General features: G+C 67.1%; 48 protein-coding genes (1 of these 48 cut by a window edge). 27 read left to right on the forward strand and 21 right to left on the reverse strand.

Annotated features, from left to right (window positions below; translation table 11 throughout):
• Positions 1-651: 651 nt before the first annotated feature.
• From ACVOLJ_RS13270 to ACVOLJ_RS13295, 6 genes are all read left to right on the forward strand, one after another.
• Entirely contained in the window at positions 652-3,117 is a 2,466-nt protein-coding gene (locus ACVOLJ_RS13270; RefSeq protein WP_481564301.1) for a GH92 family glycosyl hydrolase, read from the forward strand.
• A 96-nt stretch (positions 3,118-3,213) separates the two neighbouring features.
• A complete protein-coding gene (locus ACVOLJ_RS13275) occupies positions 3,214-4,263 on the forward strand; it encodes a LacI family DNA-binding transcriptional regulator (RefSeq protein ID WP_475279805.1) in 1,050 nt (349 codons plus the stop codon).
• Positions 4,264-4,383: 120 nt separating this feature from the next.
• Positions 4,384-5,640 carry an L-fucose:H+ symporter permease gene (gene fucP / locus ACVOLJ_RS13280; protein WP_475279806.1) on the forward strand — a complete coding sequence of 419 codons (1,257 nt, stop codon included), beginning with the start codon at positions 4,384-4,386 and terminating at the stop codon, positions 5,638-5,640.
• Between the two features lie 7 nt (positions 5,641-5,647).
• Positions 5,648-6,643, forward strand: a complete 996-nt coding sequence (locus ACVOLJ_RS13285) for a carbohydrate kinase family protein (RefSeq protein WP_481564302.1) — start codon at positions 5,648-5,650, stop codon at positions 6,641-6,643.
• Positions 6,640-7,866, forward strand: coding sequence for an AGE family epimerase/isomerase (locus ACVOLJ_RS13290; RefSeq protein WP_481564303.1), 1,227 nt, complete (start codon positions 6,640-6,642; stop codon positions 7,864-7,866). Before ACVOLJ_RS13285 ends, ACVOLJ_RS13290 begins: the two co-directional genes overlap by 4 nt.
• Before the next feature lie 166 nt (positions 7,867-8,032).
• Positions 8,033-10,651, forward strand: a complete 2,619-nt coding sequence (locus ACVOLJ_RS13295) for a beta-mannosidase (RefSeq protein ID WP_481564304.1) — start codon at positions 8,033-8,035, stop codon at positions 10,649-10,651.
• A 127-nt stretch (positions 10,652-10,778) separates the two neighbouring features.
• Here the strand turns inward: ACVOLJ_RS13295 and mtnC are convergent, their stop codons facing one another.
• The 3 genes from mtnC to ACVOLJ_RS13310 all read right to left on the reverse strand — a co-directional run bounded on the left by mtnC (position 10,779) and on the right by ACVOLJ_RS13310 (position 12,768).
• The gene (gene mtnC / locus ACVOLJ_RS13300) at positions 10,779-11,474 is read right to left on the reverse strand and encodes an acireductone synthase (protein WP_481564305.1); all 696 of its coding nucleotides are present in this window, start codon (positions 11,472-11,474) and stop codon (positions 10,779-10,781) included.
• A gap of 3 nt (positions 11,475-11,477) precedes the next feature.
• The gene (locus ACVOLJ_RS13305; RefSeq protein ID WP_475279811.1) at positions 11,478-12,035 is read right to left on the reverse strand and encodes a 1,2-dihydroxy-3-keto-5-methylthiopentene dioxygenase; all 558 of its coding nucleotides are present in this window, start codon (positions 12,033-12,035) and stop codon (positions 11,478-11,480) included.
• A 91-nt stretch (positions 12,036-12,126) separates the two neighbouring features.
• The gene (locus tag ACVOLJ_RS13310; protein WP_481564306.1) at positions 12,127-12,768 is read right to left on the reverse strand and encodes a methylthioribulose 1-phosphate dehydratase; all 642 of its coding nucleotides are present in this window, start codon (positions 12,766-12,768) and stop codon (positions 12,127-12,129) included.
• A gap of 156 nt (positions 12,769-12,924) precedes the next feature.
• On the opposite strand from ACVOLJ_RS13310, the gene ACVOLJ_RS13315 reads away from it, so the two are divergent.
• Positions 12,925-13,395 carry a hypothetical protein gene (locus ACVOLJ_RS13315; protein WP_481564307.1) on the forward strand — a complete coding sequence of 157 codons (471 nt, stop codon included), beginning with the start codon at positions 12,925-12,927 and terminating at the stop codon, positions 13,393-13,395.
• Positions 13,396-13,505: 110 nt separating this feature from the next.
• Complete coding sequence (locus ACVOLJ_RS13320) at positions 13,506-13,859, forward strand: hypothetical protein (protein ID WP_481564308.1); 354 nt, start codon at positions 13,506-13,508, stop codon at positions 13,857-13,859.
• A 263-nt stretch (positions 13,860-14,122) separates the two neighbouring features.
• Here the strand turns inward: ACVOLJ_RS13320 and ACVOLJ_RS13325 are convergent, their stop codons facing one another.
• Together ACVOLJ_RS13325 and ACVOLJ_RS13330 are read right to left on the reverse strand one after the other, a co-directional pair.
• Positions 14,123-15,550: an amino acid permease gene (locus tag ACVOLJ_RS13325; protein ID WP_475279813.1), complete on the reverse strand. Its 1,428-nt coding sequence runs from the start codon at positions 15,548-15,550 to the stop codon at positions 14,123-14,125.
• Between the two features lie 83 nt (positions 15,551-15,633).
• On the reverse strand, positions 15,634-17,109 hold the full coding sequence (locus tag ACVOLJ_RS13330) for an amino acid permease (protein WP_475279814.1): 1,476 nt from the start codon (positions 17,107-17,109) through the stop codon (positions 15,634-15,636).
• Between the two features lie 131 nt (positions 17,110-17,240).
• On the opposite strand from ACVOLJ_RS13330, the gene ACVOLJ_RS13335 reads away from it, so the two are divergent.
• Positions 17,241-17,855: an NUDIX hydrolase gene (locus ACVOLJ_RS13335; RefSeq protein WP_475279815.1), complete on the forward strand. Its 615-nt coding sequence runs from the start codon at positions 17,241-17,243 to the stop codon at positions 17,853-17,855.
• Between the two features lie 35 nt (positions 17,856-17,890).
• Here the strand turns inward: ACVOLJ_RS13335 and serA are convergent, their stop codons facing one another.
• Positions 17,891-19,132 carry a phosphoglycerate dehydrogenase gene (gene serA / locus ACVOLJ_RS13340; RefSeq protein ID WP_475279816.1) on the reverse strand — a complete coding sequence of 414 codons (1,242 nt, stop codon included), beginning with the start codon at positions 19,130-19,132 and terminating at the stop codon, positions 17,891-17,893.
• A 169-nt stretch (positions 19,133-19,301) separates the two neighbouring features.
• On the opposite strand from serA, the gene ACVOLJ_RS13345 reads away from it, so the two are divergent.
• From ACVOLJ_RS13345 to ACVOLJ_RS13355, 3 genes are all read left to right on the forward strand, one after another.
• Complete coding sequence (locus tag ACVOLJ_RS13345; RefSeq protein WP_481564309.1) at positions 19,302-20,690, forward strand: FAD-binding oxidoreductase; 1,389 nt, start codon at positions 19,302-19,304, stop codon at positions 20,688-20,690.
• A gap of 61 nt (positions 20,691-20,751) precedes the next feature.
• A complete protein-coding gene (locus ACVOLJ_RS13350; protein ID WP_475279818.1) occupies positions 20,752-21,051 on the forward strand; it encodes a DUF2388 domain-containing protein in 300 nt (99 codons plus the stop codon).
• Positions 21,052-21,091: 40 nt separating this feature from the next.
• A complete protein-coding gene (locus tag ACVOLJ_RS13355) occupies positions 21,092-22,891 on the forward strand; it encodes a DUF7844 domain-containing protein (RefSeq protein ID WP_481564310.1) in 1,800 nt (599 codons plus the stop codon).
• On the opposite strand, the gene ACVOLJ_RS13360 is transcribed toward ACVOLJ_RS13355, so the two are convergent.
• Both ACVOLJ_RS13360 and ACVOLJ_RS13365 read right to left on the reverse strand, forming a co-directional pair.
• The gene (locus ACVOLJ_RS13360; protein WP_475279820.1) at positions 22,869-23,936 is read right to left on the reverse strand and encodes an ATP-binding protein; all 1,068 of its coding nucleotides are present in this window, start codon (positions 23,934-23,936) and stop codon (positions 22,869-22,871) included. The two genes, ACVOLJ_RS13355 and ACVOLJ_RS13360, sit on opposite strands and share 23 nt — an antisense overlap.
• Positions 23,936-24,652: a response regulator gene (locus ACVOLJ_RS13365; protein WP_475279821.1), complete on the reverse strand. Its 717-nt coding sequence runs from the start codon at positions 24,650-24,652 to the stop codon at positions 23,936-23,938. The genes ACVOLJ_RS13360 and ACVOLJ_RS13365 overlap by 1 nt, the downstream gene beginning before the upstream one ends.
• A gap of 132 nt (positions 24,653-24,784) precedes the next feature.
• Between ACVOLJ_RS13365 and ACVOLJ_RS13370 the strand changes: the two genes are divergently transcribed.
• From ACVOLJ_RS13370 to ACVOLJ_RS13385, 4 genes are all read left to right on the forward strand, one after another.
• On the forward strand, positions 24,785-25,939 hold the full coding sequence (locus ACVOLJ_RS13370) for an efflux RND transporter periplasmic adaptor subunit (RefSeq protein ID WP_475279822.1): 1,155 nt from the start codon (positions 24,785-24,787) through the stop codon (positions 25,937-25,939).
• Between the two features lie 21 nt (positions 25,940-25,960).
• Positions 25,961-29,110, forward strand: a complete 3,150-nt coding sequence (locus ACVOLJ_RS13375) for a multidrug efflux RND transporter permease subunit (protein WP_481564311.1) — start codon at positions 25,961-25,963, stop codon at positions 29,108-29,110.
• Complete coding sequence (locus tag ACVOLJ_RS13380) at positions 29,091-29,483, forward strand: nuclear transport factor 2 family protein (protein WP_475279824.1); 393 nt, start codon at positions 29,091-29,093, stop codon at positions 29,481-29,483. Before ACVOLJ_RS13375 ends, ACVOLJ_RS13380 begins: the two co-directional genes overlap by 20 nt.
• 83 nt (positions 29,484-29,566) lie before the next feature.
• Positions 29,567-30,277 carry an MliC family protein gene (locus ACVOLJ_RS13385; protein WP_481564312.1) on the forward strand — a complete coding sequence of 237 codons (711 nt, stop codon included), beginning with the start codon at positions 29,567-29,569 and terminating at the stop codon, positions 30,275-30,277.
• A gap of 52 nt (positions 30,278-30,329) precedes the next feature.
• Here ACVOLJ_RS13385 and ACVOLJ_RS13390 read toward each other — a convergent pair whose 3' ends face one another.
• The 7 genes from ACVOLJ_RS13390 to ACVOLJ_RS13420 form a co-directional block, all read right to left on the reverse strand.
• Positions 30,330-30,833, reverse strand: coding sequence for a hypothetical protein (locus tag ACVOLJ_RS13390; protein ID WP_481564313.1), 504 nt, complete (start codon positions 30,831-30,833; stop codon positions 30,330-30,332).
• Positions 30,823-31,389 (reverse strand): elongation factor P-like protein YeiP, encoded by a 567-nt coding sequence (yeiP, locus tag ACVOLJ_RS13395; RefSeq protein ID WP_475279827.1) that lies wholly within the window; start codon positions 31,387-31,389, stop codon positions 30,823-30,825. Before yeiP ends, ACVOLJ_RS13390 begins: the two co-directional genes overlap by 11 nt.
• Before the next feature lie 49 nt (positions 31,390-31,438).
• A complete protein-coding gene (locus ACVOLJ_RS13400) occupies positions 31,439-32,209 on the reverse strand; it encodes an SDR family NAD(P)-dependent oxidoreductase (protein WP_481564314.1) in 771 nt (256 codons plus the stop codon).
• Positions 32,210-32,315: 106 nt separating this feature from the next.
• The gene (locus ACVOLJ_RS13405; protein WP_475279829.1) at positions 32,316-34,874 is read right to left on the reverse strand and encodes a sensor domain-containing protein; all 2,559 of its coding nucleotides are present in this window, start codon (positions 34,872-34,874) and stop codon (positions 32,316-32,318) included.
• On the reverse strand, positions 34,871-35,764 hold the full coding sequence (locus tag ACVOLJ_RS13410) for a hydroxymethylglutaryl-CoA lyase (protein WP_475279830.1): 894 nt from the start codon (positions 35,762-35,764) through the stop codon (positions 34,871-34,873). The genes ACVOLJ_RS13405 and ACVOLJ_RS13410 overlap by 4 nt, the downstream gene beginning before the upstream one ends.
• Positions 35,765-35,931: 167 nt before the next feature.
• A complete protein-coding gene (locus ACVOLJ_RS13415) occupies positions 35,932-36,318 on the reverse strand; it encodes a VOC family protein (RefSeq protein ID WP_481564315.1) in 387 nt (128 codons plus the stop codon).
• A 1-nt stretch (position 36,319) separates the two neighbouring features.
• Positions 36,320-37,108 carry an enoyl-CoA hydratase-related protein gene (locus ACVOLJ_RS13420; RefSeq protein WP_475279832.1) on the reverse strand — a complete coding sequence of 263 codons (789 nt, stop codon included), beginning with the start codon at positions 37,106-37,108 and terminating at the stop codon, positions 36,320-36,322.
• 119 nt (positions 37,109-37,227) lie between these two features.
• Here ACVOLJ_RS13420 and ACVOLJ_RS13425 point away from each other — a divergent pair, with 119 nt between their 5' ends.
• The 3 genes from ACVOLJ_RS13425 to ACVOLJ_RS13435 are packed head-to-tail and all read left to right on the forward strand — an operon-like array spanning position 37,228 to position 39,595.
• The gene (locus ACVOLJ_RS13425) at positions 37,228-37,482 is read left to right on the forward strand and encodes a FeoA family protein (RefSeq protein ID WP_481564316.1); all 255 of its coding nucleotides are present in this window, start codon (positions 37,228-37,230) and stop codon (positions 37,480-37,482) included.
• Positions 37,479-39,341 (forward strand): ferrous iron transport protein B, encoded by a 1,863-nt coding sequence (feoB, locus tag ACVOLJ_RS13430; RefSeq protein WP_481564317.1) that lies wholly within the window; start codon positions 37,479-37,481, stop codon positions 39,339-39,341. The genes ACVOLJ_RS13425 and feoB overlap by 4 nt, the downstream gene beginning before the upstream one ends.
• Positions 39,341-39,595, forward strand: a complete 255-nt coding sequence (locus ACVOLJ_RS13435) for a DUF6587 family protein (protein WP_475279835.1) — start codon at positions 39,341-39,343, stop codon at positions 39,593-39,595. Before feoB ends, ACVOLJ_RS13435 begins: the two co-directional genes overlap by 1 nt.
• An 85-nt stretch (positions 39,596-39,680) precedes the next feature.
• Here ACVOLJ_RS13435 and ACVOLJ_RS13440 read toward each other — a convergent pair whose 3' ends face one another.
• Complete coding sequence (locus ACVOLJ_RS13440; RefSeq protein ID WP_475279836.1) at positions 39,681-40,262, reverse strand: NAD(P)H-dependent oxidoreductase; 582 nt, start codon at positions 40,260-40,262, stop codon at positions 39,681-39,683.
• A gap of 55 nt (positions 40,263-40,317) precedes the next feature.
• Complete coding sequence (locus ACVOLJ_RS13445) at positions 40,318-40,713, reverse strand: MerR family transcriptional regulator (protein WP_481564318.1); 396 nt, start codon at positions 40,711-40,713, stop codon at positions 40,318-40,320.
• 177 nt (positions 40,714-40,890) lie between these two features.
• On the opposite strand from ACVOLJ_RS13445, the gene dapB reads away from it, so the two are divergent.
• From dapB to ACVOLJ_RS13475, 6 genes are all read left to right on the forward strand, one after another.
• Positions 40,891-41,619: a 4-hydroxy-tetrahydrodipicolinate reductase gene (gene dapB / locus ACVOLJ_RS13450; RefSeq protein WP_481564319.1), complete on the forward strand. Its 729-nt coding sequence runs from the start codon at positions 40,891-40,893 to the stop codon at positions 41,617-41,619.
• Between the two features lie 310 nt (positions 41,620-41,929).
• Complete coding sequence (gene carA / locus ACVOLJ_RS13455; protein WP_475279839.1) at positions 41,930-43,057, forward strand: glutamine-hydrolyzing carbamoyl-phosphate synthase small subunit; 1,128 nt, start codon at positions 41,930-41,932, stop codon at positions 43,055-43,057.
• On the forward strand, positions 43,057-43,611 hold the full coding sequence (locus ACVOLJ_RS13460) for a hypothetical protein (protein ID WP_481564320.1): 555 nt from the start codon (positions 43,057-43,059) through the stop codon (positions 43,609-43,611). Before carA ends, ACVOLJ_RS13460 begins: the two co-directional genes overlap by 1 nt.
• A 54-nt stretch (positions 43,612-43,665) precedes the next feature.
• A complete protein-coding gene (gene carB / locus ACVOLJ_RS13465; RefSeq protein WP_481564321.1) occupies positions 43,666-46,908 on the forward strand; it encodes a carbamoyl-phosphate synthase large subunit in 3,243 nt (1,080 codons plus the stop codon).
• An 8-nt stretch (positions 46,909-46,916) separates the two neighbouring features.
• A complete protein-coding gene (greA, locus tag ACVOLJ_RS13470) occupies positions 46,917-47,381 on the forward strand; it encodes a transcription elongation factor GreA (protein ID WP_475279916.1) in 465 nt (154 codons plus the stop codon).
• A 3-nt stretch (positions 47,382-47,384) separates the two neighbouring features.
• The gene (locus tag ACVOLJ_RS13475) at positions 47,385-48,305 is read left to right on the forward strand and encodes a phosphoglycerate mutase (RefSeq protein ID WP_475279842.1); all 921 of its coding nucleotides are present in this window, start codon (positions 47,385-47,387) and stop codon (positions 48,303-48,305) included.
• A gap of 115 nt (positions 48,306-48,420) precedes the next feature.
• Here ACVOLJ_RS13475 and ACVOLJ_RS13480 read toward each other — a convergent pair whose 3' ends face one another.
• Complete coding sequence (locus ACVOLJ_RS13480) at positions 48,421-49,491, reverse strand: DUF1176 domain-containing protein (protein ID WP_481564322.1); 1,071 nt, start codon at positions 49,489-49,491, stop codon at positions 48,421-48,423.
• Entirely contained in the window at positions 49,492-50,535 is a 1,044-nt protein-coding gene (locus tag ACVOLJ_RS13485) for a DUF1176 domain-containing protein (protein ID WP_481564323.1), read from the reverse strand.
• 122 nt (positions 50,536-50,657) lie between these two features.
• Here ACVOLJ_RS13485 and recJ point away from each other — a divergent pair, with 122 nt between their 5' ends.
• Positions 50,658-52,415: a single-stranded-DNA-specific exonuclease RecJ gene (recJ, locus tag ACVOLJ_RS13490; protein ID WP_481564324.1), complete on the forward strand. Its 1,758-nt coding sequence runs from the start codon at positions 50,658-50,660 to the stop codon at positions 52,413-52,415.
• A gap of 40 nt (positions 52,416-52,455) precedes the next feature.
• Here the strand turns inward: recJ and ACVOLJ_RS13495 are convergent, their stop codons facing one another.
• Positions 52,456-53,505 (reverse strand): DUF1176 domain-containing protein, encoded by a 1,050-nt coding sequence (locus ACVOLJ_RS13495; protein ID WP_481564325.1) that lies wholly within the window; start codon positions 53,503-53,505, stop codon positions 52,456-52,458.
• Positions 53,506-53,638: 133 nt separating this feature from the next.
• On the opposite strand from ACVOLJ_RS13495, the gene ACVOLJ_RS13500 reads away from it, so the two are divergent.
• Complete coding sequence (locus tag ACVOLJ_RS13500; protein ID WP_481564326.1) at positions 53,639-56,533, forward strand: VIT domain-containing protein; 2,895 nt, start codon at positions 53,639-53,641, stop codon at positions 56,531-56,533.
• Here the strand turns inward: ACVOLJ_RS13500 and ACVOLJ_RS13505 are convergent.
• Positions 56,472-57,148 carry the 3' portion of an acyltransferase family protein gene (locus ACVOLJ_RS13505; protein WP_481564327.1) on the reverse strand. It continues 607 nt past the right edge of the window, so the window shows 677 of its 1,284 coding nt (coding positions 608-1,284); the start codon falls outside the window, past its right edge; it ends in the stop codon at positions 56,472-56,474. The two genes, ACVOLJ_RS13500 and ACVOLJ_RS13505, sit on opposite strands and share 62 nt — an antisense overlap.

Genomic DNA, 57,148 nt, shown 5'->3' on the forward strand with positions numbered 1-57,148 from the left:
TCTACACCTAAGCCTTCGTCGGCTGCGTCAGATGTGTATAAGAGACAGGTCCCTGGGGGCTCGATGGCGCCATCCATGGCGCCAACGGTCCTGCCAGCCCACACCGCCCCACCCCCGACAGTTTCCCGTTGACGGATGGACAGGCTTTGGTAGATCCACGCCATGCGTGGATAACGCGATCTAGTTCAGAAATTTCGAATTCAATTTCGCGAGCGTCCGCGTATGGCGTGGATCTACAGATCGCGGAGATCTGTCGGAGGCGGGGGGGGGGGGGGGGGGGGGGGGGGGGGGGGGGGGGGGGGGGGGGCGCGACGCCAAGAGACCGAATAAGGTGAACCGACCCCCCCCCCCCCACCCCCCCCCCCCCCCCGCCATTCCCAGGAAGCCCGCTGTTGCTTCGGCTGCTGCAGTTGCTTCTGCCTTGGCTTCGGCAGGTGCAGGGCGCAGCCCTGCCTCCACCCCTTCATGCTGCGCCGCAGAATGCATTTGGCAGAATCTGCATGCTCTACTTGAATCGATCTAAATCCGCGGTCACGTGGGTCTGGCGTCATTCCAGGGGGAGCTGCTGGCCGATGCAGGCGGGCACTCAGCGGAACGGTGCCGGAAGGCCCGGGCCGTCTGCCTCTGCGTCATCGACTACAGGAACCCGACATGCGTCCAGTGCCGTCCGCTCCCGCCGTCCCACCGTCCTCGCGCCCGCTGGTGCGGCTGGCCTGCCTGCTGGCCCTGTCGGCCATGCCGGTGCTGCTGCAGGCCGCGCCCGCCGCGTTGGAACGCGAGGTCAACACCTTCATCGGCAGCAAGGATGACGGCAACACCTTCCCGGGGGCGTCGGCACCGTTCGGCCTGATCCAGGTCAGCCCGATCGGCAGCCACTATTCGGGCTGGCGCTACGACGACGAGAAGATCCGCGGCTTCGGCCATTCGTTCCTGTCCGGTGCGGGCTGCTGGGAGCAGGGCGGCCAGGTGTCGATCCTGCCGGTGACCGGCAGCATCGGCCCCGGAGGCGACTTCGATACCGCCAATCCCAAGAAGTTCGACCACAAGGCGTACGCCTCGGCCTATACCCACGACGGTGAAATCGGCCAGGCCGGCTATTACAAGGTGCGGCTGACCAGCTACGGCGGCATCGACGCCGAAGCCACCGCGCGCACCCGTGCTGCGGCAGAGCGTTACACCTTCAGCCAGCGCGGCGGCGAGGGCCACGTGCTGGTCAACGTCGGCCAGGCCAACGAACGGCACTCGGTCATCGGCAGCGTGGTGGACGTGGTCGGCGACCGCGTGGTCGAAGGCAAACTGGTGACCAAGAGCTTCTGCGGCGGCCACCAGTACACCACCTGGTTCCGCGTCGAGTTCGACCGTCCGTTCAAGGCGCATGGCACCTGGGGCGAGGCCGGTGGCCTGCCCAATGCACGCCACAGCATGGAAGGCGAGCAGAAGCCGAACGGCGCCTGGCTCACCTTCGACCTCGCCAAGGGTCAGTCGGTCACCGCGGTGAGTGCGATCTCGCACGTGGATGCCGAAGGCGCACGCAACAACCTGCGCGCCGAGGGCATGCAGGGCAGCGCGCTGCTCGGTTTCGACAGGATGCGTTCGCTGTCCCAGCAGGCCTGGCGCGAGCAGCTGGCGCGGGTGCGCGTGCAGGGCGGCAACGGCGATGACCGCACCGTGTTCTACAGCGCGCTGTATCACGCGCTGCTGCAGCCGCTGACCGGCAGCGATGCCGATGGCCGCTACCGTGGCTATGACGACGGCATCCACCGTGCCGATGGCTGGACCTACTACGAGTACTTCTCGCTGTGGGATACCTATCGCGCGCAGAACCAGTGGCTGGCACTGACCCGTCCGGACGTGGCCCGCGATATCGGTCGCAGTCTGCTGGCGATCGACGAACAGGGCGGTTGGCTGCCGCGCTGGGGCTACGCCAATTTCGAGACCAACATCATGACCGGCGACCCGGTCACGCCCTTCATGGTCGACCTGTGGCGCTTCGGTGCGCTCAAGGGCCGCGAAGGGCAGGCGTGGGATGCGCTGCGCCGCAATGCTTTCGGCACGCCGCCGCTGAACTCGCGCGCCGCAGGTCGTTCCGGCAACCCGACTTACCTGGACAAGGGTTACGTGGTCTACGACCGTGCATTCCCGTCCAAGGGCATGGACGTCGATCCGCACCACGGTGGTTCGGCCACCCTGGAGTACGCGCTCGCCGACTGCGCGCTTTCGCAGATGGCCGATGGCCTGGGCCACGCGCAGGACGCGGCGACGCTGCGCGAGCGCGGCCGCAACTGGCGCAAGGTGTGGGACCCGCAGGTGCGTGATGCAGAAACCGGCTTCAGTGGTTTCCCGCGTCCGCGCACCGAGGATGGCCAGTGGTACACCCCGGCCGATGGCCACTACAGCCCGCGCTCGCACCATGGTTTCCATGAAGGCACGGCATGGCAGTACCAGTGGCTGGCGCAGCAGGATGTGCCGGGCCTGGTCGAGGCGATGGATGGTCGCGAGCAGGCCGGTCGGCGCCTGGACGCGTTCTTTGCGATGGATGCGCTGCAGGCCGATCCGCTCAACGCCGCGCGCCGTGAGTGGGTGGTCGGGCCTTACAGCTACTACAACCAGTTCCGTTACAACCCCAACAACGAGCCGGACCTGCATTCGCCCTGGCTGTACACGCTGATCGGCCAGCCGTGGAAGACCGCTGCGGTGGTACTTGCCGCGCAGCAGCTGTTCACCAATGCGCCCAACGGCGTGACCGGCAACGATGACCTCGGCACCATGTCGGCCTGGTACCTGTTCAGCGCCATCGGCGTGTACCCGGCGGTGCCGGGCAGCGGCGAGTTCCTGCTGCACACGCCGCGCTTTGCCAAGGTCGAGGTCGAGCTGGGCAATGGCCGCACCCTGCGTATCGATGCCCCGGGCGCCGATGGACGCCGCCTGCAGTACGTGCAGGGTGTCCAGGTTGATGGCAAGGCCCATGCGCCGGTGTGGCTGGGCTGGCAGCAGCTGCAGCAGGGCCCGAAGCTGAGCTTCGCGCTTGATGGGCAGGCGCCGACCGAAGGCTGGGGCACGGCGGTGAAGGATCTGCCGGTGTCCTGGTGCGCGGCACCGGGCAGCGTGCTGCGCTGATCCGGGCTGTGCCGTTCGAGGCAACCCAGCGAACGGCACGGCACGGCAGCACCGCTATCCATTAGTCTTGAGCATCCAGCGGAGTCCGGGAAGGCGATGAACGACAACGGCGACAGTTCCAGCAAGCGTTCCGGCAAGGCGGTGACGGTGACCGACATCGCCCGTGCCATCGGCGTTTCGCGTGCGACGGTGTCGCTGGTGCTGCGCGGCAGCCCGCTGGTCAACGTCGATACCCGCGCCCGGGTCGAGGCCGAGCTGCGCCGCCAGCGTTATGTCTACAACCGCGCCGCAGCGAACCTGCGGCGGCGGACGTCGTCCAGCATCGCCCTGGTCATCAACGATCTGTCCAACCCGTTCTTCGCAGAATTCGCATCCGGCGTGGACGAGGCGTTGGGCGGGCGCGGCTACGTGACCCTGCTGGGCAGCACCGGCGAATCACCTGAACGCCAGCAGGCGGTGCTGTCCACGCTGATGGAACACACCCCTGCGGGCCTGATCCTGTCGCCGGCCGAAGGCAGCGATGCCACGCTGCTGCGCCAGGCGCTGGGTGCCAATGCCAACGTGCTGTTGTTCAACCGCGAGCTGGAAGGCGCCGAGTGGGACTTCCTGACCCTGGACAACCAGCATGGCGCCTACCTGGCCACCCGCCACCTGATCGAACGCGGCCACCGCCAGATCGCGTTCTTTGGCGGCCATGCCGAATCCAGCTCCTGCCACCAGCGCCGTGCCGGCTTCCAGCAGGCCTTGGCGGAAGCGGGGCTGTCGCTGCCGCCGGGCTGGATGATCGAATCGGCGCCCAACCGGCTGGAAGCGGCGGCACGCACCGACGAACTGTTCGTCGACGGCCATCGCCCCAGCGCGGCCGTCTGCTACAACGACACCGTTGCGCTGGGCCTGATGCTGGGCCTGAACTCGCGCGGCATCCGCCCCGGCGGCGACTTCGCGGTGACCGGGTTCGATGATATTTCCGAGGCGTCGGTGGCCGTGCCGCCCCTCACCACCCTGACCGCCGACCCGCGCGAGCGTGGCCGGCAGGCGGCCGCACTGCTGCTGCAGCGACTGGACGAACCGGACGCGCCGCCACGGCGCACCGTCGCCCCGGTGCAGCTGCGCATCCGTGAAAGCAGTGCCGCACGGCCGAGCTGATCCTTTTCAACGCACACTCCTTCCACGCAACAACGACTTTCCGCGCATCGAGGCGCGAACCGCATGCCGATCTCCGCAACGCCCCGCCCATCGGGTTCCTCCAGCAGCCAGGCACCGGTCATGAATGCCCGTGCTGCTCTGGCGGTCGCCACCACCATCTTCTTCATGTGGGGCTTCCTGACCAGCCTCAACGACGTGCTGATCCCGCATCTGAAGGCGGTGTTCGAGCTGAACTACACCCGCGCGATGCTGGTGCAGTTCACCTTCTTCGGCGCGTACTTCCTGATGTCGGTGCCGGCGGGTCGGCTGGTGGCCCGTCTGGGCTACAAGAAGGGCATCATCGCGGGCCTGCTGATCGCAGGCGTGGGCGCGCTGGGCTTCTGGCCATCGGCCGCGCTGCGCACCTATGAAGCGTTCCTTGCTTCGCTGTTCGTGCTGGCCAGCGGCATCACCGTGCTGCAGGTCGCTGCCAATCCCTACGTCGCGCTGCTGGGCCCGGAACAGACCGCATCGAGCCGGCTGACCCTGGCGCAGGCGCTCAATTCGCTGGGCACCACGCTGGCACCCCTGTTTGGTGGCTTCCTGATCCTCAGCACTGCAGTGAAGAGCGGCGATGAGATCGGCGCGATGCCGGTGGCCGAGCAGATCGCCTACCGTGCTGCCGAGGCGCAGTCGGTGCAGGGGCCTTACGTGGGGCTGGCCATCGCGCTGGTGCTGCTGGCGGTGTTCGTCTACCTGTTCCGCCTGCCCAGTCTGACTGAATCGACGGAGCAGGCCGATAGCGGTCACCACACGCTGCTGGATGCCCTCAAGCACCCGCACGTGCTGTTCGGCGTGCTGGCCATCTTCTTCTATGTCGGCGCCGAAGTGTCCATCGGCAGCCTGATGGTGAACTACCTGGCGCTGCCGGAGATCGGCGGCATGACCGAACAGCAGGCCACCAACTACGTGTCGGCCTACTGGGGCTGCGCGATGGTCGGCCGTTTCGCCGGGGCGTGGTTGCTGGCCAAGTTCTCGCCGCGCCGCCTGCTGGCCGGTTTCGCGGTCGCCAATGTGGTGCTGCTGGCCGTGACGCTGGCGTCGGGCGGCAAGGTCGCGCTGTACGGCATCGTGGCGACCGGTCTGTTCAACTCCATCATGTTCCCGACCATCTTCTCGCTGGCCATCGAACGCCTGGGGCCGCTGACCAACAAGGCCTCCAGCCTGCTGATCATGGCCATCGTCGGCGGCGCGATCATCCCGCTGCTGCAGGGCATGCTGGCCGACCGCATCGGCCTGCACCTGAGCTTCGTGCTGCCGGTGATCTGCTACGTCTACATCATCTTCTACGGTCTGGTGGGCTCGCGCCCGCCGGCTGTCCGCACGCAGGGAGGCTGAGTCGGAAATGGGTGCCATTGTCTGCTTCGGCGAAATTTTGATCGATCTACTAGCGCAGCCACCGGCTTCGGCCGACACCCCTCGTGCGTTCCTGCAGTACGCCGGCGGCGCACCGGCGAACGTTGCCGTGGCCGCGGCACGGCTCGGTGCGAAGACCCAGTTCGTGGGCACGCTCGGTCGCGACATGTTCGGCGACTTCCTGGCCGAGAGCCTGGCCGGGCACGGTGTGGGCACCGATTACATCGTGCGTACCGATGCGGCCAAGACCGCGCTGGCGTTTGTGGCGCTGGATGCAGCAGGTGAGCGCAGTTTCAGCTTCTACCGCCCGCCGGCTGCCGACCTGCTGTTCCGTGACAGCGACTTCAAGGCCGCCTGCTTCGATGGCGCACAGTGTTTCCACGTCTGTTCCAACAGCCTGACCGAAGCGGCGATCGCCGAGGCAACCTTCGCCGGCATGGATCGCGCGCGCGCGGCAGGCGCGGTGGTCAGCCTGGACCTCAACCTGCGCCCGGCGCTGTGGCCGGCGAACGAGGACCCGACGCCGCGGCTGTGGCAGGCGCTGGAACGTGCCGACCTGGTCAAGTTGTCGCGTGAGGAGCTGGAGTACCTGGCCGCGCCGCTTGGCGATGACGGCGAGGCGCTGGTGCTGCGCCGCCTGCTGGCCGCGCAGGCACGCTGGGTGATCGTGACCGATGGTGCAGCAACGCTGCACTGGCACACCCGGCAGACGCAGGGCAAGGTCACCAGCTTCCGCGTCGCCACGGTCGATACCACCGCTGCAGGCGACGCGTTCGTCGGTGGCGTGCTGGTCGGCCTGCTGCAGCGGGGCGGCGCCGGTGCCGGCTTTGCCGCGTTCTGCCAGGACCCGCAGGCCATCGACGCCACGCTGCGCTTCGGTGCGGCCGTGGGTGCCCTGGCGGTAACCCGCAAGGGCGCGTTCGCCGCCATGCCCTCGCTTGATGAAGTGCAGCAGCTGCTGCAGACACAGGACATCCCCGCATGAGCACTTCGCCCGACTTCCGTTCGCCGGACTTCCTGCGCGCGCACATCGCCGACACGATGGCGTTCTATCACCCGCGCTGCATCGATCCCGATGGCGGTTTCTTCCACTACTTCCGTGACGACGGCAGCATCTACGATGCGGGCCACCGCCACCTGGTAAGCAGCACCCGGTTCGTCTTCAACTATGCGATGGCGTACCGCGAGTTCGGCAATGCCGAGTATCGCGATGCCGTCGAGCATGGCGTGCGGTACCTGCGCGAGGTGCATCGCAACCCGGTCACCGGCGGCTACGCCTGGACGTTGCGCGATGGCGTGGTCGAGGACGACATGAACCACTGCTACGGCGTGGCCTTCGTGCTGCTGGCCTACAGCTGCGCCTTGAAGGCTGGCATTGAAGAAGCCCGCACGTGGATGGATGAAACCTGGCAGCTGCTGCAGGCGCGCTTCTGGGAGGCCGACTTCGGCCTGTACCGCGACGAAGCCGATGGCCAGTGGAACTTCACCGGCTACCGCGGGCAGAACGCCAACATGCACATGTGCGAGGCGATGCTGGCCGCGTTCGAAGCCAGTGGCGAGCAGCGCTATCTCGAGCGCGCACTGCAGCTGGCCGACAACATGACCCGCCGCCAGGCCGCGAAGGCCGGTGGCTTGGTGTGGGAACACTACGATACGGAATGGAACATCGACTGGGACTACAACCTGGACGATCCCAAGCACCTGTTCCGGCCATGGGGCTTCCAGCCCGGCCACCAGACCGAGTGGGCCAAGCTGCTGCTGATCCTGGATCGGCACGTGCAGGCGGATTGGCTGGTACCCACCGCGCAGCACCTGTTCGATGTGGCCGTGGCCCGCAGCTGGGACGAGGCGCGCGGCGGTCTGTACTACGGGTTCGCGCCCGAGTCGCGCAGGCAGCCCGGCATGGACGGTGCGCCGATTGGCGGCGACAGCTTCGTCTGTGACGACGACAAGTATTTCTGGGTGCAGGCCGAAACGCTGGCGACGGCGGCCTTGATGGCCCAGCGCACCGGTGATGACCGCTACTGGCAGTGGTACGACCGGATCTGGGCGTACTCGTGGGAACACTTCGTCGACCATCAGTACGGCGCGTGGTTCCGCATCCTCGATGCCGACAACCGCAAGTACAGCGATGAAAAGAGCCCGGCCGGCAAAGTGGATTACCACACCATGGGCGCGTGCTACGAAGTGCTGAACGTGGTGCGTTGATGAGGGTACGCCGGACATGGTCCGGCGCTACCGCAGGACGGATTCACAGGTAGCGCCGGGCCATGCCGCGCCGCGCTTCGGTCCGGGCGCCGGGATGATGAACGCATCGCCATGCGCGCGGAGACGGCACCCGCTTTGGCCTTCAACAGAGAAACAGGAGCATCACGTGCATCGTTTTCCCCTCGTTGTCCGTCTGCTCCTGCTGCTGATCGCCGCTGCAACATTCCCTGCAACCGCAGCCCCGCTGCAGGCGCAATGGGAATTCCGCATGCTGCCGGGCGATGCGCAGGGTGCCGCCCATCCGGGCCTGCAGCAGTGGCGTGCTGCCGCGGTACCGGGCAGCGTGCATACCGACCTGCTGGCCCATGCGCTGATCCGCGATCCCTACGTCGGCGCCCCGGAAGCCGAGCTGCAATGGATCGGGCTGGCGGATTGGGAATACCGTGCGCGTTTCGATGTCGACGCCGCCACCCTGGCCAAGCCGAACGCCGAACTACGCTTCGACGGGCTCGATACCTATGCCGAAGTAAGACTCAACGGCAAGCCGCTGCTGCGTGCCGACAACGCCCACCGCACCTGGCGTACGCGCGTCGAGGGCCGCTTGCGTGCAAAAGGCAACGAACTCCAGATCGTGTTCCATTCGCCCATCCGCACCTTGCTGCCGGGCGTGCAGTCGATGCCGAACAGGATTGCCGGCAATTATCCATCACCCTATGGCGACGAACCCAAGGACGCGATGGTCGGCAATTTCGCGCGCAAGCCGGCCTATCACTTTGGGTGGGACTGGGGTCCGCGCTACGTGACTGCCGGTGTCTGGCGGGGTGTCGACCTGCAGGCCTGGGATACCCATCGCCTGACCGACCTGGCGGTGCGCACCGATGCGCTGGATGCAACGCAGGCCAAGCTGGCCGCGGTGCTGCAGGTGGAGCAGGGCGCTGCCACCGGTTCAACGGTGGTGGAGGTGTCGGTGCGCGATCCGGAAGGCCGCACGGTCGCGCGCGAGCAGCGTACGGTGGCGCTGGCGCCGGGCCAGAATGCCGTGGAGATTCCGATCGAACTGGCACAGCCGCGACGCTGGTGGCCGGTGGGGCACGGCGCGCAGGATCGCTACACGGTCAAGGCCAGGCTCGACGGTGGTGCCGATGCCGTTGCCGCCCGTGAACAGCGTATCGGCCTGCGTACGGTCGAACTGCGCCGCGAGAAGGACGACAGGGGCGGGCAGGGCTTTGCCTTCGTCATCAATGGCGTGCCTGTTTTCGCCAAGGGCGCGAATGTGATTCCGTTCGACGCCTTCCCGGCGCGCGTGGACGCCGCGCGCCTGCGCCAGGTGCTGGTGGCCGCACGCGATGCCAACATGAACATGCTGCGCAACTGGGGCGGCGGTTACTACGAGGACGATGCCTTCTTCGACATCGCCGACGAGCTGGGCCTGCTGGTCTGGCAGGACTTCATGTTCGGTGGCGGCATGCAGCCGGGCTACGACCCTGCCTTCCGGGCCAGCGTCGTGGCCGAGGCGCGTGACAACGTGCGTCGCCTGCGCCATCACCCCAGCATCGTAATGTGGTGTGGCAACAACGAAGAGGAAACCGCCTGGAAGGACTGGGGCCACGGTCGCGATCTGAAGGCGGCCGATCCGGCCTTCGCAGCGAAGGTCTGGCAGGGCTATGTCGACCTGTTCGGCAATGACCTGCGCCAGGTGGTCAGCGAGGAAGGCCTGGGTGTGCCGTACTGGTCCAGCTCGCCCAGCAACGATCTGGATGAGAAGGCCAACGATTCCACCCGTGGCGACAAGCACTACTGGCAGGTGTGGGGCAATCCGGCGTTGCCGGTGCAGGCCTATCTGCGCGAGACGCCACGCTTCATGTCCGAGTACGGCCTGCAGGCATGGCCGGCGGTGGCCACGGTCGACCAGATCGCCACCCGTGCCGAGCAGCGCATCGACAGCACGGTGATCCGCGCGCACCAGAAGTTCATGGCCGGCGAAGGCAACAGCCGCCTCCTGCACTACATCGAGATGGGCTACGGCACGCCGAAGGACTTCGAGGATTTCGTCTACCTGAGCCAGGTGATGCAGGCCGATGGAATCGCCCTGGCAGCACTGCATCATCGCGCGTCGCGGCCGTACACGATGGGCTCGCTGTACTGGCAGCTCAACGATGTCTGGCCGGGTGCGTCGTGGTCCAGCGTGGACTACTTCGGCCGCTGGAAGGCGCTGCATTTTGCCGCGCGGCGATTCTTCGCGCCGGTCACCGTGGCCGCGCTGCGCGACGAGGGACAGACCCGCGTACGCCTGATCAATGATGGTGCCGAAGGTGCCGCACGCTGGCGATTGCGGGTAATGGACATGCAGGGCAAGGTACTGCGCCGGCGCGAGCAGGCAGTGACGCTTGCACCGGCTGGCGTGACCGATATCGGTAGCTACAGCGATGCCGAACTGCTGGCGGGCGCCGACCCCGCACGCACCGTTGCGGTGTTCGAACTGCTGCAGGGGGGGCGGGTCAGTGCGCGTCAGGTGGTCGGCTTCGTCGAGGCCAAGGACCAGGTGCTGCCGCGGCAGCCGTTGCAGGCCACGCTTGCCATCGATGGCGATCACTATCGGTTGCAGCTGCGGAGCACCGCTTACGTACGCTCGGCCTGGATCGATTTCGGTGCGCTGGATGTACGGGTGGAAGACAATCTGCTGGATCTGCTGCCGGGCGAAACCCGTGATATCGCCGTGCGTGGCCCGGTGGATCTGGCCACCCTGCGCGAGGCCTTGAAGGTGAAGACCCTCAACGACCGTTGAGGGGTATTCCGCTTTGGTAGGTGCCAACCTTGGTTGGCACACCAGGAGCATGCCAACCAAGGTTGGCATCTACCCAAGACCGCGTCGGTAGCGCCGGGCCATGCCCGGCGAGCGCAGCAGATCGCGCTTACAACTGGATCTGCTGGAAATTCTCGACCCGCTTGTGACCGTTGGCGGCGGCGCCGATACGCGGCATCGCATAGTCGTCCAGACGGTCGATCAGGCGCGTCTGCAGGCCGGCCTCACGGGCGGCATCCAGTTCTTCCACCACATCGGACAGGAACAGGATCTCGCCCGCCGGCACGCCGATGGCCTGCACGATATGCCGATAGCTGTCCGCCTCGCGCTTGCCACCGACTTCGGTATCGAACCAGCCCGACACCAGCGGGCTGAGGTCGCCGGCATCGCTGAAACCGAAGAACAGTTTCTGCGCTGGCACCGAGCCGGAGGAGTACACATACAGCGGCAGCCCTGCGGCGTGCCAACCCTTCAACACCGGCGCCACTTCCGGATAGAAGTGCGCGGTGTAGTCGCCGCGGCGGTAGCCGGCATCCCAGATCAGGCCCTGCAGCGCCTTCAGCGCAGTGTGCTTGCGGTCCTGGTCGATCCAGCCCTGCAGCGTCTCGGCCACCAGGCTGTCCTGGCAGGCGCCGCCGATCTCGGTAGCCACCAGATCCAGCCAGCGACGCACCTCCGGTTGCTGGCCATACTCGGCCACGAAGCCGGGCAGCGCCTGGCGTGCGTAAGGGAACAGCACGTTCTTGACGAACGATATGCTGCTGGTGGTGCCTTCGATATCAGTCAGGATGACGCGGGGCTGCATGGATCAGGACGCCTGGGTCGGAATGTAACGGGGGAACTTCTGCGCGATGTCGGTGCCGGTGAAATGACCGACCCAGCCATCCGGCTCGGTGAAGAAGCGGATCGCCACGAAGCTCGGTTCATCACCCATGTCGAACCAGTGGGTGGTGCCGTCGGGCACGGCGATCAGGTCATCCTTCACGCATTCGATCTCGTACACCTTGTCGTCCACGTGCAGGGTGAACAGCCCGGAGCCGGCGACGAAGAAGCGCACCTCGTCTTCCTTGTGGAAGTGTTCGTCGAGGAACTTCTTCCGCAGTTCGGCGCGGTTCGGGTTGTCCGGGGCGATCGAGGCCACGTCCACGCTCTTGAAGCCGTGCTCGGCGACCAGGCGGTCGATGTCGGCGCGGTAGGCGGCGAACACCTCATCCTGGCTCGCGCCCGGGGCAACCGGTGCAGTGGCCTGCCAGCGTTCGAAGGTGACGCCGATCTTCTGCAGTTCGGCAGCGATGACCGCGCCGTCCTGGGTATCCAGCAGCGGTGCGTCGGGGCGGGTATCGTCGTAGATGCGCAGTCGGCTCATGGCGGCAGCTTGAACGTCTCGGGGGGAAGACAGGGTAGCAGGGAGATGGCGGGCGGCAGATTCCCGATTGGAATCTGCACCCCTGCCGGTATCAGCCGCGCAGCTTGCGCAGCTCCAGCTCGCAGTGCAGCAGGAACTCGAAGGCTTCCATGTGCCGGCGTGCCTCGGCCATGTCGCGGCCCCAAGCATACAGGCCGTGGCCATCGATCAGATAGCCCCACAGGGGCTGCGTGTCGAGCAGCGCGTCGACCTGCGCCGAAAGCACGTTCATGTCCTGGGTGTTGGCGAACACCGGGATGTCGATGGCCATTTCATGGGTGCTGTTGCCGGCGAAGGCCTTCAGCAGCTCGTAGCCTTCCACCCGGATGTGGCCCTGCGGCGCGTACAGGCGCGAGGCGATGGTCTGCACCGGCGAGTGGGTGTGCAGGACGCAGCCGACCTCGGAGAAGCGACGGTACAGCTGGGTGTGCAGCAGGGTTTCGGCGGACGGGCGCAGCGGGCGGCCGACGGCCTGGCCGTCGAAGTCCACCACCATGATGTCGTCCTCGATCAACCGACCCTTGTCCTTGCCGGACACGGTGATCGCGGCGTGGCGGTCATCCAGGCGGTGGGAGAAGTTGCTGCTGGTGGCCGGGGTCCAGCCGGCGTGGGCCAGTTCGCGGACGTTGTCGATCAGCAGCTGGGCCAGTTCGCTCAGGCGCGCGGTGTCGTAGGGGAAGGTGGGGGCGTTCATGGGAGCGATTTTACTGGATTCGGATCGTCGCTGGACCTGTGCAGCGGCGGCTGGCCTGCTGCGCGGGCAAAGCGCGGCAGTGTGTTGCCTCAGGGTCGGGAGGATTTGGATCGAGGCAGGCACAGCGCTGGCTGAATGGGGAAGAACGGCAGTTCAGTGGAAGCGATTCCGGTCGTGGACAGCTTTTGTGCTGCGAAACATCATCGGATTGCCGCAACTATTCTGGCGAGCGCCAAGGACAGGAGTAATTCGATGATCGCGCGCGCGATGGGGACAATGGGGGTGATCGGCATCGTGCTGGTCTGCAGCGGCTGCACGATGGAATGGGTAAGGATGGATGCGGGTGCGCGGCCATTCGGCCCCAGCCACTCAAGTTGCAGAGTCCAGGCTGGCGAGCACTGGCCGGTGAGAAACGAGGTGGCCACGCGCACCGTCTACGAGGACCGCAAGGTGCCCTGCAGGCTTGATGAAGTCTGCGCCATCGACGGCAAGTACAACCTGGTGCCGATGCCGAAAGAGGAGAGTTACATCGTGGACGTCAACGCGGCCGACCGCAGTAGCGAGTTCAACGGCTGCATGGCCGGTGCCGGCTGGCAGCAGCAGCTCATCTGGTTCAACCGCCGCTAGCCGAGGCCGGTACAGCGGACTACAGTTGCTCGACCGATTGCTACGAAACCGGAAGCGGCGCATTGACACCGCGATTTAGCAGGGAAAAGAAGATGAGGACGTGGATGCGAATGGCCGTTGTTGCGGGGCTTGCGCTGTTGACCGGCGGTTGTGCGACCGAATGGGTCCGCTTCAGTAATCATGCCGATCCACTGGATGAGTCACGGTGGCGCTGTAGGGCACAGGCCAACGAGAAGTGGCCGGAGAAGATGGAAGTTGCCGAGAGCACCGAGTATGTCGAAGTGCTGACGGTCTGCAAGCAGGGCGAGACCTGCGATGTGGACGGCAAGTACAAGAAGATGATGATGCCCAAGACCGAACGCTACACCTTGGACGTCAACGCCAAGGAAAATTACGAACACTTCATGGGCTGCATGGGTGGGGCCGGCTGGATACAGAAGACCATCTGGTTTGGTCGCAGATGATCATCCTGGGGAGCTTTTCTCGTTGGCAATGACCATCATCCACGCATGGCGTGGATCTACCGGACGCGCCGGGAGACTGCCGGGGGCGGGCAGGGGGAGGTTGCGGGGGCGTGAGCCGCACGGATGCGGCGACCGGGCTTACGAGGACGCACTTGCAGCGTCCCCCGCAATCTCACTCCTGCCCGCCAACCCAACAGGCCAGCTTTTGCCGTTGCTCCTGCTGCAGCGGGTGCAGGGCCGCAGGCCCCGCAATACAAAACCCCTTACTTCCCGCGCAAGCGACTGTGCCTGAAGCCATAGAAGAAATAGATCACGAAGCCGACGAACGTCCACACGCCCATCAGCATCCAGTTGTGCAGCGTCATCGCCGACAGCAGCGCCAGGCAGCTGATGACGCCCAGGCTGCAGACCAGCCAGGCGGCAGGGATGCGGAAAGGACGCGGCAGGTCAGGCTGGGTGCGGCGCAGGATCAGCACGCCCGCACACACGGCCGCGAACGCGATCAGCGTGCCCATCGAGGTCAGCTCACCAAGGATGTCCAGCGGGAACAGCGCTGCCAGCAGCGCGATGCCGATGCCGGTGATGACCGTGTTGATATGCGGCGTGCGGTACTTGGGATGGATCTTGGTGAACACCGGCGGCAACAAGCCGTCGCGGCCCATGATCATGAAGATGCGCGGCTGGCCGATGATCATCACCAGCACCACCGACGACAGGCCGATCAATGCACCGATCTCCACCACCCAGCGCAGCCAGCCCAGCTGCGGATGGGCCGCCACGGCGGTAACCACCGGCTCATCGGTGCCCAGCAGCTGGTACGGCACCAGCCCGGTCATGACCGCCGCCATCGCGATGTACAGCACGGTGCAGATGGCCAGCGACAGCATCATGCCGATCGGCATGTCGCGCTGCGGATTCTTCGACTCCTGTGCCGCCACCGAGACCGCCTCGAAGCCGATGTAGGCGAAGAACACCATCGCCGCGCCGCGCAGCACGCCTTCCATGCCGAACTTGCCGGGCCCTTCGTTGGCCGGGATGAACGGCGTCCAGTTGCTGGTGTCCATGTACTTCCAGCCAACCACGATGACCAGCACGATCAGCCCGGTCTTGAGGATGACCATGGCCATGTTCATCGCCGAGGACTTGCTGATGCCGACGTAGCACAGCCAGGTCAGCAGCAGCACAAGGATGGCGGCGGGGATGTTGGCGATCGCGCCGGTCGGGCGCAGCTGCGCATCCAGTGGCGCACTGACCAGTGCCGCCGGCAGATGGATGTCGAACTGGCTGAGCAGGCTGAGGAAATAGCCGGTCCAGCTGACCGCCACCGCCGAGGCCGAGACGCCGTACTCCAGCACCAGCATCCAGCCGATGAACCAGGCCGAGAGTTCGCCGAAGGTGGCATAGGTATAGGTGTAGGCGCTGCCGGAGACCGGCACCATCGAGGCGAACTCGGCATAGGCCAGTGCGCAGAATGCGCAGCAGATGGCGGCCAGCACGAACGACAGCATGATGGCCGGGCCGGCATGGTTGGCGGCGGCCTGGCCGGTGATGACGAAGATGCCGCCGCCGATCACCGCGCCGATGCCCAGTGCGGTCAGGCCCCAGGGGCCGAGATGGCGACGCAGGCTCAGGCCGTTGGCGTCTTCATGGGCGGCATGCGGGTGCTTGGTGGCCCAGAGTTGCTTGAGCATGTGTGGTGGTCTTGTCGAAGCGCGCCGCAACCGGCGCACGGGAGAAAGCGGACGGGCCGGCGCAGGGCCGGCCCGTAGGCGGATCAGGCGGACTTGGCCAGCTTGCTGTTGCGGATGCCGTAGCCCAGATAGATCAGCAGGCCCAGCACGGTCCAGCCGACGAACAGGTGCCAATGCACCACGAACGCCTGCCAGAACAGGAACAGGCAGGTGGCTGCGCCCAGCGGGCAGATGATCCACACCATCGGCACGCGGAACGGACGGTGCAGTTCGGGGCGGCTGTAGCGCAGCACCAGCACGCCGATGCAGACCGTGGCAAAGGCCAGCAGCGTGCCCATCGACACCAGCTCGCCCAGCACGTTCAGCGGCACCATGCCGGCCAGGGCCGCGGCGACCACGCCGACCACGATCGTGGCGACATAGGGCGTGCGGAAGCGCGCATGGACCTTGCCGAAGAACTTCGGCAGCAGGCCGTCGCGGGAAATGGTGTAGGCGATGCGGGTCTGGCCCATCATCATCACCAGCACCACCGAGGACAGGCCGGCGATGGCGCCGATCTCCACAGCGGTCTTCAGCCAGGCCAGCTGCGGGTAGCCTTCCAGCGCGGTGGCCACCGGCTTGTCGGTGCCCAGCAGGTGGTAGGGCATCATGCCGGTCAGCACCGCGCAGACGATGATGTAGACGATGGTGCACACCGCCAGCGAGCCAAGCAGGCCGATCGGCATGTTGCGCTGCGGGTCCTTGGTTTCACCGGCTGCAGTGGAGACCGCATCGAAGCCGATGTAGGCGAAGAACACGATGGTGGCTGCACGGAACACGCCACTCCAGCCGAATTCGCCGGACACGCCGGTATTCTGCGGAATGAAGGGCTGCCAGTTGGCCGGGTCGACATGCGCGGCACCGATGCCGATGAACAGGCAGATGACAGTGACCTTGATCGCCACGATGATCGCGTTGACGAACGCCGACTGGGTCACGCCCACGTACAGCAGGCCCGACACCGCAGCGACGATCAGCACCGCCGGCAGGTTGAACAGCTTGCCGGAGGCAACGAACTGGCCGCCTTCCCAGGCGATCGGTGCCGCGCTGAGGGCATCCGGGAAGGGCATGTGCAGCGTGGTGGTGATGAAGCTGATGAGATACGCCGACCAGCCGACGGCGACCGAGGCCGATGCGAACAGGTATTCCAGCACCAGGCACCAGCCGATGAACCAGGCCATGCCTTCGCCCAGCGTGGCGTAGGAGTACGAGTAGGCGCTGCCGGAGACCGGCATCATCGCCGCGAACTCGGCGTAGCACAGGCCGGCCAGCGCGCAGGCGAAGCCGGCGATCACGAACGACAGCATGACGGCGGGGCCGGCATGGTTGGCGGCCGCCTGGCCGGTCAGCACGAAGATACCTGCACCGATCACCGCACCCACGCCAAGCAGGATGAGGTGTTTCGCCGTGAGGGTCCGTTTCAACGTGGCTTCGCCATCCAGGCTGCCTTCGATGGGTTCGCCAGCATCGACGTGCCCGGCCGGTTCGACCGGCTTGACCCTCAACAGAGCTTTCAGCATGCAGTACTTCCCTAAAGATCGGTGGGTGGGGCCGGCGATGCGTTGCCGCCGGTCCTGATGTGGTGCGCCGCGCGGGCGGCCCGCTGTACCTTAGCCAAAGCTGAAGCCACCACACAAGCATCATCGCAACAATGAGGCGCGATAATGGACAGTATTTTCCCGAATGGCGCCCATTCATGAGCGAATCCGCTGAAACCCTTGCTGCACTAGATGGCAACCTGCGCACGCTGCTGCAGGAATACGCTGTCCACGCACCCAACCACGACGCCCTGGCTGCCGAATTCAGCACATTGATCGATGATGAGCAGGATGCGTTCCGCCGCGAGCGCCTGGCCGGCCATTTCACCGCCAGTTGCTGGCTGGTGAGCGCCGACGGCCAGCGCGTGCTGCTGACCCACCATCGCAAGCTGCAGCGCTGGTTGCAGCTGGGCGGGCACGCCGATGGCGATCGTGACCTGGCCAGGGTGGCGCTGAAGGAGGCAGAAGAGGAATCCGGGCTGGCTGGCCTGGTGCTGGAAGACCTGGCGATCTTCGACCTGGACAAGCACTGGATTCCCGAACGCAAGGACGTGCCAGGGCACTGGCATTACGACGTGCGTTTCGTGATCCGCGCCGTGGGAGGCGAAGCCTTCGTGCTCAGCGAAGAATCGCTGGAGCTGGCCTGGCGGCCGGTCGAAGAGGTGGCGGCCGACCCGGAATCGGACGAATCGATGCAGCGCATGGCGCGCCGGTGGTTGGCGCGTTGATGCATTCCGCCGGGCCATGCCCGGCGACGCCTCGGTCAATACAGGATGCGCGTGCGCAGGGTGCCCGGAATCGCGGCCAGTTCGTCGCGCACGGCGCTGGCCTGCTCCTCGCTGGCAGTGATGTCGATCACCACGTAGCCCACCTTCGGGTCGGTGCGCAGGAACTGGCCGTCGATGTTGACGTTGTGGCGCGAGAAGATCTCGTTGACCCTGGACAGCACGCCCGGCACGTTCTGGTGGATGTGCAGCAGGCGCAGGCTGTCAGCGTGCTCGGGCAGGGTCACTTCCGGGAAGTTGACCGCCGACAGGGTGCTGCCGTTGTCGCTGTAGCGCACCAGCTTGGCGGCCACTTCGATGCCGATGTTGTCCTGTGCCTCCAGCGTGCTGCCACCGACGTGCGGGGTCAGGATCACGTTGTCGTGACGGGTCAGCGGCGATTCGAAGATATCGCCATTGCCCTTGGGTTCGACCGGGAACACGTCCAGTGCCGCGCCGCCGATGTGGCCGCTGGCCAGTGCGGCGTCCAGCGCGTCGATGTCGACCACGGTGCCGCGTGCGGCGTTGATCAGGTGCGCGCCGCGGCGCATCTTCGCCAGTTCGGTGGCGCCGATCATCCACTGCGTGGACGGGGTTTCAGGCACGTGCAGGGTGACGATGTCGGCGCGCGCCAGCAGGTCATCCAGGCTGGCGGCCGCGCGGGCATTGCCCAGCGACAGCTTGGTTTCCACATCGTGGAAGATCACCTGCATGCCCAGCGATTCGGCCAGCACGCCGACCTGGGTGCCGATATGGCCGTAGCCGATGATGCCCAGGACCTTGCCGCGCACTTCGTGGCTGCCGCTGGCCGACTTCGACCAGCCGCCGCGATGGCACTCGGCATTCTTCTGCGGGATGCCGCGGGTCAGCATGATCGCTTCGGCAATCACCAGCTCGGCCACGCTGCGGGTGTTGGAGTAGGGCGCGTTGAACACCGGAATGCCGGCATGTTCGGCGGCGTCGAGGTCGACCTGGTTGGTGCCGATGCAGAAGCAGCCCACCGCCATCAGGCGCTTGGCCTCGGCCAGCACCTCGGCGCTGAGCTGGGTGCGCGAGCGGATGCCGACGATATGGGCTTCGGCGATGCGCGCCTTCAGTTCGTCTTCGGGCAGCGCCTTGGTGTGCGCTTCGATCTGGCTGTAGCCGGCCGCACTGAACACCTCCACGGCGGTCTGGCTGACCCCCTCCAGCAACAGCACGCGGATATCCTGCTTCGGGAACGAGGTCTTCTTCGGCGACATGGGGCAACACGGCCAGTGGGACAGGGGCTGACCACTATGCCAGATCGAGGCACGGATGGTGCAGTGCGCAAATGGTTGCATCTGAAGCCATTCCACGCGCTGCGGGGCTGGACGCTGGCGCCCGCCGCTGGCACGCTTGCCCGTTCTTCACGCACCGCGCTGGACCGTCATGACCGATTCCCGCATTGCCTCGCTGCAGCAGGCCTGTCCCGGCCTGAAGCTGAAGACCGATCCTGCCGACCTGGAGCACTACGGGCGCGACTGGACGCGGCGCTGGACACCGGCGCCGTTGGCGATCGCGCTGCCGGCCACGGTCGAAGAGGTGCAGGCGGTGATGCGCTGGAGTGCGGCGCAGGGTGTGGCCGTGGTGCCCTCGGGGGGGCGCACCGGCTTGTCCGGTGGCGCGGTGGCCGCGAACGGTGAGCTGGTGCTCAGCCTGGAACGGATGAGCAAGGCGCTGGCGTACGACGCGGTCGATCGCACCCTGGTGGTGCAGGCCGGCATGCCGTTGGAAGCCCTGCACAACGCAGCGCTGGAGCACGGCCTGATCTACCCGGTCGACTTCGCCGCGCGCGGTTCCTGCTCGATCGGCGGCAACATCGCCACCAATGCCGGCGGCATCCGCGTGATCCGCTACGGCAATACCCGCGAGTGGATCGCTGGGCTGAAGGTGGTCAGCGCCGATGGCGAACTGCTGGAGCTCAACAAGGGCCTGATCAAGAACTCCAGCGGCTATGACTTCCGCCAGCTGTTGATCGGCTCGGAAGGCACCCTGGGCGTGATCGTCGAGGCGACGGTGAAGCTGACCGACCCGCCGCCGGCCAGCAATGTGATGCTGCTGGCGTTGCCCAGTTTCGATGTGCTGATGCAGGTGTTTGCCGCCTTCCGTGCGCGCCTTCAGCTGCAGGCCTTCGAGTTCTTCACCGATCGTGCGCTGGCGCATGTACTGGCGCATGGCGCGCAGGCGCCGTTCGATGAGGTGCATCCTTACTATGTGGTGACCGAATTCGCGGCAGGCGATGAGGCGCAGGAAGCTGCTGCGATGGCGGCGTTCGAAGACTGCATGGGGAATGGCTGGGTCAGCGACGGCGTGATCAGCGCCAGCGACGCGCAGGCAGCGCAGCTGTGGCGCCTGCGCGAGGGCATCACCGAGGCGTTGGCACGCTACAAGCCCTACAAGAACGATGTCTCGGTGCGGATCTCGTCGATGCCGGCGTTCCTGGCCGAGACCCAGGCGCTGATCGGCGATGCCTACCCGCACTTCGACGTGGTCTGGTTCGGCCACATCGGCGACGGCAACCTGCACATCAACGTGCTCAAGCCCGATGCCACCAGCGATGCCGATTTCGTGGCGCAGTGCGAGCATGTGACCAAGCTGCTGGCGCAGGTGCTGGCCCGGTTCAACGGCAGCATCTCGGCCGAACATGGCATCGGCCTGGTCAAGAAGGGTTACTTGGACAGTACCCGTGGCGCGGCCGAGATCGCGCTGATGAAGGCGGTCAAGCACGCCTTCGATCCCCAAGGGCGGCTGAATCCCGGGAAAGTGTTCGACCTCTGACACAGGCAAAGACTTCACGCAGCCGCTACGCTCCACCCACCCAACTTTCGAAGCTCCGACAATGACCCGCCCAATTCTGCTGCTTGCCCTGTTGTCCCTGCCGCTGGCCGGCTTCGCGTCCAGTTTTGCCGGCACCTCGGCCGGTTCGGCCACGGGCGCGTCGTCGGGTTCTTCGGGCAGCAGCTCGGGCGATGACAAGGTGGTGCTGGCTGCACGTGATGATGCCGCTGCGTTCGTCGCCAGCGACGGCCAGATCCGCGGTGCGCGCCTGCAGGCTGCGCTGGTGCACCTGCGCGAGCAGAACCAGGTCGCGCAGCAGCAGAGCGACCTGGAACTGGCCCGCGCGCTGCTGGCGCGTTGATCGCCCATCCGGGCAGGGCCTGCCGCTGATCGGCAATCTCATGAAATCCGTGCGGAACGCAGCCAGGCATGGCCTGGCTCTACTGCTGGCGGTTCCTGCCGCACATGCCAGCGACCGTCTGCAACTGGATCCCGATGGGCTGACCCCAGGCCAGCAACAGCTCGCCCGGCAAATCCTGGCCGATGTGCAGGCGTTGCTGCCCGATGGCCTGCTCGGTGCATTGCCCGCGCTGGTACAGGTGGCCTGGCGCGATGACCTGCCGGCCGATGTGCACGGCAGGGCGTTGGCCGGGCGTATCGCCCTGCGCCGCGACCTGCTGGACGATGGCATGCCCGGTGCACGACGCGCGCGCCGCAGTGCGCTGGTGCACGAACTGACCCACGTGGCTGACCGCCACAGCACGCACTGGTCGCGCAGTGCGCGCTGGCGCGATCTTGCCGGCTGGCAGCGCAGGCCCTGGCATCTGGGCCGTGGCGACAACGCGTTCGCTGATCGCAGCCCCGATGCCTATGAACTGAAGAGCCCCGCCGAATACCTGGCGGTGAACGCCGAGCATTTCGTGCTGGATGCCGAGTTCGCTTGCCGCCGCCCGGCATTGGCGCAGTGGTACCGGACGCATTTCGGAACGCCACCGTCGCTGCCGCAACCACAATGCGGTTCGTCGATGCCGTTGCTGCAGGCGGAGTCGGAGGAAGGTGCGGCTTCGCTGCTGCAACTGGACCCGGCGCGGGTCTATGCGGTGGACTATCTGTTTGCCGAAGGCAGCGCACAGCCGATGAGCCGCTGGGGCCACAGCATGCTGCGGCTGGTGATCTGCCGGCCCGGCCGCGCGGTGGGGCCGGACTGCCGGTTGGATCTTGAGCATCACCGTGTGCTGTCGTTCCGCGCATTCGTGGGTGACGTGCAGATATCCAACTGGCGCGGCCTCACCGGGGGATATCCCTCGCGGCTGTTCGTGCTGCCGCTGCAGCAGGTGGTGGACGAGTACACCAAGGTCGAACTGCGCGGCCTGCAATCGCTGCCGTTGCAGCTGCAGCCCGGCGAGATCGCCAGCCTGCTTGAACGTACCGCGCAGGTGCATTGGAGCTACGACGGCCGTTACTACTTTGTCAGCAACAACTGCGCTGTGGAGACCGCCAAGCTGCTGCAGGCCGGGGTTCCCCGCCTGGGCGCAGCCGGTCTGGCGCAGTTGAGCCCGCGCGGGTTGCGGCGCCGCCTGGCACGCCTGCATGCGCTTGACCAGAGCGTGCTTGCCGATCGCAGCAATGCGCAGGCCCAAGGCTATTACTTCGCATCGGCGCGGGATCACTACGCGCAGCTGTTCACGGTGGCAACCACCCAGCTGGCGCTGCCTGCGCGCAACGTGGGTGCGTGGCTGAAGCTGCCGGCGCGGCAGCGCACGCCCTGGCTGCAGCAGGGCGATGTGCGTGCCAGCGCCGGCCTGTTGCTGCTTGAGCAGGCCGCCCAGCGCCGCGCCGAACTGCGCGCGCGCGATGCCCTGAAGCGACGCCTGCTGGCCGACCCGGACAGCGCCGGCGCCCGCAGTCTGAAGGGGTTGCTTGAACAGAGCGGGCAGTGGTTGCGTCCTGCGGAACTATTGGCAGACGGCGGCTACGGCCTGCCTTCTGCAGAAGAACAGGCCAGCGTTGCAGCGGCCGCCACTGCCGCGAGCACACAGGCCGTACCCGCCTGGCAGGCACTGCGCCAGCAGCTGCGCGCACAGTTGCCGCCGGCACAGCGCCGCGAGCTGGATGATATCGATGCCAACCTTGCCGCATTGGGCGAGCGCGTCCGCCAACAGGCGGCGGCCACACCTGCTACTGGCGCGGCAGTTCGATGACGAAACGACTGCCACCTGCAGCGCCGGGCGTGCAGTAGACCTGGCCACCATGGGCATCGGCGATCGCCTTGACCACGGCCAGGCCAAGCCCGCTGCCACCGCCCTGGCGCGAGCGTGAGCCGTCGCCCCGCATGAACGGGTTGAAGATGTCCGCATGCAGGGCCGGGTCGATTCCCGGGCCTTCGTCTTCGATCGACACCTGCACATGCGCCGGGGTGTCATGCACGGCGATGCGCACCTTGCCCGCATTTGCGTAACGGCGCGCGTTCTCCAGCAGCGCCAGCAGGGCCTGCCGCAGCCGCGTCGGGTCGCAATGTGCGGGATGCTCTTCGCGGCTGGTTTCCAGTTCCAGTACGAAACCCGCTGAACGGAACGCAGGATCGACCAGGGTCATCACCGAGTGCACTTCGGCCACCACGTCGGTGCGCGCGCGTCGCACGTCCAGGCGAGCGTTGTCGGCCAGGCTCAGCACGCGCAGGTCCTCGATCAGCCGCGACAATCCCTCGACCTGCGCCAGCAGGCTGCGGAACTGTGATTCGTGGGGCTGGAACACGCCTTCGGCCAACCCCTGCAGGCGGCCACGCAGGATCGTCACCGGCGTGCGCAGTTCGTGGGCGATGGCGGCGTGCCACATCACCCGTTCGCTTTCCATCTGCTGCAGCCGGCGCGCCATCGCGTTGAAGTCGTCCACCAGCGCCGCCACTTCGCCGGGCGAGTTGGCTTCAGCGGTGGCGCGTGCGCCAAGATCGCCGCTGGCCAGCGCACGCACGCTGTCCACCAGCGAGTTGAGCGGCGACAGGATGCGGTGTGCCAGGCGGAACGAGGCGGCAATCGCCAGCGCCAGGCCGGTCAGGATCACGCCCACCATCCACGCCAGCTCCGGCCCGGTGGGCAGCCAGCCCTCCGGCTCGGCCGCGCTGGCGGGGAAGAACTCGATCAGCACCGCATACAGCAGCCACGAAGACAGGATCATCATGACGATGACGCCGATCACCATCAGCGACATCGACACGATGATGTGCCGGCTGAGCCCGGAGCGGCGCATCAGCGGTCGGCCATCAGCCGGTAACCGACGCCGCGTACGCTGGCTGGAATGTGGGTGACACCCACCTCGTCCAGTTTGCGCCGCAGCTTGCTGACGTGGCTGTCCACGGTGCGTTCCAGTGCTTCGCTTTCCGGCAGGCACTCATGCATCAACTCGCTGCGGCTGAAGATGCGCGAAGGCGCCAGGGCCATGCAGTGCAGCAGCTTGAATTCGGTCAGCGTCAGCAGCAGTTCGTGGCTGTAGCCTTCGCCTTCAACATGCACGGCGTGGGTGGCGGTATCGATCAGCAGCGGCCCCACGCGCAGGGCGCTGGGCGCGTCCACGCGCGTGCTGCGCAGCGTGCGTCGCAGCACAGCGCGCACGCGCGCAGCCACTTCGGCCGGATTGAACGGCTTGACCACATAGTCGTCGGCGCCCATCCGCAAGGCGGTCAGCTTGTCCAGGTCCTGGTCCAGCGCGGTCAGCATGATGACCGGTGTTTCGCCGCGCTGGCGCAGCTGGGTCAGCACGCTCCAGCCATCCAGCCGCGGCAGCTGCACATCCAGCAGCACCAGGTCCGGGCGCATGCTGCGGTGCAGGTCCAGCGCGGCCTGGCCATCGGCCGCACGCAGGGTGCGCAGGCCCTCGCGTTCAAGGTAGGCGGTGAGGATGTCGGCGATCTCTGCTTCGTCCTCGACGATCAGGACCAGCGCCGCGAGGGCAGGGGAGGCGTGCATGACGGGGCAGAAGGCCGGAAGGTGCTTGCCCTCCATCGTATCTCCACAGTTCCTCCATCGAAACCCCATCATCGCCACGCACACTGCCCGCTTCATGATTCGTCAGCCGCGTCTGCGGCACTGTGCACAGCAATGAGAACCTTCAGGACACCGGTCGCGCTGGTCGCGACCCTCGCCTTCGCCCTGGCCATGACGGCCTGCTCCGCTCCGGAACCCACCGTCGAAACCGCGCCGCGTGTCAGCGTGGTTACCGTGGGCCCGCAGGTGGTGCAGCGCGACGATGAACTGCCGGGCCGGGTGGCGGCGGTACGCACCGCGCAGATCCGTGCACAGGTCGGCGGCATCGTGCAGCGCCGGATGTTCGACCAGGGTGCGGAAGTGCACGCTGGGCAGCCGCTGTTCCAGATCGATCCGGCGGCCTTCCGTGCCGATGTTGATTCGGCACTGGCGGCCCTGCAGCGCAGTGAGGCGGCGTTGGGCCGCAGTCAGCTGCAGTCGCAGCGCCTGCAGGCATTGGCTGCCGCCCAGGCGGTCAGCCAGCAGCACCGCGACGATGCCAGCGCCGAGCATGCGCAGGCGCGGGCGGCGGTCAACGAAGCACGCGCGATCCTGGCGCGGCGCCAGCTCGACCTGCGCTATGCCACCGTCAGCGCGCCGATCGATGGCCGCATCGACCAGGCACTGGTGACCGAAGGCGCGCTGGTCGGGGTGGCCGATGCCGAACCGATGGCGGTGGTGCAGCAGATCGACCAGGTCTATGTGGACGTGCGCCAGCCGGCCTCGCAGCTGCAGGCGCTGCAGCGCAGCGCCGTGGATGGCGAACTGCCGGTGACGATTGTCGGTGCGGCCGGCACTGTGTTGCCCGAGCGTGGCCGGCTGCTGTTTTCCGGTGTCAACGTGGATGCGCGCACCGGTGACGTGATCCTGCGGATACTGGTGGACAACCCCGGGCGGCAGCTGTTGCCGGGCATGTACGTGCGTGCGCGGGTGCCGCGTGGTGCTCCGGCCAGTGCCCTGCTGCTGCCGCAGCAGGCGGTGCTGCGCAGTGCCGGCGGGCAGGCCTATGCCTGGGTGATCGCCGCCGACGGCAAGGCGGTGATCCGCACGCTCGAGGTCGACGGCAGCGTCAATCGCCAATGGCTGGTGCGGCACGGCCTGAAGGCCGGCGAAAAGGTGGTGGTGGAAGGCCAGGAGCGCCTGCAGGAAGGCGTGCTGGTCGACCCGCGCGACTGGCACATGCCGGTTGCCAGCGCCACCGCCGGCGCCGCCGTGAACAGCCAGGGCTGAGCCCTTCCAGGAATCCACGACATGGCTCGTTTTTTCATTGACCGCCCGGTGTTTGCCTGGGTGCTGGCGATCTTCGTCATCCTGGCTGGCGTGCTGGCCATTCCGCGGCTGGCGGTCGAGCGCTATCCGGCGGTCGCGCCGCCCAGCGTCAGCATCTATGCCAGCTATCCCGGCGCCAGCCCGCAGACCTTGAACGATGCAGTGGTCGGGCTGATCGAGCGCGAGCTGTCCAGCGTCAAGCACCTGCTGTACTTCGAATCGTCGGTGGATACCTCCGGTGAAGCGTCGATCATCGCCACCTTCAGGCCGGGCACCGACCCCGAGCTGGCACAGGTGGACGTTCAGAACCGGATCAAGGCGATCGAGCCGCGGCTGCCGCGCAGCGTGCGCCAGAACGGCCTGTTCGTGGAAGCGGCCGATTCCGGGTTCCTGATGCTGGTGGGCCTGCGCTCGCCCGATGGCAGTGTCGGCGAAGCGGCCCTGGGCGATTTCATGGCCCGCAACATCATCGAGGAACTGCGCCGCATCGACGGCGTGGGCCGTGTGCAGTTGTTCGGTGCCGAGCAGGCCATGCGCATCTGGCTGGACCCGACCCGCCTGACCGGCTACGGCCTGACCATGGGCGATGTGGCAACCGCGATCGAGCAGCAGAATCTGGAGATATCGCCGGGTCGCATCGGTGATTCGCCCGGAGTACCGGGCCAGCGCATCACCGTGCCGTTGACCGCCGAAGGCCAGTTGTCCACGCCCGAACAGTTCGCGGCCATCGTGTTGCGTGCCGGCGCCGATGGTTCGCGGGTGCTGCTGGGCGATGTCGCCCGGGTTGAGCTGGGCGCGCAGAGTTATGCCTGGGGGACGCGTGAGGATGGCTACCCGGCAACGGCGGCGGGTGTGCAGCTGCGTCCGGGTGCCAATGCAGTGCGCACGGCCACCGCCGTACGCGAGCGCATGGCCGAGCTGCAGCCGCTGCTGCCGCGTGGTGTCGAGTCGAGCATCCCGTTCGACACCGCACCCTTTGTCAGTATCTCGATCCAGAAGGTGGTGCAGACCCTGATCGAGGCGATGCTGCTGGTATTTGCGGTGATGTACCTGTTCCTGCAGAACTGGCGCTACACGCTGATTCCGGCGCTGGTGGCGCCGATCGCCCTGCTGGGCACCTTCGCGGTGATGCTGGCGCTGGGCTTCTCGATCAACGTGCTGACCATGTTCGGCATGGTGCTGGCGATCGGCATCATCGTCGACGATGCGATCGTGGTGGTCGAGGGCGTGGAGCGGATCATGGCCGAGGAAGGCCTGCCGCCGCGCGAGGCGACGATCAGGGCCATGCGTGAGCTGACCGGCGCGGTGATCGGCATCACCCTGGTATTGACCGCGGTGTTCATTCCGATGGCATTGGCCAGTGGTTCGGTGGGAGCGATCTATCGCCAGTTCACCGTTGCCATGGTGGTGTCGATCCTGTTCTCGGCGCTGCTGGCGTTGAGCTTGACCCCGGCGCTGTGCGCGACCCTGCTGCGGCCGGGCACGCCTGGCCATCACGGTCGCGGCGGGGTATTTGGTGCCTTCAATCGTGGCTTCGAGCGGATGACGGGTCGTTACCAGCAGGCGGTAGCGGCGCTGCTGCGTCGCTGTGGACGGGTGATGGGGGTGTTTGCCGCACTGGTGGTGGCACTGTTGATCGGTCTGCACTGGTTGCCGGGGGCGTTCCTGCCGGAAGAAGACCAGGGCTACTTCATGACCTCCATCCAGCTGCCAGCCGAAGCGACTGCCGAGCGCACCCTGGCCGTGGTGGAAGCCTATGAGCAGCACGTTGCCGGGCGGCCGGGCATCGCCTCCAACCAGGCCATTCTGGGCTACAGCTTCTCCGGCTCGGGCCCCAGCGCAGCGCTGAACTACACCATGCTGAAGGACTGGGGCGAACGCGCCGGCAGCACCGCAGCGGAAGAAGTGAAGGCAGCACAGCAGGCAATGGCGAGTGTGGCCGAAGGCGAGGTGATGAGCGTGATGCCGCCGGCGATCGACAGCCTCGGTCGCTCGTCCGGATTCTCGCTGGCCCTGCAGGCGCGTACCGGCCAGGGCCAGGCCGAGTTGCGCGCGGCCCTGCAGCAGCTGTTGAAACTGGCACAAGCCAGTCCGCTGCTGGCCGAGGTGCATGCCGATGGCCTGCCGGCAGGCAGCAATGTGCGCCTGGATATCGATCGTGCCAAGGCCGAAGCGATGGGCGTGGCATTCACCGAGATCAGTGCCACGCTGTCAGCGGCGATGGGCTCGCAGTACGTCAATGATTTTCCCAACCGCGGGCGCATGCAGCAGGTCATCCTGCAGGCCGACGCGGCGTATCGCATGCAGCTGGAGGATGTGCTGGCACTGTATGTCCGCAACAGCGAAGGCGGCATGGTCGCGTTGTCCGAGCTGATCACGCCGCACTGGACCGAAGCACCGCTGCAGCTGCAGCGCTACCTGGGATTCCCGGCATTGAATCTGTCCGGGGCCCCGGCCAGCGGCGTGTCCACCGGCCAGGCGATGGTGGAAATGGAGCGCCTGGCCCGGCAGCTGCCGGCTGGTTTTGCCCTGCAATGGACCAGCCAGTCCCTGCAGGAGCGTGAATCGGGTGCACAGGCGCCGTGGTTGCTGCTGCTGTCGATGCTGGTGGTGTTCCTGGTACTGGCGGCGCTGTATGAAAGCTGGTCGGTCCCGCTGGCGGTGATGCTGGTGGTGCCGTTGGGCCTGCTGGGCGCGGTGGCTGCGGTGCTGCTGCGTGACATGCCCAACGATGTGTTCTTCAAGGTCGGCATGATCACCGTGATCGGTCTTTCGGCGAAGAACGCGATCCTGATCGTGGAGTTCGCGCGCCAGTTGCAGCAGCAGGGACGAGGCCTGGTCGAGGCGACCATCGAAGCGGCGCGGCTGCGGCTGCGGCCCATCGTCATGACCTCGCTGGCGTTCGCGCTGGGCGTGGTGCCGCTGATGCTGGCGCAGGGGGCTTCGAAGGAAACCCAGCAGGCGATTGGTACCGGCGTGTTCGGTGGCATGGTCAGCGCGACGGTGCTGGCGGTGTTCTTCGTGCCGGTGTTCTATGTGGTGGTGCAGGGCGCGCAGCACTGGCTTGCCCAGCGCCTGCGTCGACGGCAGCCAATGCCGGGAGGAAATGCGGATGCAAGGCAGGAGTACTGAGGATCTGTACGAGGCGCAGCTGCGGTTGCTTGAGCAGCAGCTGCGCGACGCATTGCTGGATGGTGACAGGGCTGGAGCCGCCGCACTGCTGTCGCCGGTGTTGTTCATGATGGACGGGCAGGGCGCACGGATGCTGGAGCTGCCCTGGCTGGGTGACTGGCTGGAAGGGCGCCTGCAGGTGCACGCATTGCAGGTGCACGCCGTGGAATCGCTGCTGTGTGGCCGCCTCGCGCTGCTGTCCAGCGATGTCCAGCTGCATGTCCACTGGCGTGGACGGGAGCACGTGCAGCGCCTGCGTCTGCTGCGGGTCTGGACCTGCTGCTCGGGAGTGAGTGGCGCACAGCTGCTGTCGATGGCGGTGCTTGCAGGCTGAACGGGGGCCGTTGCCTTTCAGGCTCCATTCGGGTGCAGATGATAGGGTCCATGGTCCCTGTAGTTTCGACAAGGAGTCGAGCCATGCGTGTCATTCCCAGTCTGTTGGCTGCCTCCCTCGCACTTGCACTGGCGGCGTGCCAGCCCGCGCAGACGTCTACCGCCGCTGCGGGTGAAGCGGCAGCGTCGCCGGCTGACACTGCCACGCCGGTTGCCACCGCTACGCCGGTTGACAGCCTGGCGGGCGGCGAAACCCTGTATCGCTGCGGCGATGTGGATGTGCGCGCTGCATTCAATGGCGAAGATGCCGCAACCGTGGTGGTGGGCGAGCGCACGTTCGCGATGACCTCCGAGCGTGCGGCATCCGGTGCGAAGTACGCCGATGGCAAGGGCAACACGTTCTGGACGCGCGGCAGCGATCAGGCGCTGCTCGGCCTGAAGGGCGAGGCGGACCGCGAGTGCCAGGCCGTGGAAGCTGCCGAAGGCGATGGCAGCGCAGGCGCCGCCGCCTTCCGCGCCACCGGCAATGAACCGGGCTGGCTGGCCGTTGTCGACGGCGATGCACCGGGCCTGCAGGTGGAAGTGGACTATGGTGAGCGCCGCTTCGCCGTGGCCAAGCCGACGGCCGGGGCCGATGGCTGGGCAGGCAAGGCGGCCGATGGCACCGACATCAAGTTGAGCTTCCAGCGCACCACCTGCCAGGACGGCATGAGTGGTGAATCGTTCGACGCCAGGGCGATGCTGGCGGTGGGCACGCGCCAGTACCACGGTTGCGGCAATTTCGGCCGCAGGTAATTGCGTTCGCCGGGCATGGCCCGGCGCTACCGTTGGCCGGGCAGGCCCGGTGTTACGCCTTGCAGGGCTGCAGGTCCAGATCGAAGGACAGGTCGTAGCGCTGGTTCACCTCGATCAGTGCCTGGCGGATCGTGCAGTCATCGCGATGGCGGGCAACCAGGTCATCGAAGTTCTTCTCGCGGCCCTCGCAGAACTCCGCGTTTGCCGCATCCAGTTCACGCCGCCGCTCGTCGTCGTAAGGTTCTTCACCAGCGAAGTGCTGGCAGGTGTTCTCACGCGCCAGGAAGGCCTGCACGTCGGCGGGCATGCTGCAGTAGATCTGGATGTCTTCCAGGAAATACACGTCGTCCGGCACTGCACAACCAGCCTTCGCGCGGGCCTGTTCCAAGGCGTCGATGCTGTCGGGCGGGGTGGCCGCCGCCGCATCGGCGGTGGGGCCGGGAGCATCGGCGATCGCAACATCCGGCGCGGTATCGACGGTGCTGTCCGCTGCCTGCGGCGAACACGCCGCAAGCAGGGACAGGCAGGCGACCAGCGCGAGGCGCTTAGTCGGCACGGCCGGCAAATTCGCCGGTGGCGGTGTTCACCAGCACACGCTCGCCGTTGACGATGTACTCGGGCACCATGATTTCAATGCCGGTGTTCAGCTTGGCCGGCTTGGGACGCTTGGTGGCGGTGCCGCCCTTCAGCTCCGGCGGGGTTTCGATCACGTCCAGCACCACCGAGGCAGGCAGCTGGATGGCCACCGGCTGCTCGTCGATCACCTGCACGTAGATGCCGGTCAGGCCGTCGGTGATGTAGCCGGCGTCGTCGCCGATCACGTCCGCATCGAGGGTATAGGGCGTGTAGTCCTCGTCATCCAGGAACACGAAGGCATCGCCGTCCTTGTACGAGTACGTGGACTGGCGGCGCAGCAGTTCGACTTCGACCAGGTTGTCGTCGGCATCGAAGCTGGCGTCGAGCTTGTTGCCGCCCGGCACGCTGTACATGATGAAGCGGAAGCGGACGTTGCCGCCGCGACCCTGCGGCGAGCTGCGTTCGATGTCACGGATCTGGTAGACGCCGTTGTTGAACTCGACGACGTTGCCCTTCTTGATGTCGTTGGCTTTCATGATGATGTTGGTCGTTGGGGGAGGGCGCCGTCCCGGCGCCCGGGGGGAATCACTTCGGAGCGAGCCGGGTGGCGCCGTCCAGGCGGATGGTCTCGCCGTTGATGTAGGTATTGCCGAGGACATGGCCGACCAGGCTGGCGAAATCTTCCGGCTTGCCCAGGCGCGACGGGAACGGAATCGAGGCGGCCAGCGATTCCTGCACCGCTTCAGGCATGCCATCGACCATGGGGGTCCAGAACACGCCCGGGGCGATGGTGTTGACACGGATGCCGAAGCGCGACAGTTCGCGCGCCATCGGCAGGGTCATCGCCACCACGCCGCCCTTGGAGGCGGAGTACGCCGCCTGGCCGATCTGGCCTTCATAGGCGGCCACGCTGGCGGTGTTGATGATCACGCCGCGCTCGCCGTCCACGCCGGCTGCGTTGTGCTGCATGCGGTTGGCCGCGGCCTTGGCAACGTTGAAGCTGCCGACCAGGTTCACCATCACCGTGCCCTGGAAGCCGGCCAGCGGCATCGGGCCTTCCTTGCCCAGCACGCGCCCGGCGCCGAGGATGCCGGCGCAGTTCATCGCCACGTTCAGGCCACCGAGGAAATCATGGGCCTGGTCGATCGCTGCCGAAACGGCCGCTTCATCGCTGACGTTGACGTTGAAATAGCGGGCGTTGTCCTGCCCCAGTGCGGCTACGGCATCGGCGCCCTTGGCGTCGTTCAGGTCGAACAGGGCGACCTTGCCGCCGTTGGCGACCAGGTGCTCGGCCACGGCCAGGCCAAGGCCGGAGACACCGCCGGTGATCACGGCACGTACGGAAGACAGCTGCATTGCACGGTCCTGCAGGTTCAAGAACCGCCGATTCTAACGGAAGCCGGGGCGGCCGCCGTTGTGCGCTGCTGCAAACCGGAACAGTCACAGGCGAACAGGCGGGGTGCTAGCGGCGCAGGCGGCGTTCGAACTCGGTGGGCGACAGGCCATGGGCGAACAGGTAGCCCTGGCCGACGGTGACGCCCAGGTCGAGCAGGCACTGCCGCTGCGACTCGGTCTCCACGCCCTCGGCCACCACCCCCAGGCCGAGGCTGCGGGCAATCGCGCAGACCGCTTCGCACACGGCCACGTCGGAGCGGTTGCGCGGAATGCCTTCGACGAACAGCTGGCTCAGTTTCAGGCCATGGATCGGCAGCCGGCGCAGGTAGTTCAGTGCGCTATAGCCTTCACCGAAATCATCGATGGTCAGCATCACCCCCATCTCGCGCAGGCGGGCGAAGGTGCGCAGGGTGTCCGGTGCATCCTCGATCAGCACCCGTTCGGTGAATTCCAGTTCCAGCGCGCTGCCGGGCAGGCCGAACTCGTCCAGTACCTGGCGCACCCAGCGCGCCAGGTCTTCACCGACGAACTGGCGCCAGGACACGTTGACCGCCACCCGCATCAGGCCGAGGCCATCGTCCTGCCATTGCCGCACCTGCCTGCAGGCTTCGCGCAGGGCCCACTGGCCGATGCGCACGATATCGCCGGTGTGCTCGGCATGGCGGATGAACAGATCCGGCCGCATCTGCCCCAGCTGGCTGTTGTGCCAGCGCATCAGTGCTTCGCAGGCGATGGTTGCGCCGCTGCGCAGGTTGACCTGCGGCTGGTAGACCAGGTGGAATTCGTCGCCGTCCAGCGCCTTGTGCAGGCGGCTTTCGATCTGCAGGCGATCGTGCTGGCGCTGCGCCAGCTCCGGCGAGAACACCTGCCAGCCGTTGCGGGTGCGCCGCTTGCACTCGTACATGGCGGTGTCGGCGTTCTGGATCAGCTGCTGCGGGCCGGTGCCATCGCGCGGTGCGCAGGCGATGCCGATGCTGGCGGTGACCTGGAACTCGTCGCTGCCCAGCTGGAACGGTGTGGAAAACGCTGCGGTGATGCGCTCTGCCAGCTGTTCGGCCTGGTCAGGCTGGTCGCGCAGGTCGCAGATCACCAGGAACTCGTCGCCACCGAAGCGGGCCAGCAGGCCTTCGGTGCCGATTGCAGTGGCGATGCGCCGGGTGGCTTCCACCAGCAGCTCGTCGCCTGCGTTGTGGCCCAGCAGGTCGTTGACCACCTTGAAGCGGTCCAGGTCGATGTACAGCACGGCGACACGGTCATGGCTGGGGCTGGCCATGCGCACACCCAGGTCGCCCAGTACCGCATCGCGGTTCATGATGCCGGTCAGCGGGTCGGTGCGCGCCTGTACGCGCAGGGTCTCTTCGGCCTGCTTGCGTTCGGTGATGTCCTGCACCGTCCCGGTCAGCCGCGCGGCATCGACATCGCCGGCAGAGACTTCGCCGATCATGCGTATCCAGAACGAGTGGCCGTCGCGGCGCTGGCCCTGCAGTTCCAGGCCGAAACTGCTGCGGTGCTCGATGGTTTCGGCCAGAGCCTGCTGCAGGGCGGCGCGGTCATCGCTGCGCAGGCAGTCCAGCAGGTCCGGCATGTCTTCCAGGTCCAGTGGCTGGCCGACGATGCGCCGTGCCTCGTCGGTCAGGTACAACCGCTGCAGGCCGCGATCCCATTCCCAGCCGCCGATGTGGGCCAGTGATTGCGCGCGGGAAAACAGGGTGTTGTTGCGTTTCAGCTCGGTGATGTCGCTGAACATCGCATACACATGGTCGGCCTGGTCACAGCCGCTGCCGAACACCGGCACGTTGGTGGTGGACAACCACAGCATGCGTCCGCGTGGGCGGTGGTAGAGACCGATGATGGTGCTGCGGATCATCCGCCCGGCCTGGAAGCAGCGGTTGGTAGGCCACTGCGCATGGGTGAGGGGGTGGCCATGTTCGTCGACCACGATCCAGGCTTCGGGATCGAGCATGGAATTCAGGCCCACGCCGCCACCGGTCAGGCCAAGGATGCGGTGTGCCGCCGGGTTGGCCGACAGGACGCGCAGGTCGCGGTCGAACAGGATCACGCCCTTGTCGATCGATTCCATCAGCAGCCGGTAGCGCGACTCCGCGCGCCAGCGTCCGCTCAGGTCGCGGGCGACGGCGACGATGCAGGGCTGCCCGCGGTCCTGGAAGCCGGCCGAATGCACTTCCACCGGAAAGCGGCTGCCATCGCCACGCATGTTGGTTACTTCGATCACATAGGTGTCGCCGCGGTTCAGCGCTTCCCAGACCGGCTGCAGATGGTCGCTGGGCAGGTCGGGATTGAGCAGCTCGATCGGCTGGCCGACGATGTCCTCGCGCGGGCGGTCATAGGCAACGATGCCGGCGCGGTTGACGTCCAGCACGACACCTTCGGCGCTGAGGATGCTGACCGGGTCGGGCACCGCGTCAAACAGAGCGGCATAGCGGGCCTGGGTGTCCAGCGCCCGTTGCTGGGCATCGGCAAGCGCCTGCCGCGCCTGCCGCAGCAGCCTGGCCTGCGCTGCTGGCGGTGAAGCGGCCAGCGCGGCATCCAGAGCGGCCAGCGCGAGGTCGGTTGCGGCGGAAGCATCGCCGATGGCCGGACGGTCGCGCGGGCCGCTGTCGTTCATGTCGCCGCCAGCGCCTGCCCGACGCGGCTGGCAGTGGCGCGGCCGAGCAGCCCGGCCAGCCAGCGGCCGGTTTCGGCCAGTGCGGGCAGATCCACCCCGCACGCCAGGCCCAGGCCCTGCAGCAGGTACACCACGTCCTCGCTGGCGACATTGCCGCTGGCGCCCTTGGCGTACGGGCAGCCGCCGGCACCGGACACCGCGCTGTCGACCACGCGTACCCCTTCCTCCAGGCAGCTGGCGATGTTGGCCACGGCCTGGCCGTAGGTATCGTGGAAGTGCACGGCCAGTGCACTCATCGGAATTTCAGCGGCCACCGCCTGCAACATCGCCCGGGCCTTGCGCGGGGTGCCGACGCCGATGGTGTCGCCCAGCGAGATTTCGTAACACCCCATCTGGTGCAGGGCGCGGGCGACCCGCACCACATCGGCAAGTGGCACCTCGCCCTGATACGGGCAACCCAGCACGGTGGACACGTAGCCGCGCACGCGCACGCCATCGGCGGCGGCACGGCGCAGGATTGGTTCGAAACGGGCCAGCGATTCATCAATGCCAGCGTTGGTGTTGGTGCGGTTGAACGCCTCCGACGCTGCGGTGAACACCGCCACTTCCTGCACGCCCACGGCACGCGCGCGGTCATAGCCCTGTTCGTTCGGAACCAGCACCGGATAGGCAATGCCGACGTGGCGATGGATGCCGGCATAGACCTCGGCGGCGTCGGCCAGCTGCGGTACCCAGCGCGGGCTGACAAAGCTGGTGGCTTCGATCGTGCGCAGCCCGGTCGCCGACAGGCGATCGATCAACGCGATCTTGTCGGCGGTGGAAACGGCCTGCTTTTCGTTCTGCAGGCCGTCGCGCGGTCCCACTTCAACGATGCGGACGAAATCGCTCATTGCAGCACCGCCACGGCGGGCAGGGCGGGATGGGCGGGGCGGGCAGGTGCGGTTGGGATCACGACGGTTCCTGGAAAACGGGGGCGGCCCGGTTCTTCACCAGGCTGCCAACAGGGATACGCAGGCGGGCCGGGGAAACGGCCACGCCTGTGTTGATGGGAGGCCGGTCAGCCGGGCAGGTGGCAGACCGCTTCGATGTTGTTGCCGTCCGGATCGATCACGAACGCGGCGTAGTAATGCGGGTGGTACCAGGGGCGCAGGCCCGGCGCGCCATTGTCACGGCCACCGGCGGCCAGCGCGGCCGCGTGGAAGGCATCGACCTGGGCGCGGTCGCTGCAGGCCAGGGCCACATGCACGCCCTGGCTGGCGGGTGAGGCATTGCCGAGCCAGAAGAACGGCTTGCCTTCCCTGCCGAAGCCCACGTGATCGTGGGCGCCGGTCTGCTCGGCGCTCACCTCCATCACCAGGCCGATCTGCAACGGCGCCAGCGCCTGCAGGAAGAAGGTCTTGCTGCGCGGCAGGTCGCCGCTGTTCAAACCGATGTGGTCGAGCATGTCAGGCCTCGGTAACCCAGTGCGGGGCACGCTTGTCCAGGAAAGCGCCCAGGCCCTCCTGGCCCTCGGCGGAGACCCGCAGGCGTGCGATCAGGGCGGCATTGTCGCGGTCCAGGGTGTCGCGATCATGGCTGTCGCGTACCTGGCGGACCAGTTGCTTGGCCGAGGCCGCAGCGATCGGGCCGGCCTTGTCGAGCAGCGCCAGCTGCCGCTGCACCGCCTCGTCCAGCCGCTCGGGCTCCACCAGCTGGTGGATCAGGCCGATGCGCAGCGCGGTGTCGGCGTCGAAGTGCTCGCCGGTGGCGAACCAGCGGCGGGCCTGGCGCGTGCCAATGGCTTCGATCACATAGGGCGAGATGACCGCCGGCAGCAGGCCCAGCCGGCTCTCGGTCAGGCCGAAGCGGGCAGCGCTGCTGGCAATGGCGATGTCACAGCAGGCCACCAGGCCGACGCCGCCGCCAAAGGCTGCGCCGTGGACCCGCGCCAGGGTCGGCTTGGGCAGCTCGTCCAGGGTGCGCATCAGCCGTGCCAGGGCCAGAGCGTCCTCGCGGTTGTCGGCTTCGCTGGCCGAGGCCATGCCGCGCATCCACTGCATGTCGGCGCCGGCGGAAAAAGAGGCGCCGTGGCCGGCCACCACCACCGAGCGCACCGTGTCATCGCGGCCGGCGGCCTCCAGCGCGGCGGTCAGCCGGGCAATCAGGCCGGCGTCGAAGGCGTTGTGCAGCTCCGGCCGGTTCAGCCAGAGGGTCAGGACAGCGCCGGAGCGCTCGATCTGCAAAGCATCGTTCATGGGATTCCAGGTTCACTCCATACCTGTACGGATCATAGCGGGCCATTGGTCATGGGCCATGACGCGACGCGGGAATGTTAGAATCGAGAACCATTTACATCCAGCAGAGAACACGCTAGATGACGCTGTCCGAACTGCCGCTGCACGCCTCGGCCCTGGTCGATTCCGTGCAGGACCTGCACGCCAACGATGCCATCGCCCGCCGTCTGCGTGAGCTGGGTTTCGTCAAGGGCGAGGAAGTGCGCCTGGTGGCCAAGGGCCCGGTGGGCGGCGAACCGCTGCTGGTGCAGGTCGGGTTCACCCGCTTCGCGCTGCGCATCAGTGAAGCCAAGCGGGTGCTGATCGACCCCGCCAGCCAGGAGCACCGCGCATGACCCCCGCCGCCCACGCCGTTCCCCTGCGCATCGCGCTGGTCGGCAACCCCAACAGCGGCAAGACCGCGCTGTTCAACCAGCTGACCGGCAGCCGGCAGAAAGTGGCCAACTACACCGGCGTGACGGTTGAACGCAAGGAAGGCCGCCTGCGTGCGCCATCCGGCCGCGAGTTCGCCGTGCTCGACCTGCCGGGCGCCTACAGCCTGCATCCGGCCAGCCTGGACGAAGCGATCACCCGCGATCTGTGCCGGGGGTTCTACCCGGGCGAGGCAGCACCGGACGTGCTGCTGTGCGTGATCGACGCCACCAACCTGCGCCTGCACCTGCGCTTCGCGCTGGAACTGCGCGAGCTGGGCAAGCCGATGATCATTGCCCTGAACATGGTCGACGCCGCGCAACGGCGTGGCATCCAGATCGACGTGGCCGCGCTGGAGCGCGAGATCGGCGTGCCGGTGGTGGAAACCGTGGCGGTACGCAAGCAGGGCGCGCGCGCCCTGGTCGAACGCCTGGACACCATGGTGCCGCACCTGGACGCACCGCTGGCCGGGATTGAAAGCGGCGGCGACTACCACGCGCAGGTGCGCAGCATCCTTGCCGCGGCCGTGCGCATGCCGGCCCGTACCGCCAGGATCGATGACACCCTGGACCGCTGGCTGCTGCACCCGGTGTTCGGGCTGATGACGCTGGTGGTGGTGATGTTCCTGATCTTCCAGGCGGTGTTCGCCTGGGCCACGCCGCTGATGGATGGCATCGAAGCCGGCTTCGCCTGGCTGGGTGAACTGGCCGCCAGCGTGTTGCCGGCCGGGCCGCTCACCAGCCTGCTGACCGACGGCATCATCGCCGGCCTGGGCGGGGTGGTGGTGTTCCTGCCGCAGATCCTGATCCTGTTTGCCTTCATCCTGGCGCTGGAGGAATCGGGCTATCTGCCGCGTGCCGCGTTCCTGCTCGACCGCATGATGGCGGCAGCCGGCCTGTCCGGACGATCGTTCATCCCGCTGCTCTCCAGCTTCGCCTGCGCGGTGCCCGGCATCATGGCCACCCGCAGCATCCAGGACCCGCGTGACCGCCTGGCCACCATCCTGGTCGCGCCGCTGATGACCTGTTCGGCGCGCCTGCCGGTGTATGCGCTGCTGATCGGCGCGTTCATTCCGGCCGGCAAGGTCGGCATCTTCAACCAGCAGGGCCTGGTGCTGTTCGGCCTGTACGTGGCCGGCATCCTCAGCGCGCTGGTGATGTCGTGGGTGATGAAGAAATGGCGCCGCGACAAGAGCGAGCATCCGCTGATGCTGGAACTGCCGTCGTACCGCATTCCGCATCCGCGCGACCTGGCCGTGGGCCTGTACGAGCGCGGCATGATCTTCCTCAAGCGCGTGGGCGGCATCATCCTGGCGCTGACCATCCTGCTGTGGTTCCTGCTGTCGTTCCCCGGCGCGCCGGCCGACGCCACCATGCCGGCCATCGACTACAGCTATGCCGGCCAGATCGGCCATGCGATGACCGCGATCTTCGCGCCGCTGGGCTTCAACTGGCAGATCTGCATCGCGCTGATCCCGGGCCTGGCCGCACGCGAAGTGGCGGTGTCTTCACTGGCCACGGTCTACGCGCTGTCGGCTGCCGATGATGATGCGGCGATCTCGGCCCTGTCGCCGGTGGTGGCGGACGGCTGGTCGCTGGCAACGGGTCTGGCGCTGCTGGTGTGGTTCATCTACGCGCCGATGTGCATCTCCACCCTGGCCACCATCAAGCGCGAGACCAACTCGTGGAAGACGATGGGCTTCTCGGCGTTCTACCTGTTCGCTGCGGCCTATGTGGCGGCGCTGATCACCTACCAGGTGACCGTGGCGCTGGGGGGCGGCTGATGGACGCCGGCCTGCTGATCCAGTACCTGATCATCGCGGTGGCCGTGCTGGTCAGTGCGTGGGTGGTGCTGAAGAAGCAGGCGCCCGGCACCGTTCGCAGGCTGCGCGGTGCGTTGGCGCTGGCCCTGCTCAAGCCCGGACGCGCGGCCTGGATGCAGGCGCTGGGGCGGAAAATCGCGCCGCCGGCCAGTGGCGGCGGTGGCGCCTGCGGGGGCTGTGACAGCTGCGGGCCGACCCCGCCCAAGCAGCACTGACCCGGGCTTTGCTGGGTGCGAACCCGCCCGGTGGGTGCGAACCTTGGTTCGCACGCTTTTCAGTCCATCCACGCATGGCGTGGATCTACCTGGCCCGTGCGCCCAACGCCGCTGCCAGCGCCAACCAGCGCTCCCGTTGCGCGGGTGTGCTGTTGCGCACCGCACCCAGGCGGCTGACCCGCACAGGCCGGATGCCGCAGAATTCCAGGATGGTGGCGCGGATCTGCGCAATGCCCGGGTCGCGGTAGATCCAGCGGTAGTACCAGGGCGGCGTATCCAGGGTGGTGATCACCCGCGCGCTGCGGCCGGCCAGCAGGCGGTCCCACCACACCGAATCGCGCCGGTAGCGGAAAGCGAAGCCCGGCAGCAGCACGCGGTCGAAGAAGCCCTTCAGCAACGCCGGCATCGCGCCCCACCAGGTGGGGTAGACCAGCACCAGGTGGTCGCAGGCGTGGATGGCGTCGGCGGCATCCATCAGGTCCGGTTCCAGTGCCTGGATCTGGCGGTAACCGTGGTGGAGCACCGGGTCGAACTGCAGGTCGCCCAGGGCGATCAGGCGCACCCGGTGACCGGCCGCTTCAGCGGCGGTGGCGTAGCGCTGGGCGAGGGCGCCGCACAGGCTGTCGCGGTCGGGATGGCCGAGCAGGATCAGGATGGAACGGGACACGGCAACCTCGAATGCTGGAAAGCAGGCGACGGTGCGCTATGCCCCAGGGGCAGAGTCAAACGCTGGCCGGGCAGCCGGCCGGTTCCAGCACGCAGGTGCCGTCACCCTGCCGCAGCCAGCGCTGAAGCTCGTCGCTGACCTGTTGCAGTTCGGCCTCGACGCGCGCAAGCCGTGCGCGTTCGGCGGTGATTGTCGTGCGCTGCCGTTCCAGCAGCGCCAGCACCGCCGGCCAATCGAGCTGGCCATCGGGGAGCTGCAGACGGGAAATGGCGGCCAGCCCGATGCCCAGCCCCAGCGCCTGGCGGATCAACTGCACCCAGGCCACATCCTGCTCGCTGTAATCGCGGTAGCGGTTCAGGCGTGGCACCGGCGGCAGCAGGCCGCGCGCTTCGTACAGGCGGATCGCCTTGGCGCTGGCGCCGGTGCGGCGGGTGACGTCGGAAATGCGCATCGTCTCAGTCCTGCATCCGCGCGCAGGGCGTGCTGCTGGCAAGCGCTGCGTCGGCATCGATGGATCGCACGGGCGGTTGGCAGAGGTGCATGAGGGGCCGGCCGGCGCATGAAAGGGCACGCAGCGTAGCAGCGACGACGCTTGCCGGACCATGCGTGCTGCCGCTAGCCTGCGTGCATGAACCAGACTCCCCTGCGATTGCTAATTCACGGTGCCTCCGGGCGCATGGGCCAGGCCCTGTTACGACTGGCGGCCGACCATCCCGATGCGCTGCAGATCGTTGCGGCGGTGACCGGCCGCGCGCCGGCCCAGCGGGTGATCGATGGCGTGCCGTTCTTTGCCGCCAGCGAGCTGCCCGGTGCGCCGCCGTTCGATGTGGCGATCGACTTCAGCCTGCCGGAGGGCTTCGATGCCCTGCTGGCGCTGTGCGTCGAGCGCAGTGCGGGGCTGGTGTCGGGCACCACCGGCATTTCCAGCGCGCAACGGCAGGCGCTGGACGCTGCGGCTGCGAAGATCCCGCTGGTGTGGGCATCCAATTTCAGCCTGGGCGTGGCGGTGCTGGACGAACTGGTCGAGCGTGCGGCGCAGGCGTTGGCAGGCTGGAACTGCGACATCGTTGAATCCCATCACACGCAGAAGAAGGACGCGCCCTCCGGTACGGCCCTGACGCTGGGCGCGGCGGCGCAGCGCGGCGGGGCAGAGCCTGCGTATGCCAGCCTGCGTGCCGGTGACATCGTGGGCGAGCATCTGGTGCAGTTCACCGGCCTGGGCGAGCGCATCGAGCTGGTGCACCGGGCCACCAATCGCGACATCTTCGCCCGCGGGGCGCTGTTTGCCGCGCGCCAGCTGCAGGGCCGGGCGGCAGGCAGCTACCGCGTACGGGACCTGCTGGACGGGCCCCGGTAACGGTCCCATGTGGCCGGTAGATGCCAACCTTGGTTGGCAGCGTTTCCCGGAGGTGCCAACCAAGGTTGGCAGCTACCAAGGCCGGTGCGGGGGCCACATACGCCCCCGGATTGAAATGAATACGCAATCGCCTGTTCATGAATGGCGATAACCGCTGGCGCGCTGGCCCCGGCACCGCTACAATTCGCACTCGCCGAATCACGAAAGCCGGACCGGTCCCAGACCGTACGTCCGCGCTTTTTTGCAACCGGATTTCCGTGAAGCGCAGGCGTGACTTCGGCACCCCCTCGGTAGCCAAAGTGAGAATTCCGTGACCCAAGCCGCAATCCTCGTCCTCGAAGACGGCACCGTATTCGAGGGCGAATCCGTAGGCGCGCCCGGCCTGTCCGTCGGTGAGGTGGTGTTCAACACCGCCATGACCGGCTACCAGGAAGTGTTGACCGACCCGTCCTACGCCCGGCAGATGGTCACGCTGACCTATCCGCACATTGGCAACACCGGCATGACCGACCAGGACAATGAAGCGTCCAAGGTGTGGTCGGCCGGCCTGATCGTGCGCGATGTGCCGCGCCGCCCGAGCAACTGGCGCAGCCAGGTGTCGCTGCAGGACTGGCTGATCCAGCGTGGCGTGGTCGCCATCGCCGGCATCGACACCCGCAAGCTGACCCGCATCCTGCGCGAGAAGGGCGCCCAGAACGGCGCGCTGATGGCTGGCGACATCGATGTGGAGAAGGCGCTGGAAGCGGCCCGCAAGTTCCCCGGCCTGAAGGGCATGGATCTGGCAAAGGTCGTCACCACTGAAAAAAGCTACGTCTGGACCGAGGGCCAGCTGGATCTGGATGCCAACGCCTTCGTCAGCGTGCCGGCGCAGTACAAGGTCGTGGCCTACGATTTCGGCGTGAAGACCAACATCCTGCGCATGCTGGCCGAGCGCGGCTGCGAGGTCACCGTGGTGCCGGCGCAGACCCCGGCCGCCGAAGTGCTGGCGCTGAAGCCGGACGGCGTGTTCCTGTCCAACGGCCCGGGTGACCCGGAACCGTGCGACTACGCGATCGCTGCGATCAAGTCCTTCATCGACGTGAAGATCCCGACCTTCGGCATCTGCCTGGGCCACCAGCTGCTGGGCCTGGCCTCGGGCGCGAAGACCCTCAAGATGGGCCACGGCCACCACGGTGCGAACCACCCGGTGCAGGATCTGGACAGCGGCCGGGTGATGATCACCTCGCAGAACCATGGTTTTGCGGTGGATGAAGCCAGCCTGCCGGCCACCCTGCGGGTGACCCACCGTTCGCTGTTCGATGGCACCAACCAGGGCATCGCCCGCACCGATGTGCCCGCGTTCTCTTTCCAGGGCCATCCGGAAGCCTCGCCGGGCCCGACCGACGTCGGTCCGCTGTTCGATCGTTTCGTCGCCCTGATGGCCGAGGCGAAGGCTTGATGCGCAGCCTGGCCCTCCTGCCGTTGCTGTGGTGTGTCGCGGGTGTGGCGCAGGCTGCGCCCGCCGCCGACGCCGATGTGGCGGCGGTGGCCAAGACGTTGGGCATGGGCTCGCTGGGTACCAGCATGGCCAGCCTGGTGATCGACAACACACCGGCACTGAAAGCGTTGCCGGACGCTGACCAGAAGTGCGCGCAGGCGCCCGTGCGCGATCTGCTGGATGCGCAGTTCCGCCGCTCGATCATCACCGGTCTGGGCAACGATGGCGACGTGGTGATCGCCGAATGGTCGCGCTTCCTGGCCACGCCGGCGGGCAAGGCCCTGGCGACCACGTTCGCCAATTCCACCCCGGACAACACCGAGGCCAAGGCCGGCGCCGGTCTGGCCGGCACCGACCGCGCGCAGCTTGCCGCCTTCATCGACAGCCCGGCGTACCGCCGCATGGTGGCGTCGTTCGAAAGCGGGCCGGCCATTCCAGAGGATCTGGACGCGCAGTTGGCCAAGCCGCTGCAGGAGCAGTGCCGGATCGTGCTGAAACCCGAAGAGATTTCCTGATCGACAGCGTGCGATCACTCCCCCTTGTCACGCTGTACTGACTTAGAGAAGAAAATGCCCAAGCGCACTGACCTCAAGACCATCCTCATCATCGGTGCCGGCCCGATCGTCATCGGCCAGGCCTGCGAGTTCGATTACTCCGGCGCCCAGGCCTGCAAGGCACTGCGTGACGAGGGCTACCGCGTGGTGCTGGTCAACAGCAACCCGGCCACGATCATGACCGACCCGGAGATGGCCGACGCCGTCTACATCGAGCCGATCAACTGGCAGACGGTCGAGAAGATCATCGCCAAGGAAAAGCCCGACGCCCTGCTGCCGACCATGGGTGGCCAGACTGCGCTGAACTGCGCGCTGGACCTGGCCGACAACGGTGTGCTGGAGAAGTACAACGTCGAACTGATCGGCGCCAAGCGCGAAGCGATCATGATGGCCGAGGACCGCGAGCTGTTCCGCGTGGCCATGGGCGAGATCGGCCTGGAGTGCCCGACCGCCGCCGTTGCCCACACCCTGGACGAGGCGCTGGAGATCCAGACCCGCGTCGGCTACCCGACCATCATCCGCCCCAGCTTCACCCTGGGTGGCAGCGGCGGCGGCATCGCCTACAACCGCGAAGAGCTGATCGAAATCGTGACCCGCGGCCTGGAACTGTCGCCGACCACCGAAGTGCTGGTGGAAGAGTCGGTGCTGGGCTGGAAGGAGTTCGAGATGGAAGTGGTCCGCGATACTGCGGACAACTGCATCATCGTGTGCTCGATCGAGAACCTGGACCCGATGGGCGTGCACACCGGTGACTCGATCACCGTGGCCCCGGCACAGACCCTGACTGACAAGGAATACCAGCGCCTGCGCGATGCCTCCATCGCCGTGCTGCGCAAGATCGGCGTGGATACCGGCGGCTCGAACGTGCAGTTCGGCATCAATCCGGACACCGGCCGCGTGGTGGTGATCGAGATGAACCCGCGCGTGTCGCGTTCTTCGGCGCTGGCCTCCAAGGCCACCGGCTTCCCGATCGCCAAGGTCGCCGCCAAGCTGGCCGTGGGCTACACCCTGGACGAACTGAAGAACGAGATCACCGGCGGCCTGACCCCGGCCTCGTTCGAGCCGTCCATCGACTACGTGGTCACCAAGATTCCGCGCTTTGCCTTCGAGAAGTTCCCGGCAGCCGACTCGCGCCTGACCACCCAGATGAAGTCGGTGGGCGAGGTGATGGCGATGGGCCGCACCTTCCAGGAGTCGATGCAGAAGGCCCTGCGCGGCCTGGAAACCGGCAAGGTCGGCTTCGACCCGACCGGCCTGGACCTGGGCAACGAAGATGATCTGCAGACCCTGCGCCGCGAGCTGAAGGCGCCGGGCCCGGAGCGCCTGTTCTACGTGGCCGACGCGTTCCGCGCCGGCATGAGCGTGGATGACATCTTCAACCTGTCCTACATCGACCCGTGGTTCCTGGACCAGATCGAAGAGATCATCGCCGCCGAGACTTCGGTTGCCGCCGATGGCATCGACGCCCTGGACGCGGTGCGCCTGCGCAAGCTCAAGCGCGCCGGCTTCTCCGACGCCCGCCTGGCGCAGCTGACCGGAACCAACGAAGCGGCCATCCGCGCGCTGCGCCGTGCGCACAAGGTGCGCCCGGTCTACAAGCGCGTGGACTCCTGCGCCGGTGAGTTCTCCACCGGTACCGCCTACCTGTACTCGACCTACGAGGACGAGTGCGAGGCCGCGCCGACCAACCGCGACAAGATCATGATCCTCGGCGGTGGCCCGAACCGCATCGGCCAGGGCATCGAGTTCGACTACTGCTGCGTGCACGCCGCACTGGCGCTGCGCGAGGATGGCTATGAAACCATCATGGTCAACTGCAACCCGGAAACCGTGTCGACCGACTACGACACTTCCGACCGCCTGTACTTCGAACCGCTGACCCTGGAGGACGTGCTGGAAATCGTCGAGCTGGAACAGCCCAAGGGCGTGATCGTGCAGTACGGCGGCCAGACCCCGCTGAAGCTGGCGCGCGCGCTGGAAGCCAACGGCGTGCCGGTGATCGGCACCAGCCCCGATTCCATCGATCTGGCCGAAGACCGCGAACGCTTCCAGCAGCTGGTGGACAAGCTGAGCCTGAAGCAGCCGCCGAACCGCATCGCCCGCAACGACCAGGAAGCCCTGCTGCTGGCGCGCGAGATCGGCTACCCGCTGGTGGTGCGCCCGAGCTACGTGCTGGGTGGCCGTGCGATGGAAATTGTTTACGGCGAATCCGACCTGGCCCGCTACGTGCGCGATGCGGTGAAGGTGTCCAACGATTCGCCGGTGCTGCTGGACCGCTTCCTGGACAACGCCGTGGAAGTGGACGTGGACATCATTGCCGATGCGCAGGGCAACGTGCTGATCGGTGGCGTGATGGAGCACATCGAGGAAGCCGGCGTGCATTCGGGCGATTCGTCCTGCTCGCTGCCGCCGTACTCGCTGTCGGCTGGAACCCAGGCCGAGCTGCGTCGCCAGGTCGTGGAGCTGGCCAAGGCCCTGAACGTGGTGGGCCTGATGAACACCCAGTTCGCCATCCAGACCAGCGATGAGGGTGATGACACCATCTACCTGCTGGAAGTGAACCCGCGTGCCTCGCGCACCGTGCCGTTCGTGTCCAAGGCCACCGGCATGCCGCTGGCCAAGATCGCCGCCCGCTGCATGGCCGGCAAGACCCTGGCCGAGCAGGGCGCGACCAAGGAAATCGTGCCGGACTACTACTCGGTGAAGGAAGCGATCTTCCCGTTCGCCAAGTTCCAGGGCGTCGACCCGATCCTCGGGCCGGAAATGCGCTCCACCGGTGAGGTGATGGGCGTGGGCCGCAGCTTCAACGCCGCCTTTGCGCGTGCGCAGGAAGCCGGCGGCATCAAGGCACCGCCGGTTGGCAAGGCGTTCGTATCGGTGCGTGACCCGGACAAGAAGCGCGTGCTGCCGGTGGCCAAGGCGCTGCTGGCACGTGGCTACAGCCTGGTTGCCACCCGTGGCACCGCCGCGTGGCTGCAGCAGCACGGTATGGACTGCGAGATCATCAACAAGGTGGTTGAAGGCCGTCCGCACATCGTCGACTCGATCAAGAACGGCGAGATCGTCTACATCGTCAACACGACCGAAGGTCGTTCGGCCATCAACGATTCGTTCTCGATCCGTCGCGAGGCGCTGCAGCACCGCGTCACCTACTCGACCACCATTGCCGGCGCCAAGGCGCTGGTGGATTCACTGGAATTCCGTGGCACCGGCCCTGTCTGGTCGCTGCAGGAACTGCACAAGGAGTTGAATGCATGAGAGCCCCCATCACCATGAAGGGCGCGCAGCGTCTGCGCGATGAACTGGATCACCTGAAGTCGGTGAAGCGTCCCAAGGTGATCGCCGCGATCGCCGAGGCACGCGAGCACGGCGACCTGAAGGAAAACGCCGAGTACCACGCCGCGCGCGAGGAACAGGGCTTCATCGAAGGTCGCATCAAGCAGCTGGAAAGCGAGCTGTCGCACGCCGAGATCATCGATGTGAGCAAGCTCAATGCCGGCTCCAAGGTGGTGTTCGGTGCCAGCGTGACCCTGGCCGACGTGGAAAGCGACGAAGAGAAGAAGTACCAGATCGTTGGCGACCTCGAGGCCGACATCAAGCTGGGCCTGATCGCGATTTCGTCGCCCGTTGCGCGCGCGATGATCGGCAAGCTGGAGGGTGACTCGATCGTGATCGATGCACCGGCCGGCCAGCGCGAGTACGAGATCGTCAGCGTCAGCTACCAGGACTGACCGGTGGCAACGGCAACCCTGTTGTTGCCTGCACGCAGCCGCTTTGCGGTGGCTGCACTGCCTGATGTGGTGGCGCGCGCCCTGGGCCGCGCCACCACCTCGCAGGGGGAAGCGGGCGAGCGGGCGCAGCTGCAGCGGCATTTCAGCGTGGCCGCACCGCATTGGCCGGTGGCCGCGCTGACCCGTCAGCGTGACGTCGGCGACGCCGCCGGCGCCTGTTGGCTGCGCGCCGATCCGGCCTGCATGGTGCCGGACATGCACGGTGCGCGGATGATGGGCCATGGCGAAACGCTGCGGCCGACACTGGCCGACAGCCTGGCGTTGTTGCCGCTGCTGCAGCCGTTGTTTGCCGACGCAGGTCTGGTGCTGGATGCACCTGATCCGGCGCGCTGGTACCTGCGGCTGCCCATCGACATGGAGTTGCCGGTATTCGACAGCCCAGATGACGTGCTGGGTGACGATCTGTTCTCGCACCTGCCCGAAGGTGAAGCGGGCCGCCGCTGGCGTGCTCTCCTGACCGAAGCACAGGTGCTGCTGCACAACCATTCCTGGAACCAGCAGCGTGCCGCGCAGGGCCAGCAGCCGATCAATTCGCTGTGGTTCTGGGGCGGTGGCGTGATGCCGGTGTCGGTGAGCACCGCGCATGCGCAGGTGCGCAGCCGCGATGCGCTGCTGCAGGGCCTGGCCAATGCCGCAGGTGTGGCGGTGGATGGCGAGCAGTCGGTGGATGCACTGGTGGACCTGCGCCAGCTGCGCTCGCTGCAGCAGCTCGGCAACGATGCGATCCGACCGTTGCTGGCGGCATTGCAGCGTGGCGAACTGCAGCGGCTGGTGCTGGATTTCGAAGACGGCCTGCAGTTCCAGCTGGAAAAGGGCCAGCGCTGGCAGTTCTGGAAGAAACCACGGCAACTGCACGACGCCTGAGGCAATCTGCGCACGCAGGCCATGCCCGGTAGAATCCGACGATTGCGGTAGCGCCGGGCCATGCCCGGCGGATGCCCACGATTGCAGTAGCGCCGGGCCATGCCCGGCGGATGCCCTATCGGAATTCAGTGATATAGGTCGGCAGCCGCCAGGTGGAAGCCCCGGTGCCACTGCAGGTGCCGCCGACGTATTCCATGCTCAGCCGCATCCGCTGTCCATCCCATGCCCAGTAGCGCCCCGTTCCGCAGCGATCGCGGTCGGTCTCCACGGTTTCCTCAAGGTACATCAGCTCCAGCGACTGCGGGAAAAGTGCGCCCTGGGTAATGAAGACGGGATTGAACGGCGGCTGGTCGTTGATCGACCACGTCCCACCCGGCACATTGAACCCCGGGATGTGACAGACAACGGAGGCAAGCACGTGATGATCGTCCAGCCGCTGGATGGCGATGGACGGCGCGCTGGTCTGCGGCACATCCGCAGCGCATGCCCAGTCCGCCTTGTTGCCGGGCTTGAGCAGGCGGCGCAGGTCGTCGCGCTCGCCCAGACGCGCATCGTCCTCACGCGGTGGCATGCGCTTGGATGGGATGGCCAGCAGCGGCTTCGGCAGGGCGGGCGGCACGCTCGACTCCGGCCGGTTTCCACGTTGCACCAGTGCGCCGGGCGTATCCAGTCGCTGCTGGATCTGATCCATCTTCAGCATCAGCGCAGCGGCGCCGGATGCAGGCAGTGACCATGCCTGCCCCTTGCCATCGATGATGCTGATGGGGGATTGCCTGATCAGGGCGGCGCTGAATGCCTGCACTTGAGCCGGACTCAGCTTTGCATGCTCCGTGGCCGATTCAATTGCCCCGATGCTGCCCTCATGCTTTCCGTCCAGCTGCAGCTGCAGTGCGCCAACAGGTGACTGCGCCTGTGCTTCGGGGTCGTCAGCGTCGTCGCGGGCGAGTACCAGCCGCATCTCCACCGCTTCTCCAGGCCCGCCATTGCGCTCGATCAGCGCGCCCAGTCTCAGCGGCGCGGAGGCGCCGACACCGGCAATACGGCAGGCACGCGTGTTGTCGCAGACCATGAACCAGTCGCCCTCGGCGAACGATGCGCCAACCGGAACCGCGGCCCAGGCAGGCGAAGCTGTCGCCAGCAATCCCAGCACGAACAGCGGCAATTGCGGCAGAGCAGGGGAGCGCATTCAACGAACCTCGCTCACCAGCGTCGGCAGCATCCAGTGCCCGCCCGGCATGCCACGGCACAGGCCGGTGCTGAAGGCGCTGCTCAGCCGGAAGGCGCGCCCATCCCAGGTCCAGTCCGTACCTGAAACGCAGTCGCCGATGCCGCGGCCCTTATAGCGTGCGGACAGCGCGCGTTCTTCGCGCGAAAAGCTCTCCGCTTCCAGAGTGACCGTCTTCGCTGAGAACGGTGGTTGATCGCGCGCGATCCAGAAGCCATTGCTGTAGTTGTACGCACCCATCTGGCACAGCGCCTGCACCAGCACATGGCTGTCATCCAGCCGCTCGATCACCATTTCCGGGGTGCCCTTGTACTCGATCAGACGCGGGCAGTCGTCGCTGTCGCCGAGGGCGGCGATCAGCGCATCCCGCAGTGCTTCACTTCCGGCCAGCGCGGCATCACCGGGCCGGGCAGCGGCCAATCGGCCGCGCACGATCACCGGCATGTCCAGTGCGGCCGGAACACTGGCTTCGGCACGCTTTCCCCGGCGCACCAGAGCGCCGGGCGTGCCCACGCGTCCCTGTGTTTCATCCATCTTCAGCAATACGGCTGCAGCGCCGCGATCAGAAATCGGCCAGAGCGCATGCTTGCCGTCGATCACCTCGATCCGTGCCTGGCCGGGCAGGGCGGCCACCAGGGCGTCCACCTGCGCGGGCCGCAGCATCACCTTTTCTGCGGCGCCGGTATCCTCCACCGGGCCCAGGTCGCGCCCGTTCACGCGCAGCCGCAGCGGGCCTTCCGGCATCGCGCTGTCGCCGTCCTCACCCACCCGCAGCCGCGCCGTGACCGTCGTGCCGGGGCCACCGGCGCGTTCCAGCATCAGAGCCAGCAGGCCCGGCGAATTCTCGGCGCTGTAGCCGGCCGCGCGACAGGTGCCGGTGTTGTCGCAGGCCAGGAACCAGTCGTTGTGCACGAACTCGATGCCCGGTTCCAGCGGCGCGGGCGCGGCGTGGACGACAGCCTGGAACAGGATGCTGGCAAGCAGTAAGGAGAGCGGGCGATACATGCAGAATTCCCTTTCATGACCCTGCAAGCATGGGTGATCACCACGCCTGCGCCAAGCCCGGGAAGAGCCTGACAAGCCGCGCGCGGTATCATGCACCGGTCTTCCGCAACCCGGCGATGCCGATGTCCCTTGCCGCCGATGCTGCGCAGCCCAGCTCCGACACCCCGACAATCCGTCGCCGCGATCCCGCAGCGCCGGGCACCTGGCCGGACGGCACGTTGCCGTTGCTGGCGCGGCTGTATGCCGCACGTGGCGCAGATACGCCGGAGCTGGCACTGCCGAAACTGGGCAGCCTGCATGCGCCGGAACTGCTGACCGGCATCGATGCGGCAGTGGACCTGCTGGTGGCCGCCATCGCCGCCGACAAGCGCATCCTGGTGGTCGGCGATTTCGACTGCGATGGTGCAACTGCGTGTGCGGTCGGCGTTCGCGGATTGCGCATGCTGGGGGCGCAGCATGTCTTCCACGCCGTGCCCAATCGCATGGTGCATGGCTACGGCCTGTCGCCATCGCTGGTGGAGGAACTGGCTGCGCTGCAGCCGGATCTGCTGGTGACCGTCGACCACGGCATCGCCTGCCACGCCGGCGTGACCGCCGCCAAGGCGCGGGGCTGGCAGGTGCTGGTCACCGACCACCATCTGCCCGGCCCGCAGTTGCCGTCGGCCGATGTCATCGTCGATCCGAACCTTGATGGCGACGCCTTCCCCAGCAAATCGCTGGCCGGCGTGGGCGTGATCTTCTACGTGTTGATGGCGCTGCGCCGGCAGATGCGCGAAGCCGGTGTGTTCGCCGATGGCAAGGGCCCGGACCTGACCACGCTGCTGGACCTGGTCGCCGTCGGCACCGTGGCGGATCTGGTCGCACTGGATGCCAACAACCGCGCCCTGGTCAGTGCCGGGCTGCGCCGTCTGCGCAACGGGCAGGGTTGTGTGGGCCTGAAGGCACTGATCGAGGCCAGTGGCCGCGATGCCGCGCGCCTGACCGCGACCGATATCGGCTTCGGTCTGGGTCCACGCCTGAACGCGGCCGGGCGGCTGGAGGACATGGCGCTGGGCATCGCGCTGCTGCTGACCGAAGACCCGCGACAGGCGCGCGAGATCGCGCAGACGCTGGAGCAGATCAATGCCGAACGCCGCGCGGTGCAGCAGTCGATGACCGATGATGCCGAGCAGGCGCTGTCACGCGTGGTGCTCGATACCGCCGGGCAGCGGCCGGTGGCGGCGTGCCTGTTCGATGCCGATTGGCACCCGGGCGTGGTCGGCCTGGTTGCGTCGAAGATGAAGGACCGGCTGCACCGCCCGGTGGTGGCCTTCGCACCTGCTGAACCGGGCGCGGACACGCTGCGCGGCTCAGCGCGCTCGATTCCCGGCCTGCATATCCGTGATGCGCTGGCACTGGTCGATGCCCGCCATCCAGGCCTGATCGAACGCTTCGGCGGTCACGCGATGGCCGCTGGCCTCAGCATGCGCCTGGAGCACCTCGCCGCCTTCGAAGCCGCCTTCGTTGCCACGGTGCTGGAACTGCTGGACCCGGCGGCGTTGCAGCAGCAGGTACTGAGCGATGGCGAACTGGCCGCGGAAGAGCTGGACCATCGCCATGCCGATGCGTTGCGGCTGGCTGGGCCGTGGGGGCAGGGTTTCCCCGAACCGTTGTTCGATGGCCACTTCGAAGTGGCCAACTGGCGCGTGCTGAAGGAGCGCCACCTGAAGCTGGAACTGCGCCTGCCCGGCGTACCGGGCACGCTCAATGCAATCCACTTCGGCGGCTGGAACGGCAATGCGCCCGGTCGCCACGTGCACCTGGCCTACCGTCTGGCCTGCGATGACTACCGCGGCGGCAGCGCGATCCAGCTGATCGTCGAGCACTGCCTGCCGGCGTAGCGCTCGCCGGGCGTGGCCCGGCGCTACCGCTCGGGAAGGGTCAGCGTACGTCGGTCACGCGCGTGGGCAACTCCCAGGTGCCACCGGGCACGCCACGGCACAGGCCGCCGCTGGTGGAAGAGGTGGCAACAAAGCGCGTCCCATCCCAGGTCCAGGTCTGCTCGGAACCGCAGTCGCCCAGCCCGCGCCCCTTCTGACCGCCCGCAATCTGGCCGTCGTCATAGTCGATGGCATCACTGGTCACCCACTGTGGCTGGTACGGCGCCTGCGGCTGGATCACCCAGAAGCCATCGCCGGTGTTGTAGGCCGCGCGCCAGCACGGCACGCTCACCAGCAGGTGCTTGGCATCCAGGCGCTGGATCTCCAGCGGCGAATTGCTGATGGACAGGTCCGGATCGGCATCGAGCAGGCCTTCGCAGCTCGGTTCCTTCAGCGTCGCGCGCAGGGCGGCACGCAATGCAGGCGAGGTCGCGAGCCTGGCAAAGGTCGGGTCATCCGTCACCGAGGCCTGCGTCGCGGCCTTGCGCACCACCGGCCGCGGCAGCGCAGCCGGTACGCTCGTTTCGGGCGTCGTACCCTTGCGCACCAGTGCACCGGTCGTGCCTATGCGGCCCTGGAATTCATCGGCTTTCAGCAGCACCGCTGCGGCGCCCTTGTCCGACAGCGGCCACGCGTGGCCAGCGGCATCGACAACGCTGATGCCGCCCTCGCGCACCAGCGCCGACAGCAGCGCGGCGATCTTCACCGCGTCCAGCGCGTAGGTGCCCGCATCCTTGCCTGCTGGCAGTGCGCCGAGGTCGCGTTGCTGGATGCGCAGGTGCAGTGCGCCCTTGGGGGTGGGCTGGCCATCGGTCGGCTGCAGTGACAGACGGCCGCGCACCGACTGGCCGGGACCGCCATCGCGGGTTAGCAGCACGCTCAGGGTGCTGTCATCGCCGCTGGCGTAACCGGCGGCACGGCAGGTGCGGGTGTTGTCGCAGGCCACGACCCAATCGTGATGCTGGAAGTAGATGCCTTCCGGCGCGGAGGGGAGCGCGGCGGCCACCGGCCAGGCCAGGGCAATCAGGGGGTAGAGCAGGGCGGAACGCATCGGCATCCTTGCGGGGTAATGGTGAGCCGTACATGGTGCGCCCAGGTGCTGCTGATCGCCAGCGTCGGACAGCCTCAACCCCATCCGCGCCGGTGGTGCGTTCAACCGATCACGATCCCACTGGAGTCCTGTCATGGCCTTCGCCCGTTGTTGCATCGTGTTTCTGCTGGCCTTGCTCGCCTGGCCGACCTCCGCCCAGTCGTCGCGTCGCCCATCGCCACCGCCGGGGACGCCCCCGCTGCTGATCGCCGCAGGCGCCGAGCAGCCGGTGCAGCTGCGCACCGCCCGCATCGAAAGCGAGCTGCAGGCCGGCGTCGCGCAGACCCGCATCACCCTGGAATTCCACAATCCCAACCGCCGCGTGCTGGAGGGCGAGCTGCAGTTTCCGCTGGCCGAAGGCCAGCAGATCAGCGGCTTCGCGCTCGACATCAATGGCGAGCTGCGCGAGGCGGTGCCGGTGCCCAAGGATCGTGGCCGCCAGGTCTTCGAAGAGATCGCCCGCCGTGGCGTCGACCCCGGCCTGCTGGAGCAGACCGCCGGCAACCAGTTCCGCCTGCGCGTGTATCCGCTGCCGGCTGGTGGCAGCCGCCGTGTGCAGCTGGTGCTGCGTGAACCCCTGGCGTTCGCGGCCACGGGCTGGCGTTGGACGCTGCCGTTGCAGTTTGCCGCCGGCGCCGCTGCGGTGGAGCTGAAGGTTCACACGCCCGGCCCTGTTGATGCCGGCAGCGCACCGTTCCGCATCGCCGATGGTGCCCTGCAATGGCAGGGGCGCGGCGCGCAGTTGCCGGCGCAGCTGCAATGGACGCTGCCTGCAGCGCGCACCGCGCAGGTCCAGGTCGCGAAATGGCAGGACGGGCACTACCTGCTGGCGCAGCTGCCGTTGCCCGAGCGCGCCTGGCAGCGCAGCGTGGCTTCGGCGGTTGGCCTGTTGTGGGATGGCTCCGGCTCGGCCGGGCAACGTGATCGCGCCCGCGAGTTTGCTTTGCTGGACCGCTACTTCACCGCGATGGGCGAGGGTATGGTTGCATTGACCGTACTGCGCGACCGCCCTGAACCGGTCCGCCAGTTCCGCATCCGTGGCGGCGACTGGAGTGCGCTGCGGCAGGCGCTGATCGCGGTGCGCCCGGACGGCGCCAGTGCCCTTGCGAACTGGCAGCCGCAGGCCGCCGTGAAGGAATACGTGCTGGTCAGCGATGGGCTGCTGACCTATGGCCCGGACGTGATGCCGGCGTTGGCAGGCGACCAGCGCTTGTTTGCGATCAGCAGCGCCGGTGCCCGCACCGACAGCGCACGCCTGCGTGGCTGGAGCGAATCGCATCACGGCAGCTTCATTGCGCTGGGCAGCGATATCGATGCGGCCGCGCGTGAGCTGCTGTCGATGCCGGCGGACGTGCAGGTGGATGCAGGGCGCGGCGTACAGGATGTGGTAATCGATCGCCGCAGCCTGGCTGACGGTTGGCTGTGGCTGCACGCCCGGCTCGCGGCCGAAGGTGTGCCGATGCGGGTGCGCATCGATGGCGGCGCGTGGCAGGCCTTGCCGGCCACCACCCGAAGCGCCGACGGCGCCCTGCTGGCGGGCTTGTGGGCGCAGGCACGGCTGCAGCAGCTTGCTGTGGACCGTCGCGGCAACCGCCAGGCCATGCAGCAGTTGTCACAGCAGTTCGGTCTGGTTGGCCCGGACACCTCATTGATCGTGCTGGAAACCCTCGACGACTACCTGCGCTATGCGATCCGCCCGGCCGGTGCCCTGCGGGCCGACTATGACCAGCGCTTCGCCCGCCAGGTGGCCGACCGCGCTGCCGAGGATCGTCGTCGCCTGGACCGGGTTGCGGCGCAATGGAAGGAGCGCCAGCAGTGGTGGAACCGCAGCTGGCCCAAGGATGCGCCGGCGCAGTCCAAAGCGCTGGAGATTGCCGCTGCTGACAGCTATGCCGCCGCCCCGGTGGCGATGCTGGCCGCGCCTCCGCCGCCGCCTGCACCGATGGCAGCCGCTCCCGAGCGGCACATGGAGGCCACCAGCGCGCGGGCGCGACGTTCTGCACCGGCCCCCAGCGCGGCGCTGGACATGGTTACGCTTACCGGCTCGGTTGCCGATGCACCGGCGGCGGCCAACAGTGGCAAGCTCGGCATCCAGCTGGCCGCCTGGCAGCCCGATTCACCGGTAGCGCGTCGCCTGCGCCAGGGCCCGCCGTCGCAACTGTATGACCGCTATCTGGCCGAGCGCGATGCGCAGGCCGACAGCAGTGCCTTTTTCCTGGATGTGGCCGACCTGCTGATCGAGCAGGGGCAGCACGATCTTGCGCTGCGCGTGCTGTCCAACCTGGCCGAGATGGACCTGGACAACCGCCACCTGCTGCGCGTGCTCGGTTATCGCCTGCTGCAGGCCAAGGCACCTGCGCTGGCAGTGCCGGTGTTCGAGCAGGTGCTGGCGATGGGCCAGGAAGAACCGCAGAGCTTCCGCGATCTTGGCCTTGCGTTGGCCGCGGCCGGCAAGCCGCAACAGGCGCTGGCGCCGCTGTACCAGGTGGTGGTGCGGCCCTGGGACGGCCGGTTCGACGGCGTGGCGCTGATCGCACTGGATGAGTTGACCAACCTGGTTGCCGGCAGCAAGCCGCGGCTGGATACCACCGGCATCGACCCGCGGCTGCTGCAGGCGATGCCGCTGGACCTGCGCGTTGTACTGGCCTGGGATGCCGACAACAGCGACATGGATCTGTGGGTGACCGACCCCAACGGCGAGCGCGCCTACTACGGCAACCGGCTGACCTGGCAGGGCGGGCAGATGTCGCAGGACTTCACCGGCGGCTATGGCCCGGAGCAGTTCTCGCTGCGCAACGCCAAGCCAGGCAAGTACAAGGTCGAGGCGAACTACTTCGGCAACCGCCAACAGCTGGTCACCGGTGCCACCACGCTGATGCTGCGCCTGAGCACCCATTGGGGCACGCCGAAGCAGCAGGACCAGATGGTCACGATGCGCTTGAAGGATCGCGCCGAGACCGTGCTGGTGGGCGAGTTCGAGGTGCGGTAGCGCCGGGCCATGCCCGGCGGCCGGCGCTGTGATCCTGCGTGACGCTCACTGCGCCGTTGCGATCAGCACGCAGCCCGAACAGGGGGCGCAGCCAGCGCGAGCGGCGGATCAGCAGTTCATGGATCAGCAGGCAGCCGCCGATGGTGCCGGCCAGCAGCAGGGCCGGTTCCATCCACGGCCCCAGCTGCAGCGGCTTGAGCAGGAACAGCAGGCCGATGATCAGGCTCTGGTGCAGCATGTACCAGGGATAGATGGCCTCGGTGCAGTACGGCAACCAGCGGAACGGGCGGTCGAGGAACACCTTGCCCCAGCCGAGGATGGTCAGCAGCGCGGTCCAGACGTACAGCGACTGCGTGGTCCGGACCTGCAGGTCCCAGAACGGTTCGGGCCACTGCCGCAGCGGCGAATCCGGCGGCAGCACCTGGCCAAGCACACGCAGCCCGAGGTACCAGCCCACCGCTGCCAGCGCCAGCCATAGGGTCATCCGGCGCAGGGCGACCACGCGTTCCCAGAACACCGGCTCGCGGGCGAACAGGTAACCGGCCAGGAATACCGTGGCGTACTTCGCGTGCTGGTACCAGTCACCGAGCAGCGCATTGGTGGACGGATAGACCG

It is taken from the genome of Stenotrophomonas sp. STEN046, from assembly GCF_056759755.1.

Coding starts and splice junctions, on each gene's coding strand:
- ACVOLJ_RS13270 (WP_481564301.1), top strand. CDS start 652: ATGCGTCCAGTGCCGTCCGCTCCCGCCGTCCCACCGTCCTCGCGCCCG.
- ACVOLJ_RS13275 (WP_475279805.1), top strand. CDS start 3,214: ATGAACGACAACGGCGACAGTTCCAGCAAGCGTTCCGGCAAGGCGGTG.
- fucP (WP_475279806.1), top strand. CDS start 4,384: ATGAATGCCCGTGCTGCTCTGGCGGTCGCCACCACCATCTTCTTCATG.
- ACVOLJ_RS13285 (WP_481564302.1), top strand. CDS start 5,648: ATGGGTGCCATTGTCTGCTTCGGCGAAATTTTGATCGATCTACTAGCG.
- ACVOLJ_RS13290 (WP_481564303.1), top strand. CDS start 6,640: ATGAGCACTTCGCCCGACTTCCGTTCGCCGGACTTCCTGCGCGCGCAC.
- mtnC (WP_481564305.1), bottom strand. CDS start 11,474: ATGCAGCCCCGCGTCATCCTGACTGATATCGAAGGCACCACCAGCAGC.
- ACVOLJ_RS13305 (WP_475279811.1), bottom strand. CDS start 12,035: ATGAGCCGACTGCGCATCTACGACGATACCCGCCCCGACGCACCGCTG.
- ACVOLJ_RS13310 (WP_481564306.1), bottom strand. CDS start 12,768: ATGAACGCCCCCACCTTCCCCTACGACACCGCGCGCCTGAGCGAACTG.
- ACVOLJ_RS13320 (WP_481564308.1), top strand. CDS start 13,506: ATGGCCGTTGTTGCGGGGCTTGCGCTGTTGACCGGCGGTTGTGCGACC.
- ACVOLJ_RS13325 (WP_475279813.1), bottom strand. CDS start 15,550: ATGCTCAAGCAACTCTGGGCCACCAAGCACCCGCATGCCGCCCATGAA.
- ACVOLJ_RS13330 (WP_475279814.1), bottom strand. CDS start 17,109: ATGCTGAAAGCTCTGTTGAGGGTCAAGCCGGTCGAACCGGCCGGGCAC.
- ACVOLJ_RS13335 (WP_475279815.1), top strand. CDS start 17,241: ATGAGGCGCGATAATGGACAGTATTTTCCCGAATGGCGCCCATTCATG.
- serA (WP_475279816.1), bottom strand. CDS start 19,132: ATGTCGCCGAAGAAGACCTCGTTCCCGAAGCAGGATATCCGCGTGCTG.
- ACVOLJ_RS13345 (WP_481564309.1), top strand. CDS start 19,302: ATGACCGATTCCCGCATTGCCTCGCTGCAGCAGGCCTGTCCCGGCCTG.
- ACVOLJ_RS13350 (WP_475279818.1), top strand. CDS start 20,752: ATGACCCGCCCAATTCTGCTGCTTGCCCTGTTGTCCCTGCCGCTGGCC.
- ACVOLJ_RS13355 (WP_481564310.1), top strand. CDS start 21,092: ATGAAATCCGTGCGGAACGCAGCCAGGCATGGCCTGGCTCTACTGCTG.
- ACVOLJ_RS13360 (WP_475279820.1), bottom strand. CDS start 23,936: ATGCGCCGCTCCGGGCTCAGCCGGCACATCATCGTGTCGATGTCGCTG.
- ACVOLJ_RS13365 (WP_475279821.1), bottom strand. CDS start 24,652: ATGCACGCCTCCCCTGCCCTCGCGGCGCTGGTCCTGATCGTCGAGGAC.
- ACVOLJ_RS13370 (WP_475279822.1), top strand. CDS start 24,785: ATGAGAACCTTCAGGACACCGGTCGCGCTGGTCGCGACCCTCGCCTTC.
- ACVOLJ_RS13375 (WP_481564311.1), top strand. CDS start 25,961: ATGGCTCGTTTTTTCATTGACCGCCCGGTGTTTGCCTGGGTGCTGGCG.
- ACVOLJ_RS13380 (WP_475279824.1), top strand. CDS start 29,091: ATGCAAGGCAGGAGTACTGAGGATCTGTACGAGGCGCAGCTGCGGTTG.
- ACVOLJ_RS13385 (WP_481564312.1), top strand. CDS start 29,567: ATGCGTGTCATTCCCAGTCTGTTGGCTGCCTCCCTCGCACTTGCACTG.
- yeiP (WP_475279827.1), bottom strand. CDS start 31,389: ATGAAAGCCAACGACATCAAGAAGGGCAACGTCGTCGAGTTCAACAAC.
- ACVOLJ_RS13400 (WP_481564314.1), bottom strand. CDS start 32,209: ATGCAGCTGTCTTCCGTACGTGCCGTGATCACCGGCGGTGTCTCCGGC.
- ACVOLJ_RS13405 (WP_475279829.1), bottom strand. CDS start 34,874: ATGAACGACAGCGGCCCGCGCGACCGTCCGGCCATCGGCGATGCTTCC.
- ACVOLJ_RS13410 (WP_475279830.1), bottom strand. CDS start 35,764: ATGAGCGATTTCGTCCGCATCGTTGAAGTGGGACCGCGCGACGGCCTG.
- ACVOLJ_RS13415 (WP_481564315.1), bottom strand. CDS start 36,318: ATGCTCGACCACATCGGTTTGAACAGCGGCGACCTGCCGCGCAGCAAG.
- ACVOLJ_RS13420 (WP_475279832.1), bottom strand. CDS start 37,108: ATGAACGATGCTTTGCAGATCGAGCGCTCCGGCGCTGTCCTGACCCTC.
- ACVOLJ_RS13425 (WP_481564316.1), top strand. CDS start 37,228: ATGACGCTGTCCGAACTGCCGCTGCACGCCTCGGCCCTGGTCGATTCC.
- feoB (WP_481564317.1), top strand. CDS start 37,479: ATGACCCCCGCCGCCCACGCCGTTCCCCTGCGCATCGCGCTGGTCGGC.
- ACVOLJ_RS13435 (WP_475279835.1), top strand. CDS start 39,341: ATGGACGCCGGCCTGCTGATCCAGTACCTGATCATCGCGGTGGCCGTG.
- ACVOLJ_RS13445 (WP_481564318.1), bottom strand. CDS start 40,713: ATGCGCATTTCCGACGTCACCCGCCGCACCGGCGCCAGCGCCAAGGCG.
- dapB (WP_481564319.1), top strand. CDS start 40,891: ATGAACCAGACTCCCCTGCGATTGCTAATTCACGGTGCCTCCGGGCGC.
- ACVOLJ_RS13460 (WP_481564320.1), top strand. CDS start 43,057: ATGCGCAGCCTGGCCCTCCTGCCGTTGCTGTGGTGTGTCGCGGGTGTG.
- carB (WP_481564321.1), top strand. CDS start 43,666: ATGCCCAAGCGCACTGACCTCAAGACCATCCTCATCATCGGTGCCGGC.
- ACVOLJ_RS13480 (WP_481564322.1), bottom strand. CDS start 49,491: ATGCGCTCCCCTGCTCTGCCGCAATTGCCGCTGTTCGTGCTGGGATTG.
- ACVOLJ_RS13485 (WP_481564323.1), bottom strand. CDS start 50,535: ATGTATCGCCCGCTCTCCTTACTGCTTGCCAGCATCCTGTTCCAGGCT.
- recJ (WP_481564324.1), top strand. CDS start 50,658: ATGTCCCTTGCCGCCGATGCTGCGCAGCCCAGCTCCGACACCCCGACA.
- ACVOLJ_RS13495 (WP_481564325.1), bottom strand. CDS start 53,505: ATGCGTTCCGCCCTGCTCTACCCCCTGATTGCCCTGGCCTGGCCGGTG.
- ACVOLJ_RS13500 (WP_481564326.1), top strand. CDS start 53,639: ATGGCCTTCGCCCGTTGTTGCATCGTGTTTCTGCTGGCCTTGCTCGCC.